Origin of the sequence: Agitococcus lubricus, assembly GCF_003051055.1 — a bacterium.
Lineage (GTDB): Bacteria > Pseudomonadota > Gammaproteobacteria > Pseudomonadales > Moraxellaceae > Agitococcus > Agitococcus lubricus.
On record NZ_QAON01000014.1, the window covers coordinates 57672 to 104489 of the forward strand.

Genomic DNA, 46818 nt, shown 5'->3' on the forward strand with positions numbered 1-46818 from the left:
TGATTGAGTGCAGTCAAAATCAACCATTAGTAGATATGTTGATTACGCTCGCTAAGCATATATTCATTTTCGTAGTATCACTAAAATTGATACGGTAGAGCGGCAAAAAGCAGTATGTGTCGTCTGAAACTCGGCGACTCGAGCGCGCTACTTATGTCTTGACCTTTCTTTCATTATTACATTACATTGTCTGACTGTCTAATCGTGACTAGCTCATCTCATCAGGGATAGTCTAGCCATGAAATAATATATTTAGGACTAGCGTACAAAATACAGTTGACTGGTATCCTAAGCGCGGTAATCATTTGATGCGCTAATGTCTATTGAATCAAAGACTTGCTATAAGCTCATCATAGATTACTTTAATTTGTCTAAATATATGATTTGTGTCACACTTTTTTGACGCTACTGATTGGTGGCGTTGTCAGCAGAGAGTGCATGTTGAACGATGATAGTCACTCACCTACACTCATGCTGTGCGTAATACGTCGTTTGCATAAGAATCTCATAAGGTAGTCCTGTCCAATGATTGACGCAATTTTACAATTCTGGCAACAACTTCAAGCCCGACCTGATTTTTGGGGTTTTATTACGATTCCTATTGTCGCTTCTGTTGTGACATGGCTACACGTTTGGATGGCACTCAAAATGGTGTTCTATCCCATTAGTTTTTGGGGTTTTAAGCTGGGTAACCTACCGATTGGCTGGCAAGGTATTGTGCCGCGCAAAGCAGGAAAAATATCGGGTATTTTAGTAGACCAATCCTTATCAAAAATCGGTTCATTAGATGAGTTTTTTCGGGAAATGCGTCCCGATGAAATGGCAGAATTTATCAGTGAAACTTTAATGGAAAATGTAGAGGAGTTCATTGATGAAGTCATGGCCGACCGTAACCGAACCTTATGGGAAAATCTTCCTAATGCCATTAAACGTCGTGTTTATCAGCATGTGCGTAAACAAATCCCCAGTATTATGGAAAGTTTAGTCACAGAGTTGACGTTTAATGTAGAGAATTTGGTCGATATGCGGCAAATGGTTGTCTCGCAAATGGAAAATGACCGCGCGTTAATGGTCAGAATGTTTTTGCGTGTCGGACAAAAAGAGATTGATTACATTTGGCATATGAGCTTTTGGATTGGTTTGTTTTTTGGTTTTGTGCAAATGGTGATTTGGCTATTTGTGCCGTGGCATTGGACGATTGTCTTTTGGGCAGGTTTGTGGGGCTTATTGACCAACTGGATTGCTATTTGGATGGTATTTAATCCGATTGAGCCAAAGAAAGTGTTAGGCATGACATGGCATGGTGCATTTATGCGTCGCCAAGAAGAGGTGTCTGAAGTTTTCTCGCACGTCAGTACACGCGAGCTATTTACCATCAAACAAATTATGTCGGAGATGATGTTTGGCCCTAAAGCCGATAAAACACGCAAAGTGATTAAGCGTCATATTGGTAAAATGCTAGACAGTCCTGTGGTACGTACTACCATTCAAATGACAATGGGCTGGGAGGAGTATGCCAAGCTCAAAGATACGATTATTGATAAGTCGATTCATGCGACCATGGTACCGATTTCTGACCCAGACTTAAATGAAAGTCGTGCTGCCAAGGTGAATGAACTGTTCTTAGAACGTATGAAAAAACTTACCCCAATGGAGTTTCAAAATTTATTACGTCCTGCCTTTAGGGAGGATGAGTGGATTCTTGTGGTATTGGGTGGGGTAACAGGGGCATTGGCGGGTTGGATTCAGTTGATGTTAGGCTTTAAATAGTTAACTCCCTGAGCATAGTCGAAGGGACATTTTTTCAAGCCTCAAAAAAAAGCCGCGAATTTCGCGGCTTTTTTATGCTTAGATTAGGACTGACGCGGTTATCGCTTATTTGTTCGCATTTCAACCGTTTTCATGGTTACTGAGCGTAGTCGAAGTAACGGTTTTATGCTCACAAAACGCGCTAATTGCGGTGCAATGCGTAAGTCCTTAGATTTTAATCTTTTCTTTTAAGAAGTTAATTAAATCGCTATAAGCAATATCTTGAGACTCACTGTCACGGCGGCCTTTGTATTCAATCGTGCCTGCATCTAAGCCTTTTTCACCCATCACTAAACGATGAGGAATACCAATCAATTCGGCATCGGCAAATTTAACACCTGGTCTTTCGTTGCGGTCATCATAGAAAACATCAAACCCTGCGGCAGTTAATTGCTCATACAATTTTTGGCTTTCTTCTTGAATACGTTGTGATTTTGCCCAGTTCATTGGCACTAAAGCAATATGGAAAGGGGCAATGGCATCTGGCCAAATAATGCCACGTTCATCGTAGTTTTGCTCAATGGCAGAAGCAACCACACGCGTCACACCAATACCATAACAACCCATAGTCACCACAAACGGTTTGCCATCTTCGCCCAACACCGTACAGTTAAGGGCTTGTGAGTATTTTTTACCAAGTTGGAAAATATGGCCGACTTCAATGCCACGTTTTAACACTAATTTGCCTTGACCATCAGGTGATGGGTCGCCAGCAACCACGTTACGGATATCGACAATGGCAGTCATTTGCGCATCACGTTCCCAGTTTAAGCCTGTTACATGTTTGCCATCCACATTTGCACCCGCAACAAAATCAGCTAAGGCAGCAGCAGAGCGGTCAACCAACACTGGAATAGTTAAACCTTGTGGACCAATAGAGCCAACATGACAACCAACAGCCGCTAACACGTCGGCTTCGCTAGCAAAGGTTAGGGGAGAGCCAACTTGAGCTAATTTTTCGGCTTTAATGTCATTTAATTCATGGTCGCCACGTAACACTAAAGCCACTAAACCATATTGGCCTTTGTCATCGGCTTTGCCGCGTACAATTAAGGTTTTGACGGTTTGGCTAGCATCAACCTTTAAAAACTCACACACTTCGGCAATGCTGTGGGCATTAGGAGTATCAACGCTTTGCATCACTTGGCTTGCAGCAGGGCGTTGGCTAGTGCAAATGGCCTCAGCCATTTCGATGTTGGCGGCATAGTTAGAGGTATCAGAAAAGGCAATTAAATCTTCACCGCTTTCGGCTAACACATGAAATTCATGTGAGCCATCACCACCAATTGAGCCAGTATCGGCTTGAACAGGACGGAAATCGACACCAATACGACTAAAAATACGGCAATAAGTGTCGTACATGACATCATAGGTTTCTTGTAAAGAGGCTTGATTAGCGTGGAAAGAATAAGCGTCTTTCATAATAAATTCGCGTGAGCGCATGACGCCAAAACGTGGGCGAATTTCGTCACGGAATTTCGTTTGAATTTGATAAAAATTCACAGGTAATTGTTTGTAGGATTGCAACTCATTACGCGCTAAATCAGTAATGACTTCTTCGTGTGTTGGGCCTAAAACAAAGTTAGCTTGGTGACGGTCTTTGAAGCGTAATAATTCTGCACCATATTGCACATAACGGCCTGATTCTTCCCACAATTCGGCAGGTTGGGTAACAGGCATTAACACTTCTAATGCGCCAGAGCGGTTCATTTCTTCGCGGACAATACGTTCAACTTTTTGTAATACGCGTAAGCCTAAAGGCAGCCAATTATATAAACCCGTGCCAACTTTGCGAATTAAACCCGCACGTAACATCAGTTGATGGGAGATAACCACCGCATCGGCAGGCGTTTCACGAAGTGTAGCAAGCAAAAAACGACTAGCGCGCATAATAAATCACTATCCAAGAAAACAAAATGATGCCGATTTTAGAACAACTGCGTTAAAATTGCCGCTTATTTTTAAGTGACTATCACCGTATGTTGCCCATAACGCCTGAACAAATTACGCAATGGATTCAAGAAAGTGTGGTTGCGACACAAGATGGCACTTTTCAAGTAGTCGCGGTGCGTCCTTTAGAAGTAGATTGTCTGCTACCATATCATCCATATCAAATCCGCGCAGGGGGTACCTTATCGGGGCCAACCATGATGACATTGGCAGATGCCGCGATGTATGCGGCGGTATTGGCGCATTATGGCAAACAGCTGTTAGCTGTCACCCAAGATTTTAGCATTCACTTTCTCAGTAAACCAACCGCCCATGATTTATTAGCCCACGCTAAAATTATTAAAGCAGGTAAGCGTTCCGTGGTATTGACAGTACACCTATATAGCCAACAACGTTTAGTTGCCCATGCAACAGGCACGTATGCCTTACCACGTTAAACCAGATATGGCACACTGTATCACCTTAGTCGCAATACACTCATCAAGTAATCACCATTAGGGATTAACCGTGTTAGGAAAAATTATGACCCCCCAAGCACTCTCGGTAGAACAATTATATAAAACGGCAATCGCAGACAACTTACCCGCATCGACCCGTCGTCTAAAACCTTTTAATGATTTTTTGGGGCAAGAACGTGCCAAAGAAGCGGTACTGATGGCATTAGCCATGCCACATGATGGTTATAATATTTTTGCAGTTGGCGAAAATGGTCTAGGCAAACGCACGATGATTAAACGCCTGTTGGCCGAAACAGCACAACAAGAAGAACCTGCCAGCGATTGGTGTTATGTCAATAATTTTGCTGACCCGCGCAAACCCATCGCACTGGAAATGCCCGCAGGTAAAGCCATACCATTTCAAAAAGCCATGACCAAACTATGGCGTAGTTTGAGTAATGCGGTGCAAGCAGCTTTTCAGCATGAAAGTTATATTAATCGGGTTGAAGGTCTTAAAGGGGAATTGACCAATGCCCAACAGCAAGCACTACAAGAGTTGGCCTTGGAAGGCGAAAAACGTCAGTTAAAATTGGTCTTGCGTACACCAGGGGGGCATGGTTTTTCGCCCATTAGTGCCAATGGTGAAGTCATGAGCCTAGAAGCATTTAATGCCTTAACGCCAGAAGAACAGCAAGAGCGTAAACTGGCCATGCAAGACATGGAGCAACGGCTACAAAAGTTAGCAGACCGTTTAGGACGTATGGAAGACCAAAACCGAGACCAAGTGCAAAAACTCAATGATGAAGTCACTTTAGCGACCATCGAACCGTATATCAAAAAAATCAAAGAGCAGTACGACCACTTAAAAGAAATAGTCGATTATTTAAGCGCCTATCAACAAGATATTGTTGAAAATGTAGACTTAATTATAAACAGTCAGGATTTAGAGTCTGATGCGGTAGCCAGCGTCAGTATCGACAATGCCATTCCGTCGCGTTATCAAGTCAATGTGATTGTCAGCCATCACCCCAAAAAAGGCGCGCCTGTCATTTTTGAAGACTTACCCACGCATTACAATTTGATGGGGCATGTCGAACAAGTCACTTATATGGGGACGGTCGCCACCGATTTTACCTTGATTAGGGCAGGTGCATTACACCGTGCCAATGGGGGCTATTTACTATTAGAAGCCGAGCAGGTTTTGGAGCAGCCTTACGCTTGGCAAGGCTTAAAGCGCGCCTTACGTTCACGCGCACTCAAACTTTCTTCCTTAGAGCAAATGCTGACTTTAACGGGCACGATTTCACTTGAGCCAGACCCTATTCCTTTGGATGTCAAAATCGTCTTGTTGGGTGACCGAGAAACGTTTTATTTACTGCAACAGTATGACCCTGAGCTAGAGCAGTTATTTAAGATTCGTGCCGATTTTGCTAATACCATGAATCGTAGCCTCGAAAACGAGCAAAAATACGCCTACTTCTTGGCAGATTGTGTCGCTAAAGAAAAACTCATGCCTTTTGACCGTAGTGCGCTCATGGCGTTAATTGAAGAAAGCGCACGTAATGCCGAAGACAAAGAAAAACTCTCTTTACATGCAGCCAGTGTCGGTGACTTACTACGCGAAGCCAATTATTGGGCAGAAAGTCAACAGCAAAAACACGTTCGCGTTGAGCATGTACGCTTGGCAATTGCGAGTCAGGAGCGTCGTCGTGGTCAATTACGTGAGTTATATTTAGAAGACATTGCCCACGGCACACAGCTTATTTTATGTACAGGTAAAGTGATTGGCCAAATTAATGGTTTGACGGTCATTCATTACGCCGATAGTGAGTTTGGTTTGCCCTCACGTATTACCGCAACCGTGCATCATCAAGGTGGCGGGGATGTCTTAGATATTGAACGCACAGTAGATTTGGGTGGCTCTTTACACGCCAAAGGCGTACTCATTTTATCCAGCTACCTAAAAGCCAAATTTGGTCGCGATAAGCCCCTACATTTTTCTGCCAGTATTGCCATGGAACAGAATTATGGTGGTGTAGAAGGTGACAGTGCAACCTTAGCAGAGTTGGCCGCGTTGGTATCTGCCATTACAGAAATTCCCATTCGTCAAGATTTAGGCATTACAGGCTCCATGAATCAAATGGGTGAGGTACAACCGATTGGCGGAGTAAATGCCAAAATCGAAGGTTTTTTTGCCGCATGTCAGCTTAAAGGCATGACGGGGCAGCAAGGTGTGATTATTCCTGCCCAAAATATCCGTCACTTAATGTTACGTCCAGAAATTGTACAAGCAGTTGAACAAGGACAGTTTCATATTTATGCGGTTAGCCATGCCGATGAAGCCCTTGCTTTATTGTTGGATATGCCCATGGGCGAGGCAGTCAAAAAAGACAAATATCCCAAAGACAGCATTAACGGCTGTTTGTTGGCGCAATTAAAACATTGGCAACAGATAGAAAAAGGGGATAAGCCTAAGAAGAAAAAGATGAAAAAAATAAAAAAAGAATCAGTCCCAACGGCCTAAACTAAATAAGTGGCGTGATTAGTGGCTAGGTGCTTTGCCTTTTGTTAGAATAAGGTGGCTCTACTATAATGAGAGCCACCGTTTAATAACAACATTCGAAGGACTTATTTAGCCGTCACTTATTTGTTCGCATATTATCCTATACTGCGGTTTTGTGCGCATAAAACGTGCTGATTGTGTGTAAGTCCTGAATTAAAAAATCTATAAATTGCCAACAGTAAGGAAATTACCATGAAACATACGCTGACTGCATTAGCGATGACTCTGCCGCTATTATTGATAGGTTGTGGTGGAGATGATGGTGAGAGTACGGCAAGTTCTAATAATGGCGGTGCAACGACAGTAAGCTGTACAGAAAACCAAGAGCTAAAGGATGGTGTGTGTGTCAATATCAATATGTGTACCTTGGATAAACAAAAGTCATGGGTACGCACGCATCTAGACCAAGTCTATTTGTGGTACAACGAAATAGTTGATGTCCCACGTGCTAATTATGATAAAGCGGATACTTACTTCGAAGATTTACTTGTTAGAACCAAAGATAACTTTAGTCACACTGTACCGCAGAAGGTGATTGATGACCTAGCCCAATCTGGTTTAGAAGTAGGGTTTGGTGCGACATGGGTTAATGACCCCTCTAAAGGTAATATGTTGAGAGTGGCCTTTGTCGAGGCGAATTCTCCTGCTGCTTCTCAAGGTGTTCGTCGCGGTGATTATGTGATTTCTGTCAATGGTAAATCATTAGGCCTCTCCGTCGAGGAAGGTGGTATTACAAACGAAGAGTTACATGCAGCGTTATCACCTACAACAGTAGGTGTGCGTACGACTCTTGTCTTAGCAGATACAGAGCTTAATCAACGTACAGTTACACTCACATCGGCTCAAGTGATTCATAAGCCTGTTGCTAACACCCAAATTTTGACCACAAATGATGGGGCTAAAGTTGGCTATATATTGTTTAATGACCATATTGCAACAGCCACGGAGCAACTGATAGTAAGTATGCAACAGCTTAAGGCGGCCGCCGTTACCGATTTAGTACTAGACTTACGCTATAACGGAGGGGGATATTTATATGTAGCTGCTCAGTTAGCTAGTATGATTGCTGGGGATGCAACCAAAAACCAGTTATTTAATATACTCAACCATAATAACAAACGCTCTCGTTTTAACTATATGTATTTTTTTGAGTCAGTAGATGCAAATAACCAGCCTCTACCGATGTTAAATCTAAGTCGAGTCTACGTACTAATGGGGGCTGGGACTTGCTCTGCTAGTGAAGCGATTATCAATGGTTTATCTCCTTATATTCAAGTCATTACGGTTGGGGACACAACGTGTGGCAAACCATATGGATATCAACAGGCAAATAACTGTGAAACTGCATACTTTGCAGTGAGTTTTGAAGGCGCGAATAAAAATGGTGTATCTGTTCCCACGGATGGTTTGACCCCCACTTGTGCTGTTGCGGATAATCTAGATTATGCACTAGGCTCCACAGAAGAGCGGTTATTAGCGTCAGCATTGAATTATAGAGTAACAGGGGGATGTTCGACTGCGCCTGCTGCACGAATTGCCGCAAAAACCTTCTTCACTCAGCCAGAGGGTTCTGTGGACATGTTATACCGCCAACCTTGGCGTAATAATATGACGGTTATAGATACTGAATAATGAAGTCCGTTTATATCATATTGAGTATAGGTCTATTAGGGTGCCAAACGCCTGTCACCCTATACAAGCCAGCATTATTAGATTTAGGCAATAACAATCACTGTTATAATGAATTGTATTCAGCTATTGCACAAAAACTAGGTGCTCCAGTCTCTATATCTCCTACAGTCTTTCACGATAATTCCCGTTTATATTTAGAAAAACAGCGTATTAGTGCTAATCCACTGACTGCCGATACTGCTTCTGTAGCCAAACCCTTGTTATTAGAGTTGCAAATTGCAAATCAGCAGTGTCGTCTTGTAAGTCAAATAGTAGGTTTGAATCAGGTATTGAAACATTGTTTGTGTAAAATGAACGAATAAACTCTAATGCTTGTCCGCTGACTGTTGTATTGGCTATCTTCAAAAAAACACCTATTTTCTTCTGTAAAACTGCTAAGACTGAGGCCTTTCGCAAAATTTAGCGCGTTTTGAATCCACGTCAGCCTCTCTTATACATAATCATTTCCTCTTGGCTAGAGTGAGAGGATGAGTAGGTTCAATGTCTAATTAAGTGATAACTGCATAAGTCATAAATCAAGACTTATGCATCTCACCGAAATTAGCCCGTTTTTTGAGCCTAAAATTGTTGAAATTGATTGAAGTATGAACAAATAAGCGATGGCCGCGTAAGTCCTAAAATGAGAGAGAAATGATGGTAAAAACCATGATTTACTGGTTCAGAAACGACCTTCGCTTACACGATAATCCTGCACTGCACTATGCCTGTCAGCAAGTAGATTATCTATTGCCAGTTTATTGGCTAAACACAGCCCAGCACCAAAACACCATCTGGGGTTTTGTCCGTCAAGGTCAGCATCGGCAAGTGTTTTTAAGTCAGGCATTACAAGACCTGAGCCAACAATTAAGTGACATAGATAGCCAATTAACCGTATTGGTCTCCGATACAATTACAGCTCTCACAAAATTTATCGAGGATTATCAAGTTGATGAAATTGTCTGTGAGGAGATAGCCGCACCCGAAGAGCAGGCGCAAGTTGATTATTTACGCAGTTTAGGCGTTAAAGTGACGTGTATTTGGCAATCCAGTTTGTATGCGCCTACACAATTACCCTTTGACATTGTCCAACTACCCACCGTATTTAGTCAGTTTCGCCAAAAAATAGAAAAAGCGCGTTGTCAGGTCGTTGCGCCGATAGAAACGCCGCGTGTCTTGCCGCCACTACCTCCCAATTCGCCACAAAAAACACCATTCACTGCCCTAGATAATGTTAGCGCACAACTAGACTCACGTTCGGCTTTTCCTTATTTTTTCAGTAAGTGTCATGGCGGTGAGCGTCATGCCTTAGCATTTGCACAAGCGTATTTTGCTAGTTTATTACCCCAACACTACAAACAAACCCGAAATGGCCTAATAGGGTTAGATTACTCCTCTAAGTTATCACCGTGGTTAGCAACGGGCGCGTTATCGGTGCGTTATGTCTATCAATTACTGAAACTGCATGAACAGCAACATGGCGCAAATGACAGCACCTATTGGTTATGGTTCGAACTATTATGGCGTGATTATTTCCGTTTTTTGCATTTACGTTATGGCAAACAACTGTATCGCAAATCGGGTTTAGGTCATGCCTCGATTGCCCCTTTTAATGCCGCTAATTTTAGTCAATGGCAAACTGGCACAACAGGTCATTCGTGGATTGATGCAGGTATGCGTGAGTTGGCAGCAACAGGGTATTTGTCTAATCGGATGCGACAGAATGTGGCGAGTTATTGGTTAAATGAATTACAAGGCAATTGGCAAGCAGGTGCAGCTTGGTTTGAATCGATGTTGCTGGATTATGATGTCTATAGTAATCAGGGCAATTGGTTGTATTTAGCAGGCATTGGTACAGACCCGCGTGGCCAGCGTTGGTTTAATCCACAAAAACAAGCACAACAGTATGACCCTCAAGGAGGCTACCAAGCCTTGTGGGGGCAAGCATGATTTTACGATTAATTTTGGGTGACCAGCTTAATCCCTTGCATTCATGGTTTACGCAAGTCGATGAAAACGTGCTGTATGTGATGATGGAGATACGCAGCGAAACAGATTATGTGCTGCATCATGGCCAAAAAATCTTAGCCATTTTTGCGGCAATGCGGGATTTTGCCAAGCAACTCAAAGCACAAGGCCATCGGATTAAATATATCACCATTGATGCGGTTGATAATCAGCATAACTTTGTAGCGAATCTTAAGTGGCTGGTAACGCGTTATCAGGTGCAAACCTTGCAATATCAAGAGCCTGACGAATGGCGTGTTGACCAGCAACTTTCACAATTAGCAAACGAGTTAACCATCTCGGTAGAGATGTGTGACAGTGAGCATTTTTTTAGTCAACGAGATAGCGTAAGTCGTTTATTTCAGGGCAAAAAACAATGGTTGATGGAGCGTTTTTACCGACAAATGCGTCTTCAACACCATGTTTTGATAGATGAGCAACGACAGCCGATAGGTGGCCAATGGAACTTTGACCACGATAATCGTAAGCCGTGGCGTGGCCAACCCGTTTTACCTAAAACATGGCCGATTCATCATCAGCACAGTCAGTTATGGCAAACAATTCAACAAGCAGGGGTGAATAGTTTTGGTCAAGTCTCTACAGAGGATATGCCTTGGCCGATTAATAGAGCCGAGTCATTAACATTACTCAGGCTGTTTATAAAGGAGTCTTTGCCATATTTTGGTGACTATCAAGATGCCATGACCGTACACAGTGAGCGATTATTTCATTCTTTATTGTCTTTTGCTTTGAATTGCAAAATGTTGCAGCCTAAAGAAGTGGTCTCTGCCGCCATAGATGCCTACGAGCAGGGACAAGCCTCTCTTAGTACCGTAGAAGGTTTTGTACGACAAATTTTGGGTTGGCGTGAGTATGTACGTGGTGTCTATTGGGCAACTATGCCTCAATATGCTGACCATAATTACTTTCAGCATCAACGTGATTTACCGAGATGGTTTTGGAGTGGGCAAACGAATATGCGTTGTTTAGCTCATGCCATCGGGCAATCATTAACACAGGCGTATGCCCATCATATTCAGCGTTTAATGGTGATTGGTAATTTTGCCTTGTTAGCAGGCTTAAAACCACAGGCTGTCCATCAATGGTATTTAGGTGTGTACATAGATGCATTTGAATGGGTAGAGTTACCAAATACGCTAGGTATGAGTCAATTTGCCGACGGTGGGCGTTTGGCCACTAAACCCTATGTGTCATCAGCCAGTTATATCGACAAAATGAGTGATTATTGTCAAGGCTGTCACTACAACAAAAAACAACGCATTGGTGATAAAGCCTGTCCATTTAACAGTTTATATTGGCATTTTTTTATACGTCATCAAGCTTTACTAAGTAAAAATCCGCGTTTAGGGATTGTTTATAAACAAATCAAGATGATGCCTTTAGAGACACAACAGGCACTTCAACAGCAAGCAAGTCACTATTTACAGCAATTAGATACCATATAAACACAGTATCTGCTTTGTCTGACTAAACGCATGATGACAGATTTTTCTTTCTTAAACGGTGGTGATACAACCGTCATTAGAGCCGAAAAGATATCGCACAAAAGACTTTATCGACTGCTAAAGAAATGCTGATTAACATGACTTAAAAAGTCAGACTTGCTGACATCCCCCACAACTCTAGCGTCAGAGACCTCTAAGCCTTGCTCAAAAAAGAGAAGGGCAGGCGGGCCGAATAACTGATATTTTTGTAATAAACCGCGTTGGTCGGCGGTGTTTTGGGTAATGTCCATACGAACGAGTACCCAGCCTTGTAGTTGCTGTTGAACGTCAGGGCTTGCGAATACATTACGTTCAATTTCTTTGCAACTGACACACCAATCGGCATAAAAATCAACTAAGACTTTTTGATTATTGGCGTAGGCTTGGGTAATTAAATGGTCTAAGTCAGCACTGTTATCTACGGTCTGAAAACCATGACTATCGGGATTGGCGGTCGTGTTGTTGGCTGGGCTAATCAATGTTTGAAAGTTAGCTCGCCAGTTGCTTAAAGGTTGTAATGGGTCAGTATTGCCACTGGCAGCACCAATCAATAAACAGGCTCCCCAAATCAAACAAAGATAAGAAATACTTCGCCACAGCACTCGCCATTTACCGCCCCATAAATTCAACCAAAACCCTGTGCCAGCAACCAATAATCCCCATAATACTAACAAAAGTGGGCTATTGATAACGCGTCCTACTAATACTAAGGCGACAGCAATCAATAAAATGCCAAAACTTTGTTTGACTCTGTTTAACCACAAGCCTGCTTTAGGCATAAATTTGCCTTCACTTGCACCTAAAATCATCAAAGGTGTACTTAAACCAAATCCCAAACAAAAGAGGGCAGCCGCACCGATCACGGGGTCGCCTAAGGTAGAGACCGATAACAGTACTCCAGCTAAGGGGGCAGAGACACACGGTGAGACAACTAAGGCCGAAAAAAAGCCCATTAACCATGTACCCAAGATACTGCCCGCGCGTCCCTGTTGGCTGAGTTGGTCGAGTTTTTGTTGCCAAGAAACGGGGAGTTGCAAGTGAAATACATCAAAGCTACTTAACGCTAAGACTACAAATAAGGCACTAAAACTCAGCAGTACGGCAGGGTGTTGCAACCATAAAGACAGGTTAGCTTGCCCACCAAAGACAGAGACTAAGGCACCAAGTAAGGCATAACTACTGGCTACACCCACACCATAAGAAAACGCCAATATAAAGCCCTGACGCGCATTTTGGGCATGTTGTCGTGCAACAATGCCTGCCACAATCGGGAGCATAGGTAAGACACAAGGCGTAAAGGCTAACCCAAGTCCCAATAACCAGAGTGTAAACAAGGCAAGAAGGGGGCGGTGACTTAAATCAATCGGACTATCAGTGGATGGACTCGGTAAACCTGCGTTGATTTTTTCGGTGCTTATAGTGTTAGGATGAGGCAAGGAGTTGGCAATTGCCGATGGCAATTGTGTGCGTTCCGCATGAATGGTTTCAACCGTATCATCGGCTAATTCATAAGTGACGGTAGGCACTAAACTGGGAATAGTAATGCTAATGTCTTTGCTATCTTTGGTACTGACAGGCAACGTACTTAAATGACCCAGTTTGCCGCTGACGCTGACTAATTGCGTTTGTGGGGGGTAACATAAACCTGCATTAGCACAACCTTGCCATGTTACCAAAACTTGTCCACTGCCTTGTATAGGCAAGGTGATAGTGACGTTTTGTTGAAACACCGCGACTCGACCAAACTCCGCATCATCCTTCCATTCGGATTCTATGCTGTAAAACGCCTGACCTAAAATGGCGTTCCCATTTTCAACCTGAAACTTAAAACGGTCTTTGTATAAGTAATAATTGGGGGTGACCTGAAAGCGCAGAATAAGCTCCTGCTCTTTTTGCTCACTACTCAGTTGAAAGGCTTGCTCGGCAGGTAAAAACTGATGTGGATTACTCAAACTGCTGGTTAAGCCCGTATTTGCGGTAAATCGTTTGACTTCTTCACTGTAGACTTGAGTGCTCACCATGAAGAAGAGACAGTATAACAGCCATAAAAAAGAGCGCAGCGCAGTCATTTAGCATCCAGTGATAAGTCGTGGCTTCAAACGTATCGACAGCACAAAATGTGAACGCGTCAGCCGAAAGAGGGATTTAACCATGAGATTTTTAAGATTTAAGCATATTATAGGCATCCTGTAATCTAGGGTCTGTTGACATTTTGATTGTGATTGCGAAAGAAGCTATTTTTTAGAGGATACGCGGCGTGAAGCGCGTAGTTTGGTTATTCCAAATCAGCGATGAGCAACGAAGTAGCCTCAAAAAATAGTTCTTTCCCTGTGGGTTGCATTAAAAATCGACTCATTCTACGTGACAAAACTGGCCAATAGAATCACTATTTGCTGCGTTTTGAGCCTTGCCTGAGTCCATTTTTATCAGCAACGCGGCTCACACGCACAACGTCAACAGACCCTATAAATCATATGACAAAATACACTCAGGGAACGTACATGAAAATCAGCCTTATAAAATACGTGCTTATTGCCGCCGTCGCCTTAGTCATTGTGTTAATTCTCAATCCCTTTGTCGTTATCGGTGCGGGACAACGCGGCGTCGTTTTGAATTTTGGTGCGGTGCAAAAAGATGTCTTAAATGAAGGATTACACATTCGCATTCCGATTATGCAAAAAGTCGTGATTATGAATGTGCAAGTACAAAAAGGCGAAGGTCAAGGGGATGCCGCGTCTAAAGACTTACAACAAGTGACGACTAATGTGGCCGTGAATTATCATTTGGACCCACAAAAAGTGGCAGATGTGTACCAAAAAATAGGGACGTTTGATGCCGTAGGCGACCGCATTATTTTGCCCGCAGTGTCGGAGTCAGTGAAAGCAGCAACCGCACAATATACTGCTGAAGAGTTGATTTCTAAACGCCAAGAAGTGCGTGAAAAAATTCGTCAGCACTTACTCACTCGTTTAGCCGTCTATGGGGTGATTGTGGATGATTTTTCGATTGTCAATTTTGCCTTTTCACGCGAGTTTAACAATGCCATTGAATCTAAAACCACAGCCGAACAATTGAAGTTAAAAGCAGAACGTGATTTAGAACGGATTAAAATTGAAGCCGAACAAAAAATTACCCAAGCGCAAGCTGAAGCAGAATCTTTGCGCTTACAAAAAGAAAATGTCACTGAAAACTTGATTAAACTGCGTCAAATCGAAATGCAACAACGTGCGATTGAAAAATGGGATGGCAAATTACCTCAAGTGACAGGTGGTGCAACCCCATTTATTGATTTACGGCAGGGGCAGTAAATTCACCTAATAGCTTTTTAAGCGTGGGGGTGATTAACCCCCTGAATCGTTAAGTATCTAAGACTGGCAAATGTCGGCCAATACCTTATTTAAGGCGGTTAATACGTGTACACGGGCATGGTATTTATTGTTAGCAGGAATAATCAGCCAAGGCCGCTCGGGATGATGTGTGCGTTCAATAGCTTCTGAACCTGCAATGATATAGTCATCCCAATGCTCTCGGTTATGCCAATCATCAGGCGTAATCTTAAATCGCTTAAAGGGAATACGCTCTCGCTCCTGAAAACGCCCCAGTTGTATGTCTTTATCTATCGCTAACCAAAATTTAACAACGACGATACCTTTAGCAACCAACTCCGCTTCAAACTGATTGATTTCAGCATAAGCTCTAGACCAATCACTGCGGGGGCAATGACCGTCAACACGTTCAACAAGCACCCGACCATACCAAGAACGGTCAAAAATAGCACACTGTCCACGTGAGGGGATTTTTTGCCAAAAACGATGTAGATATGGCAATAGTCGTTGTTGGGTGCTGGGGGCTGACACTTGCATTACATGGTATTCCCGTGGGTCTAATGCTGCGGTTAAACGACGAATAGCCCCGCCTTTCCCTGCTGCATCCATGCCTTCAAAAACCACCACTAAACTGCGTTTATCCATTTTTTTGTGTCTAAACCAATGAGCGAATTGCGCTTGCTGTTCGGCTAATAGATGTTGATATTCTTTTTTATTCAAGTCCGCATTGCAATCGAGAGTTTGTAGTAAAGAAGGCGTCAACATGGGCGCTAATGCGGTTTCAACGCCGCTTGTATGAGGTACTAAAGCCTGTTGTAGTGTTTGTAATACAATACGCGCTGCGGATAAATCACGCTCTTTCGCTTGCCAACCATCAATCATATGCCAATGATGTGGCGACTGGTCTTGGGCTTGCCATAATTGCTGTGCAGCCGCCAAATAACGATGAAATACTTTAGGTTTATGCCAATCAATACCTTGTCCGACTTGCCAACGTAAGACGGGATTGTTGGCTAATTCTTGACGGCGAATTTGACATTGTTCTGCACTTAAACCAAACCATAATTTGACAATTAAAATCCCTTCCGCTTGTAAGAGTTTTTCAAAGTCTTCGGCCTGTGCCAATTTTTCGGCAAATGCTTGTCTCGATAAGCGTTTGTATACCCGTGCATTCAGCAACTCGGAATACCAATTACCAAAAAAAAGTGCGATTTGACCTTTAGCAGGTAGTTTTTGCCAAAAACGCCAATAAAAGGGGGATTGTTGTTCTTGTTTGCTTGGTGCGCCAAATGACTCTACCAATAAATGACGACTATCCATCCATTCACTTAAGCGTTTAACGGTTTCTCCCTTACCTGCCGCTTCGACACCATTCACTAAGACAATTACGGCGCGGGCTTGTTTGGCTTTTAACTCATATTGAGCCGCTAATAATGCCGTTCTTAAGGCTTTTTCATCCATTGGATTCTCCCTATTGCGTGTCAACAGTAGTACGATGTTTGAGGACTAGCCGCTGCTTGTGCCTAAAGGGATGGCATAGGCTATATATAACGTATATCAGATAGCAAACTATACCAGCATCACAAAGACAGCATTTGATGTTTCTTTCAGCAACTCGTCACTATTCGACAATTTCATTTGTGAGAATAATGCTATAATGCTAAGCATAAAATATGTCGTTATGTCATGACATTTGCAAATATCCAGATCCCATAATTGACGATATCGGTGATATCACGATTGTTAAGGTCTGTCTTCCCCATAAACGGTATCGTGCTAATTAGAGAGAATGGTGTGATGGACGCAGTAACCAGCCTTGAACAAAACTCTCCTCGTCAAGCGGCAATTTTGGCGGCTAATCGTGATGATATTACCAATACTGAAGGCCTATTACGTTACGACTTAGCACGTTTTAGGGCATGGCGCTGTCATACCGATACACAATTCCGTGACTGGTTTAATGCGGTGCAAAAATGGCAAACCCAACGACTTAAACAAACACATGCACATTTATTATTAGATGAGCGTTATCAAGCCGTTACTCAGTTCTTTTTGAGTGATATGTATGGTGGGTTAGACCTCACGGTATTGGCTAATGAAATTGAACGAGCGTTACCCACCACCATTCGTTTATTACCCGATTCGGTGATGCGCACGGCTGCCGTAGCACTGGAGTTGAACGCTATCACAGGTGACTTAGATGAAAAAGTCGCCTCGTATATTTTTGAAACCTTAAAAGCGACCGAGGTGAATGAAGACGTGATGAGCGAAGCCTACCGTCACACAGGTAGCCGTGAATTACGTCAACGACAAATGGATTTAGCCCGTGAATTAGGCACAGGTTTGGATAAATATGTACGGAATCGAATTATTTATGCCACCTTCAAAATTGCTAGCAAACCCCTACACATGGCGGGTTTGGGTGGGTTATATGACTTTTTAGACCGTGGTTTTGCTGCCATGCGGCCTATGGGCTCGGCACAAGAGTTTTTGGATATGTTTATTAGTCGTGAGGAAGCGATTATGAATAAACTTTATAATAACGAATCCAATCCGTATCAAGTCTAAGTATCACTTCTTTATTGCACGGACATTAGGGTCTGTTGACGTTTTGATTGTGGTTTCGAAAGAGACTATTTTTTAGAGGATACGCGGCGTGAATCACGTGATTGGGTGATTCCAAATCAGCGATAAAAAACAAAGTAGCCTCAAAAAATAGTTCTTTCCCTTTGGGTTGCGTTAAAAATTGACTCATGCTGCGTGACAAAACTTGTCAATAGAACGACTATTAACTGCGTTTTGTGCTTTGCCTGAGTCAATTTTTATCAGTAACGCGGCTCACACGCCAAACGTCAACAGACCCTAACTATCATTAATGTCAGTGTACCAAACAAAGCGTTGTTTTTATGTGAGAACGCTTAAGCAAAATAATTACGAATCTTTTCCTCGATAATCATCATAGGCGCAATAAAGGGTTTGTCGGTAATGACAATCTCAATCGTTTGATTGGCATTCACGGTATATTTACCTTTGACAAACCCAACAGGCGTACTACCTGAAAATTGGCCTTGTTGCGTATCGCCCGCAAAACTTCCCCCTTTACTGGTAATGGTTTGCTTAACGCGGGCTAAAGTAGCTTCTAAATTATCGTTAGGGGTAATGGTGAAACGCGACATAACATACTCTTTTTATCTGTATGGGGACTGACGGGCTAATGACTTAAATACGTCAGACCGATGTATCTTAAAAATAATCACTTAGTCAATCAGTAGTGGCTTAAGTGGATTTATGACGATTGTAAAATAAAAAAGTGTTGTTATTGGCGCGTGAATACGAAAAAAAGAGAAGGAGTGGTAACAAATCATCTCATTAGATGATTTTTTCAACAAATTATGAGGGGCAGCAAATAGCAAAGCTCCCAAACGGGTTGGGAGCAGAGACAAATACTCGCTTAGAGAATAAAACGGCTAAGGTCTTCGTTTTGCACTAAGTTACCGAGTTGCTTGTCGACATCATCAGCCGTCAAAATCAAGACATCACCTTGACGTTCGCTGCCTAAGTCGGTTGCGTTATAAGAAATTTCTTCTAATAAACGCTCTAAGACGGTATGTAATCGACGCGCACCAATATTTTCAGTCCGTTCATTGACTTCAAAGGCAATTTCCGCCAAGCGTTTAATACAATCTGGGCTAAATTCAATTGGCAGGCCTTCTGTATTTAAGAGTGCCTTATATTGCTCGGTTAAGGAAAAATGGGGCTCGGTTAAGATGCGTTCAAAGTCGGACGGCGTAAGCGCATTTAATTCAACACGAATCGGTAAACGGCCTTGTAATTCAGGAATCAGGTCAGAGGGTTTAGCCAAATGAAATGCACCTGATGCAATAAATAAAATATGGTCAGTTTTTACCATACCGTATTTCGTATTGACGGTAGAACCTTCAATTAAAGGCAATAGGTCGCGTTGTACGCCTTCGCGCGAGACATCGCCACCACCATGTGATTCACCACGACGACAGACTTTGTCTATCTCATCAATAAAGACAATACCGTTTTGCTCCACAGACTCTAAGGCTTTACTTTTGATGTCTTCTTCATTGACTAATTTACTCGCTTCTTCTTCTTTTAGACGCTGGCGAGCTTCTTTGATTGTAATACGTTTGTGGGTTTTACGTTCTTTACTGATGTTGCTGAACATACTTTGTAGCTGATTAGCCATATCCTCCATGCCTGGAGGCGCCATAATATCAACCCCCATCGGTGCTTGACTCATTTCCACTTCAATTTCACGGTCGTCTAGTTCGCCTGCTTGTAGTTTACGTCTAAATAACTGACGTGTGGCGGTGTCGGTTTTTTCAGTATGAACCGTGTCTTTATCCCATTCGTTTTGCGTGGTGCGGGCAGGGCGGAGGAGTGCATCTAAAATCCGTTCTTCTGCTGCTTCTTCAGCCCGAAAATCGGATTTTTCCATGGCTGAGGCACGTTCGTTTTTAATGGCAACTTCCATTAAGTCTCGGATAATGGTTTCTACATCCCGTCCAACATAACCGACTTCGGTAAATTTAGTCGCTTCGACTTTCAAAAAAGGGGCATTAGCGAGTTTGGCTAAACGACGTGCGATTTCTGTTTTGCCTACACCCGTTGGGCCAATCATCAAAATATTTTTGGGAGTGATTTCGTGGCGTTGTTGGTCATTCAGTTGCATGCGGCGCCAACGATTACGTAACGCCAGTGCGACCGCACGTTTAGCCGCATCTTGGCCAATAATATGACGGTCAAGTTCGTGCACAATTTCGCGCGGGGTCATCGTACTCATGGTTGCTTCCTTAAAACTTTAGGACTTCAATAATGTGATTGTGATTGCTATAGACACAGATATCGCCTGCAATTTGTAAACTCTTTTTGGCAATTGCTTCGGCATCTAAGTCCGTGTTGTCGCTCAATGCACGGGCGGCCGCGAGCGCATAATTGCCCCCTGAACCAATGGCTAACACCCCGTGCTCAGGCTCTAAGACATCGCCTGTCCCCGTAATGATAAAAGAGGCTTGTTTGTCTGCTACTATGAGCATAGCTTCTAAACGACGCAGTGTGCGGTCAGTACGCCAGTCTTTTGCCAACTCAACCGCAGAACGAATTAAATTACCACCGTGCTTTTCGAGTTTGGCTTCAAAATGGTCAAATAAGGTAAAAGCATCGGCTGTACCGCCTGCAAAGCCTGCTAAGACTTGGTTATGATATAAACGTCTGACCTTGCGTGCGGTGCCTTTAATCACGGTGTTTCCCAAAGAAACTTGGCCGTCGCCACCCAATGCTACGCTGTTATTGCGGCGTACACAGACTATGGTTGTCATCATGCGTCCTGAAAGTATGAAGTATTGGCTAAAGGTGTGGGCAAAAAATGAAATTTCAATGTTTAGAGATGCGATTTATTGGAACTTTTGAGGACGATGACTAACAGCATAATGCTTAACATAATAGGCATAGTCTGGTAATGATTTATACAATTATCTCGTCCAAAAATAGTATAAAATCAAGGTGTTAGTGCATATGACGATTCAACGATTACACGTAGCGACTCGCTATAGCGAAGCAGCCATTTGTCAGGGGGTGGTTTATTTGGCAGGCCAAGTGCCGAATGACGTCACTCAAGATATAGAAGGGCAAACCGCCGAAGTATTAGCGATGATTGATGGGTTATTGGCGCAAGCAGGAAGTAGTAAAGATAATTTGTTAACAGTGACTATTTATTTAAGTGATATGGCCGATTATGCAGGCATGAATAAGGTGTGGGATGCGTGGTTAAATCAAGGATTTGCACCACCGCGTGCTTGTGTGCAAACGGCTTTGGCAAATCCTGAATGGAAAGTTGAGATTGTCGTGGTGGCGGCGCAGATAGGTTGATTGAGCGAAGTCGAAATCAACATATAAGAACCCTTCGACTACGCTCAGGGAACGCTTTTCGCTGGTTGAGCGGTGGTCATTGAGCGCAGCCGAAGTGAGTCGAAGCCAAATACAGTAATCACTTATTCTGTTTTAGATTCGACCTGATTCAACAAGCCATTAACCAATCCTTGAGGACTACCTCCCGACAAGCCAACTTCCTGCATTAACTGGTCAATCAGTGGTGCTTGAGCACGATAACGTAAGGCACTAGCAACCACTTGTTCGCTTAAATTGCCATTGCTAACAGGTGTACTTTCGCCGTTAATTGTTGAACTTCCACCATTTGCCCCATTAATGCCTTCAATTTGAATAATCTTAATGCCATCAATTTGCTCCAAAGGCTTAACCGATTGCTCAATAATTTTGGGTAATTCTTTAATTAACAACATTTTAACTTGCATCGCAATTAACTCAGGCGATAAAGTATTGTCAGCTTCGTTAATCATGCGTTTACCATCCGCTTCAGCAGCATATTTCGCGCGAATACCTTCGGCACGAATCCTATCAGCTTCTGCTTCAGCAGTGGCCTGCGTTTGTAACGATTCAGCTTTGGCTTTAGCTGCATCACGGTCAGCTTCAGCTGCCACAGTAATACCAATCGCATCTTGTTCGGCTTTTTTGCGTGCTTCGACCAATTGAATAGACTTTTCCCGTTCAGCAACGGCTAATTGACGAGAGGTAACAACAGATTCTTCCGCTTTAACCGCTTCTGCACGTGCTTGGTCAGCTTCGGCTTTGGCTACTGATTCATCACGGCTTTTGCCTGCAATCTCAATGTTGGTCGCTTGTTGAGCAATTTGAATAGCTTTATCTTTTTCGATTTTGGCAATGGTGACTTTGCGTTCGGCTTCAACTTCTTGCTCTTTAATGGTTCGTTCAGCGGCAATACGCGAAGTATCTGTTTGTTGTTTGGCAGCAATTTGTGCTTGTTGTGATTCACGTTGTCTGTCGGCTTGTTGTGCTGCAATTTCAGCCGCTTGTTGTGCTTTACGGGTTTCAATTTCCCGTTCTTGGGCAAGTTTAGCAAATTCGTTTTGTTGTTCAATTTCAAGCTGTTGACGATTAGCTTCTAGGTTTTTAGTCGCAATAGACACAGCCGTTTCTTGTTCAATGTTATTACGTTCTTTACGACGATTTTCGGTTTGTTCGGTTAAACGAGTTAAACCTTCGGCATCAAACGCATTTTGTGGGTCAAAGTATTCCACTTTGGTTTGGTTAAAGTGGGTGAGGGAGGAGCTTTCTAGTTCCAAACCGTTTTTAGCTAAGTCTTCAACCACAATGGATTGCACGCTTTGCACAAAACGAGAACGATGTTCGTGCATTTCGGCCATATCCATTTGTGCCGCACACGCACGTAAGGCAGCGACAAATTTACCTTCAATTAATGTGCGTAATTCATTGGCATTAAGTGTTCTTGCGCCCAAGGTTTGAGCGGCTGCGGCAATGGCTTCTTCGGTAGGGTTAACACGCACATAAAATTCGACACCCACATCGACGCGCATTTTATCTTTGGTAATTAACGATTCTTGTTTTTCACGTTTGACTTCCAAACGTAATGTATTCATGTTCACCCAAATAATTTCATGCAGTACAGGTAACACTAATGCACCGCCATTCATAATCACCGCTTGACCACCAAAACCTGTACGCACAAAACTTTGTTCTTTGGTCGAGCGTTTATAGAGGCGAGCAATAATCACCCCGATAATAATTAGCGCAAATAAAATAACGCCACAGATAATTAAATAACTAATTAAATTTCCCAGATTCATTTATTGTTGGCTCCGTGTTTTAGCAAGTAAATAATCAATATTGGGGACAACGCGATAAATTTCGCCATCTTGGCGAATAATTAACGCGGTTGAGCCTTCGTTAAAGCTGTAGTCGGCCTCGTCAGGTTCAACCATGACATAATGCATTTGCCCAAATTGATCTTGAAATTTAGCTTCGGCAGGCTGCCCCAATTGAGCATGACCTGTGGTAATGGTCACTGTTTGACCAATAAAGCTATTTTTAGAAATGGATTGCGTTTCGTCTTTAGGCAGATATTTATGCACTAAACGTCCACCAATATTCATGTGATAGAGTCCAATGATAGTGCTTGGTACAGCAATTACTCCTGCATGACTAAAGCCACCCAAAAATTGAGCGGCAAAATGTTGCAAAATAACACCACTCAGGCCAAAGCCTAAGAGGAATAAAATCAACAAGATAAGTAGGGGAGCGCGGCCAATTTGCAACCAGCCTAAGACACTATGACTAGCATCTAAATCCACATGAACATCGGGGTGATGTAGGTCAGGCAAACCATGATGTGTAGAAAAACTAAAACCTAAGACTAAGCTAATAATTTCGATAATGCCTAAGCCAAACATCAGCATTAGGGCAAGGCTAAACGGGGCAACCCCATCAGCAAACAACCAATCCATCGTGATACTCGTATTATTTATATCGTATAAGAAGTTTTATACGCTTATATTCGATGGATAGTATGAATAAATAAGATGCGCTGCAAGTAAAAATCGCGATATAGGGAGAGAGTTGAGAGTTTTGATTACTCTTGTGAATGAGGTGATATTTACTTAGCCTTGACCATTAAATTATCAATGCCTTCGCCGCGTAAAGTGCCACTCGCGGCGACGGCTTTCTCTTTGCCATTAAACGGGCCTACCACGACACGATACCAGTCTTCACCGGGTTTGACCGTGACTTTTTGTACTTTGACGGGTAAACCAGACATCATAATTTCGGCACGACGACGGTCGGCTTCGGCAGAGTTTTTGAAAGAGCCTGCTTGTAGGTTGTAACGGGTTTTATCTTTATTTTCTGCCTCTTTCGCTTGGTTTTCTTGCGTTTTTTGGGCAGTCGCTTTAGCTTCTTTGTCTTTATTGGTTTTATCTTGTGCTAGTTTTTCGGCTTTAGCTTTTTCTTTTTGTTTATCTTCGGCCTTAGTTTTTTCGGTTTTTTCAGTTTTGTGACTACGTTCAGTGTTAGCGGTGACAGACTTTTTGTTGTCAGCATCAAGAGATGTTGGTTTTTCAGCACTTTTTGCATTCTCTATTGGCGTTTTTTGAGTCTCCATGACGGGCTTAGAGGGCTGATTGGTGGACGTTTTAGCAGTGGGGGTGTCGGACTCTTTAGGCAATGCCGATTCGGGTGTCGAGACTTTTTGACTGGGTAATAAGGTATAAAAGTCAAAACGTGGCTCACCTGTAGGGGTGGCGTTAGCGGCGGAGGTAGTCGTTTCTGGCATGGCCACAGGTGCAGGTTTTTGTACGGGTTTCCAAGGTTGCCATAAATACAAAACAAATGCCCCAAACAAACCTACAGCCACCCCAAACCCGACCAGCAACCAGCTCGGTAATAATCCTTGTGTCGAGGGTGTCGAGGGCGTGACGCTTTTAGCTATGTTGCGTGTTGCGCCTTGGGGTTTCTTTTTGCCGTACTTAAACACAATATGCCTCATCGCTGTTAGGGGGAAATTGTCCCCCACAAATTACAAGCTCATTATACAAAGCCTTATCCTGTTGCTCGTGCGAATAGTCTAACAACACAACAAAGGTTGGCTTGGCGTTTACATTTTTTCGGGTGCAGAAACGCCTAAAAGTTGTAAACCATTGGCCAACACTTGTTTAACGGCCAAACTTAAGAACAACCGCGCTTGACGAATTTGCGCGTCATCATGTAACACCATGTGGTCGTTATACCAGCCATGAAACTGACTGGCTAAATCTTTTAAGTAGTTTGAAACATGGTGCGGCTCATACGCTACGGCGGCTTGTTGTAATACCTCAGGGTAAGCGGCGAGTTTTTTTACTAAGTCCCGTTCGACTTCTAAACTCAGTGCAGATAAAGCCTCTTGCCCCTCGGCAATACTAAAACGTAGACCTTTTTCTTGCAGTTTATCAAACACACGGCAAATACGCGCATGTGCATATTGAATATAATACACAGGGTTATCTTTACTTTGTGATTTAGCTAAATCTAAATCAAAATCAATATGTTGTTCGCTCTTACGGGTAATATAATAAAAACGAGCCGCATCATTACCCACTTCGTCACGCAGTTCGCGTAGCGTAATAAATTGTCCCGAACGCGAGGACATTTGTACTTGTTCACTGCCGCGCCATAAGGTGACAAACTGTACTAACAATACGTCTAATTTATTGGCATCTAAACCTAAAGCCGTAATCGCCGCTTTAACCCGTGTAATATAGCCGTGGTGGTCTGCACCCCAAATATTGACGATTTTGTCTAAACCACGTTCGTATTTGTTTAAGTGATAGGCAATGTCAGAAGCAAAGTAGGTGGCTTGACCATTATCACGGACAACAACACGGTCTTTTTCATCACCAAAGTCGGTGGATTTAAACCATAACGCGCCACCTTTCTCATAAATAAAACCATTATCTTGTAAGCGTTTAACGACTTTATCAATTGAGCCATCATCCGCTAAGGTCTTTTCGGAGAACCATTGGTCGTAGCTAACGCCAAAGCCTGCTAAATCGTCTTTAATATCATCTAAAATGCTATCTAAGGCAGCACGGAAAAACACGTTATAGCCTTCTGCCCCTAACACGCGACGGCTGTTATCAATTAAGCCATCAATATGGGCTTCTTTATCCCCACTGATAACCTCGCCAGCGTCATTTTTGACTTCATCGGCAGGAACGTCCATAAAAATGGCGTTAATATCATGTTGCCATTGTGTGCCATGTGCTGAAATGACTGTTTTGGCAATATCAAAAATATAGTCGCCTTTGTAACCATTGGAAGGAAACTTAAATTCTGCGCCATTAAGCTGCAAATAACGCAAGAAGGTACTGGTGGCTAAAATAGCCATCTGACGACCAGCATCGTTCACATAGTATTCACGTTCAACCTGATAACCAATGGCTTCCAATAAGTTGGCAACGGTCATGCCATAAGCTGCGCCACGACCATGACCCACGTGTAGTGAAGACGTGGGATTTGCCGAGACAAATTCTACTTGTATTTTTTGTTGTTGACCGTATTGGCTGCGACCGAATTGGTGTTGTTGCTCAAGAATAGTATTTAATACGGCAAACTCAGCTTGGGCTGGTAAATAAAAATTGATAAAACCTGGCCCTGCAATCTCAATTTTACTAATGATTGTATTGTGTGGGAGCGCATCAACAATTTTTTGTGCTAGGTCGCGTGGTTTTAAGCCTGCTGCTTTGGCGGCTACCATGGCCAAATTACTCGCCCAGTCGCCGTGACTATTATCGCGGGTACGTTCTAAGGTGCTTTTGTTCACCCAATCAATGGGGATGACTTGTTGTTGCTGTAATTGCTGTAGCGCGGAGTCTAATAAGGCTTGGAGCTGATTTTTCATAGCAGGCTAAACGGGGTAATTAAAAACAAGTTGTCGATTCTACCGAAATTTTCGCTAATGTTAATAAAATTGTTGGACAACTTGTAGGGATTTCTTAACTCAGCTCTTGGGGGTCAACATCTATAGACCAGCGTACGCGTTTAATATCGGGTAATTCAGCGATTTTGCCTAGCCAAATACTCAAAAAACGCTGCAATACGGGTCGCTGTGGGCTTTTAATCAGTAAATGTGCACGAAAGATACCCGCTTTTTTGGCTAAAGGTGCAGGAATTGGCCCCCAAAATTCTGGGCAGTCGGGCAAGTTCATGCCACAACTCACCGCACTACTCAAAAACTCCAGTGCGGTTTCTGGATAGTTAGCTTCGGCACGAAGTAAGGCTAAATAGCCATATGGCGGGAGAGCGAGTGCTTGCCGCTCGGCTAAGGCTAAGTCTACAAAACCTTGATAGCCCGTTTGTAAGAGTTGTTGTAAAAGTGGGTGTTCAGGTTGATGGGTTTGTAATAATACCAAGCCCGCTTTGTGAGCGCGGCCAGCTCGACCTGCAACTTGAGTAATCAATTGTGCCACCCGCTCGCTGGCTCGAAAGTCAGCACCAAATAAACCACTATCGGCTTCTAACAGTGCGACTAAGGTGACATTCGGAAAATGATGCCCTTTGGCTAACATTTGTGTACCGACTAAAATCGCTGCTTTGTCACTGTCTATGGCTTGATATAATTCGTGCCAGCTATCTTTACGGCGGGTGCTGTCGCGGTCGATACGATGGATAGGCGTATGAGGAAATAATTGTTGTAAGGCTTCTTCAATCCGTACTGTGCCTGCACCGACGGCAAACAGTTGTTCTTTGTGACAATCGGGGCAGTGTTTGGGAGGCAGTTGACTAAATCCGCAATGATGACAATGTAAACGTAAAGGCTGACGGTGTAGGGTGGTGCGCGCGTCACAACGTGGACATTTGGCTTGCCAACCGCAGTCGTGGCACATCAACACAGGGGCAAAACCGCGCCTGTTCAAAAAAATAAGTACCTGTTCTTTGGCGTGGAGTCGTTGTTGAATGGCCTCTTGTAGGGCAGGGCTTAGACCGTCTTTGAGTTTTTGCCCCCGTAAATCAATCAGTTTAACGGGGGTTTCTTGGTGACTGATGGCACGTTGTTGTAGTGCTAATAGCTGGTAACGTCCCGTTTTGGCGTTGGCAATGCTTTCTAAACTGGGTGTGGCCGAACCAAGCACCACAGGGCAATGGCTAAATTGCGCGCGTAGAATGGCCAAATCACGGGCATGGTAACGGAATCCATCTTGTTGCTTAAACGATAAATCGTGTTCTTCGTCTACAATCACTAAGCCTAAATTCGGCATCGGGGTAAAGACGGTTGAGCGTGTACCAATGACAATAGCGGCTTGTCCTAAGTACGCCCGTCGCCATGCACGTAGGCGTTCACGCTCGGTTAAACCTGAATGCAGCATGACAATATCCACGGCAAAACGCGCACGAAAACGTGCAACGGTTTGCGGGGTCAGGCCAATTTCAGGGACTAAAATCAGGGCTTGTTGGTGATTGGCAAGACAACTGGCAATCGTTTGTAAATAGACTTCGGTTTTACCACTGCCAGTTACACCGTCTAACAAAAAAACCTTAAATGCGCCCAAATGTTGGCTAATGGCGTTAATGGCTTGTTGTTGGTGGGGATTGGCGACTAAAGGCGATTCGGCATAATGTAAACTGGGTTTCTCGATTTTTCGTTGTAACTGGCCAAATTCTTCTGCCCAACCTTTTTTCCGCAGTGCCAATAGGGTATCGCGGCGAATGCCTAAATGGAGCAAAAAATCTTCACTAATCCCGTGATGATGGTGCATTTCCAAGGCTTTCCATGCGTGTTGCTGTTTAGAGGAGCGACTGACCTGTGTGGCGCTTAAGCCTTCGGCGGCGGGTGTTAAGCGCCAATGACTTAAATTGTCGTAAAGGGCTTCTCCTTGACGCAGTAAGGTTGGCAAGGCACTGCTAAATACATCGCCAATCGGATGTTGATAATACTGTGCTGCCCACGTGAGTAATTGCATCATATAGCTTGGAAATAGGGCATGCTCATCTAATAATTGCCGTGCGGCTTTAATTTTCTCTGGTGGGGAGTCAGTTTCCTCACTGACCGATAACACAATACCCACCATCTCCCGCTGTCCAAAAGGCACTAATACCCGTGACCCTACCGCAGGTTGCTGAGTAAAGCTGGCGGGTAGGCTGTAATCAAAGGTTTTACGAAGCGGCACGGGCAAAGCAACGTGCAAATACAGGCGTGGCATCTCTTGTCATCATCTGTCTGTAGAGCAAGCAGCTATTGTACATGAGTGTATGCCTGATAGTGGGAGAGAATATCAGCGCATAAAAGACGCAAGGTGTCGCACTTAGTTGGATTGATACCAACGCATGAGGCCTGCTTGTTGATACGGTTCTCGTTGGGTGCTATCGGGTAACCAGCGTTGATACGATGCGGTGGCACGCAGTAAAAAGTCAAACAAGGTTAAATGCCGTCTTAATACCCGTGTTAAACGATGCGGTAAAATGGGATTAAAATGACCAAACCATGAAAAAAGTTGACGCGGATTTTTCTTCACCCATAACCATGACCCCATTTCTAAGGTAAAAGGTAAAAAGACGTGAGCAGGGTATTGGCTACGTTGTTGGTCGTACAAATAATCCCATAAATCACCATGCGTGGTGTAGTTTAAGGATTGTGGCTCCATTAAGTAGAAATCGTGATTAGGGTAGGTTTTATTAAAAATTTCGCGTAGTGCAACGGCTTCGGCTAAATGATACGGAGGACGTTTATGTGCTGCATACGGAAACCAAATGCGGTCGCGTAAACCAAAACCCGAGTGGCAATCCATCGCTAAGGCAAAAGGATGTGGCAATAACTGCTGTTGTACGGTATTTATCAGAAGTTGAGATTCAATTTCCAGTTGCGAAGGATTACCTCTATACCAAGGCAAATGCTTAGAGAGACGTTGTCCACCTAAAGGCCATGCGGTAAACCCTTGTGCATTAACAGGCGCATTACGCATCAAATCGACGCCATTAGGGTTAGCGCGCTGTTGTAAATACAAACCGCCGACGTTCAATAAAGGAATACAAACCAGCCGTACATTATCTAATAATTGCAGTAAGCTATCATCCCATTGACAACGGATGAGCAAACTTTCTAACCATGCTAATAATACTTGGCTACCAATTTTCTCCATCCCATGCACGCCCGCAAATAAGCCCAAGACGGGTAAATGAGGAGCGGGATTACCTAATTCTAAACGCCAAATGGCTAGGCTCTGGCGAGCTACCGAAATGTGAGCCAATGGACTAGCGCGCACCCAGTTAGGGTAACGACTGATAAGTTGTTCGAGCTGAGACAGTTCAGGGAGAGCGTTTGACATGGCCAATAAACGTCCAAAAAATTGCCGTCAGTATGACGGCAATAGATGACGTTTTCACGACAGCAGAGGTCTTTAATAACGTAAACCTAAACCAACAGAGACATTATCTAAATAATGGCGATTGTCGTATTTTTCGGCTGAAAATAAGACTACCCAACGGTTATTGGGATAGTTTTCATAACGCGTGGGTAGGCTTAAATCGAGTTTCATCAGGTGACGTGCTAAAACCCATAAATAGGCTAGGTCATTTTCACTGCGAAAACGATACAACTCACCTTCTGTCCCAAAGCCATATTGCAGTTGGGCATAGCGTTTGTAGCCAGAGCCAATATAGACATTAAAGATGGGGTCATCTGTCCCTTCGGGAAAGTAGACAAAGCCACCCCCTTGGTTAAAAAAATCACGCGAATATACGGCATCACCGCCAATGCCCCAACCAGGGGTATGCGTGCTATGTAAACTTTGAGTGGCAAAGCCAGTAATGGTGAGCGCCGAGTTGTAATCAGGAAACTGAATAGGGCGGTCGGCGGCAGTTGCCTGAAAAGCACAAGTTGCAAGGGCAACTGTCGTTAGTTTTTTTAATAAGGAAGGCATGGCAAACGTTCCGTGCAAGCAAAAAAGTCGGGCTGATTATGCCGTTTTTCCGCGCTTTAGGCTATGCCATTACTGAATATAGACACAAAACTGCTAACATAGGCACGTATTTAGGATGAATTGCTCGGCGAATAGCGGCTTATAACCAACCGCGACGACGAAAATACCAAAAGGGTAAGGCGGCAGAAATCACCATCAGCATCAAGGCATAGGGGTAACCCAATTGCCATTTCAGTTCGGGCATCAAGTCAAAGTTCATTCCATACACACTGGCAATCATGGTGGGAGGTAAAAACATCACCGAAGCCACCGAGAAAATTTTAATGATTTTGTTTTGGTTGACGTTAATAAAGCCCAATGTGGTGTCGAGTAAGAATTTAATCTTATCAAACAAAAAGGAGCTATGGGCAATCAAGGACTCCGAGTCGCGGATAATGTCGCGTAAGCGTTCACTTTGTTCGGCATTTAGCATGCCCGCGCGTAAGAGCAAATAAAGCATCCGTTGTAAGTCCATCATCGAAATACGTACTTTCCCGTTGATGTCTTCTTGGGTTGCAATATCGGTCAACAAGGATTCCATGTCGTCGTTTTCGGCGTTGCCCAACACCTGACGACTGGTTTCTTCGAGGTCGGCATGTACTCGTTCCAAAATGTCCGCTAAGTTTTCAACCTTAGTTTCAAATAAACCCAACAAAATAGATTTAGAGTTGTTGATATTGACTAGGCCTTTGCGGCCACGCATACGAAACAAACGAAACGCAGCTAATTCTTCTTCACGCAGGGTAAACAAACGGTCGCCATTAAAAATAAAGGCCGCAGAAATATTTTCGGGGTTGTTGTCGGCATAATTTAAGAAATACGAGCTAATGTGTAAGCCATATTCATTTTCATAAAAGCGTGAGCTGGCCTCAATTTCGTATAAATCGTCAATGGTTGGTAATTCTTGACCATAGGCAATACGCAGCCAATCCCGTTCTTCTTCGGTGGGATTGATTAAATCGACCCAAATGACTTCTGTTCCCAAATCGGTGGCGGCATTGATAGCAATTTGCTCGAGTGCGCCTTTGTTGAGAGAAAAAGCCATTAGCATAAGATAGGCTCACACGAAAACGAAAAAAGAAGCGGGCAGGCCTATGGTGAGCATAGCACCCTGTATCAGCGCGCTATTGTACTCACAAAATCTGTTGCTGTGGGTATTTTCCTTGTTGAAAAGCGTATGCGCTTTAATGACCCTGCTTATCGGGTGTACGGGCAATTGTCCAAACTTGAATCTGGCGCACGCCGTGTTCGCGCAATACATACGCTAAGGCCTTAGTGGTCGCGCCTGTGGTCATTACATCATCTATCAGGGCGACATGTGTGTAATGAAGTGGGGAGCTAAGTGTAAAATGTTGACTCATGTTATCTAGACGTTGCTGTTTGTTGAGTTTCTTCTGCGCCAAGTTTTTACCGACCACATCAATACTGTGGCTATCAATAGGCAAATGCAGTGTTTTTGCCAGTGATTTAGCGAGTTCTACACTTTGGTTAAAACCGCGTTGACGCAGCTTCTCGGCATGCGCAGGCACGGGAATCAGCACTTCGGGTAAAGGGATGCCAAGACGCTGTAACCGTTGCACCAACAAATGACTGAAACAGTCGTTAAATGCGAGTTGGTGTTGATTTTTGAATTGACTAATTAAGGCATCGACTGGAAAACTATAGTGGCAAGCACTGACACAGTGACTAAATGGCCAATCTTCGGCACGGCATGCACAGGCACTGTCAGGATAAAGCGGTAAACCACACTGTAAACAACTGTGTTTAATGTGTGGTAAATCATAAAAACAGCCACGGCAAAAGCCATATTTATCGGCAAAGTGATACTGACACACGACACATCGTGTACGTGGAAACAGTAATTGATTAAAAAATAATCTCATGTAAACTTTTCTATCCTTAAAAAGTTGACGATAGTCCATTAAAACGGCAGTATCGGGCGTATAGAGCTAATTTTTAGGATGATATCGAAAATGACGACTTTACGCCACGATTGGAATCGCGCTGAGTTACGCGCTTTGTTTGACTTACCCTTTAATGATTTGTTATTTCAAGCGCAAACCGTCCATCGTCAGCATTTTGACCCTAATGCGGTGCAAGTGAGTACCTTATTGTCCATTAAAACGGGTGCTTGCCCTGAAGACTGTAAATACTGTTCGCAGTCAGGTCATTACGATACAGGTTTAGATAAAGAAAAATTATTAGAAATCGAAAAAGTGGTCCAAGAAGCACAAGCAGCCAAAGATAAAGGTGCAAGCCGTTTTTGTATGGGCGCAGCATGGCGTAGTCCACGCGATAAAGATATGCCTTATGTGTTGGAAATGGTGAAGCGCGTTAAAGGTTTGGGTTTAGAAACCTGTATGACTTTGGGTATGTTAGCGCCCGAACAAGCGCAAGCCTTGGGTGAGGCAGGCTTGGATTATTACAATCACAATTTAGATACCTCACCTGAATATTACGGCAAAATTATTACCACGCGTAGTTATAACGACCGTTTAAATACCTTGGCTAATGTCCGTGACGCAGGCATTAAAGTGTGTTCGGGTGGAATTATTGGCATGGGCGAAAAACGTGAAGACCGTATTGGCTTGTTAATGGAATTGGCGAATTTACCTGCTCATCCTGATTCTGTGCCAATTAATATGTTGGTCAAAATTGCAGGCACACCACTAGGTGATGTAGAAGATTTAGAGCCGTTTGAGTTTGTGCGTACCATTGCGGTGGCGCGGATTTTGATGCCTAAATCTTTTGTGCGTTTGTCGGCAGGCCGTGAAAAAATGAATGAGCAATTACAGGCTTTATGTTTTTTTGCTGGCGCAAATTCGATTTTTTATGGTGAAAAGCTGTTAACCACCAGTAACCCCGAAACTCACGCTGACCGTTTGTTGTTTGAAAAATTGGGTATGAATGCCTTGCAAGTCGAAACAACCGTGGCCGATAGTTTGCCTGTTGCCAAAAAGGCGTTGTGGAAAGATGCGATGGCGGTGTGATGATGTTCCCTCTCCTAATTTAGGGGAGGGTTAGGGTGGGGTTATTTGTTGTCGCAAATATACCCCCTCCCATCCTCCCCCTAAATTAGGGGGAGGGGTAAATTCTTAAACTGGTTTAGATAGATGTCTCTTACCCACTTCAACCTCACCACCAAACTCCTCGAACGCCATCAACAACAGCGTTTTCGGCAATGCAAAACCCATGACTCTCCTCAAAGTGCGACGTTAATTCATCAAGGCCAAACCTATCTCAATTTTTCGAGTAATGATTATTTAGGTCTAGCCAATCATCCCTTAGTTAAAAAAGCCTTTATTCAATCAGCCGAGCAAGATGGTGTTGGTAGTGGTGCAGCACATTTGGTTTGTGGTCATCATCGCCAACATCAAGCCCTTGAAGAAGAATTAGCCGCTTTTTGCCAACGTCCAGCAGCGTTATTATTTTCAACGGGTTATATGGCTAATTTGGGGGTGATAAATGCTTTAGTGGGGCGTGGCGATGCAGTCTTTGAAGACCGTTTGAACCATGCTTCTTTATTAGATGGTGGTTTAAGCAGCGGTGCGCGTTTTAGTCGTTATCAACATAATGATGTTGACGATTTGCAGCAAAAACTACAAGCGAATGACAGCCTGAAAAAATTAGTGCTTACTGATGCCGTGTTTAGCATGGATGGTGATCTTGCTCCATTACCTCAATTAATTGCTTGTTGCCAACAGCAACAGGCGGCCTTAATGATTGATGATGCTCACGGTTTTGGCGTGTTGGGTAACACAGGTGCAGGTACAAGCGAACATTTTGGCTGTACGGTGGATGATGTCCCCATTTATATGGCCACCTTGGGTAAAGCGGTGGGGACGTTTGGTGCATTTGTCGCGGGTAGCCAAGAGTTGATTGATTATTTGCGCAATTTTGCCCGACCCTATATTTATACCACTGCCTTACCGCCTGCCATTGCAGCCGCCACACGACAAAGTTTGCGTTTAATTGCTCAAGAAACATGGCGACGCGAACAATTACAAGCGCATATTCAAATTTTTAGACAACAGGTTTTAGCACAAGGTTGGTCATTAATGGCCAGCGATACCGCGATTCAACCGTTGCTAGTGGGTGATGAGCAACGCGCCTTACAGTTAAGTCAGGCTTTGGCTGATAAAGGTTTTTGGGTGACAGCGATTCGTCCTCCGACCGTGCCTGTTGGCGAGTCGCGCTTAAGAATTACCTTAACCGCTGCTCATAAAACGGCAGATGTGCAAGCGCTGATTAATGCCTTAGCGGAGTTGAGGACAAACGATGTCTAAATTAAGTGTACGCCACTATTCACAAAAACCATTAGACATTGTGCTCATTCATGGTTGGGGTTTGCATAGTGGCGTATGGCAAAAATTGATTGAATATTTACAAACCTTTGCCAACATTACGGTGATTGATAGAGCAGGTTATGGCCACAGTCAAATAATGAGCCATGAAGATGAATTAAATGAGATTTTAGCGAATTGTCCACCTAAAGCAGTGTACATAGGTTGGTCATTGGGTGTCAGTGTGATTTTGCAATTGGCCACTCAGCATCCGCAACGTGTACAAGCGATTGTCGCATTAGCTGCCGACCCTTGTTTTGTCGCACGTAACGATTGGCCGTATGCAATGCCTATAGAAACTTTTCAGCAGTTTCAACAAGATACCGAAGAAAACGCCTATACCGCTTTATTGCGTTTTATGGGGCTACAAACACAAGGCTCAAACACACAACGTCAAGACATGCGTTTTTTACAACAACTTTTGGCGCAACACCCCATACCTCATCATCTACAGCTCTTACAAGGTTTAACCGATTTAGCCCAAGATTATCGGCCTTTAGTAGAAAAGATTCGTTGTCCGATGTTATGGGTATATGGTGCAAAAGATAAATTGGTAAATATAGATGTTGATGCCTTATTGGCGCTTAACTCTCAAATTACTTTTGGTTCATTGGCTGATGCAGCACACGTTTTATTGTTGTCGCACCCTGAACCTTTAAGCGACATGATAATCCGTTTTTTGCGTGGTAATGGGTATGACGATGCTGTTTAATGAGCGGATTGCTCAGCGTTTTGCGGCGGCGGCTCAACATTATGACGAGCAAGCAATTGCTCAACGCCAATCGGCAGCCTATTTATTAGCAGAGATGAATTGTGCAGGAACAGTATTAGATGTGGGGTGTGGTACAGGTTGGCTAACGCAGCAAATTGCACAACAAGCCAATGTCGAACAAGTCTTTGCCTTAGATATTGCTCCAGATATGCTTTTTTCGCCTTACTTGCACAATGATAAAATTTTAAAAATACAAGCAGATGCCAGTTGTTTACCCATACAAAATCACAGTATTGATATGGTAGTAAGCAATTTTGCTTTGCAATGGCTCACTGAGCCGAGTGTATTTGTTGGTCATTTACAGCGAATATTGCGTCAAGGTGGGCAGTTTGCCTTGGCCTTGCCGGTACACGGAACCTTGTGCGAAGTTGAGCAAGCGTGGCGTGCGGTGGATAATAAGCCACATATTAATGCATTCTATACAGCAGAATATTGGATAAACTTGTTGCAGCTACAAGGGTTTACGATTGTGAAGCAACAACAACAAGCTTTTTTTCAATATTACGATAGCACCAAAGAGTTGCTCAAAAGTCTAAAAACCATTGGTGCTAATGAATTACAGCAAACGCGACGACAAGGTTTAATGACGCGCCAACAATTTGCCACGTTAGCACAAGCGATGGAACTTTATCGCCACGAGCAAGGGCTGCCGTTACGTTATCAAGTATTACATGTTTGGGGATATAACTATGCCTAAAATGATTAGTGAGCGAGAGGATTTTGCCTTAGAAAATCCCGAAGATAATCGTCTGAGTACTACGCAGTTTTTAGCTAAAAAACCTCAAATGTTGCAAGTAGGGCAATGGCCATTATTAAGAGTGGGTAATGTTATTCGTTTTATTGAACATGGTGAGACGCTATATCATGTGAAATTAGAATTAAAACATAAAGAGTTTTGGCACAGCCCAATGCAAATTGTCCAAGTAGAAGTATGGCGACAAGTCGGTGCAGGCGACAAAGTACATGGTTTGCCCAAGGCAGTATTTTTTGGTTATTTACTACAAGAGTATGGTGCAATTGTCAGCGATTATTTACATACTGATAGTGGTAAACGCTTTTGGTTAGACCGTTGTGCTGAAGCTATTAATTATGGGTATCACGTTTATTTTGGTGATTATGCCAATCGACAGCTAGATGAGGTACATAATCGTAGTGAATTACTTGCCCTGTATGACACCTGTTGGGGTGGTGAGCGCAAACATGAATATAGACGTATGGCGGTTTTATCTCGTCAAAATTTTATGGTAGAGACTTAAATGCCCACTTATTTTATTGCAGGCACAGATACGCATATTGGCAAAACCACCATCGCCTGTGCGTTGTTAGCTAAGGCTCAACAACACGGTTTAAGCACGTTAGGGATAAAACCGATTGCTTCAGGTTGTGAGATGACGGATGACGGTTTGCGTAATAGTGACGCTTTAGCCTTGCAAGCGCAAAGCAGCATAAAAGTGCCCTATCAAGAAATTAATCCTGTGACCTTGGCTGAGCCTTTGTCACCACATATTGCCGCACAACGCGCCAATAAACGTTTAACGATCAATCAATTAGTCGGTTATACCCGCGCCACCTTAAGTCATCGTCCACAGTTTGCGGTAGTTGAAGGGGCAGGTGGATGGCGTGTGCCAATCAGTGACCGAGAGCTATTATCGGCTTTACCGAAAGAATTAAAGTTACCTGTGGTCTTAGTGGTGGGCATGCGTTTGGGTTGTCTGAATCATGCCATTTTAACCGCAGAGGCCATTGCGAAAGATGGTTTACGTTTGGCAGGGTGGGTAGCTAATTGTATCGACCCAGAAATGGCCGCTTTAGAAGAAAATATAAACACGCTAAAACGTATGTTGCCTGCACCCTGTTTGGGGGTTGTGTCATACCAAACTGCATGTGTTGAAAGTATAAATATCGCTCAAGGCTTAACCTTGCCAGAATAAAAATGCCCTTGTATTCAATGCCCCTGTGTGACGAGACCCCGCGCTAACAGATTAGCGCCAAATAAGTTTTGCTTTTTCAGACGACGGATTGCTATTATCCGCGCAGCTTTTTTGGATTAACTGCTATGTCTCAGTGGCCCTTTGGCCGTTTTCTACGTTCATTTTGCCAAAATTTTTTAGCCTCGCTGATGATGCTCTTAGGCTTAAAACGTGCTTTTCACTATTTGCATCCTACGCCTGTACAATTTTTAACCTTGTTATTGGGCAGTTTATTAACCAGTCTCAGTTTTGACTTAATCAGTGAAGGCTTGAACGGCGAATTACAGCCTGTGGGTTTTGCAGCCTATCTTATCCCACCCTTTTTATTATTAGTGGTGGGTATTTTTATGGCACAGCGTTATGGAGTTTGGCGTTTTATTTTATCGCCTGTCATTTTATGGCTTGCTGCCGATATTATTGTGGGGTCTTTACAAACGACAATCCAATGGATAGGTCAAAAAGGGTGGTTACCCGCAGGTTCTGATTTATGGGTGCCCTATATTTATCCTGTCTTATTTGCATGGCCAACAGCGGCATTGATGTTTTTATTTGGTCGTCAACTGGCATGGCAATGGTGGTTACGTCTTATTAATATCACGCTGGCCGTGAGTGTGTTATTTGCATGGTTTACGACATTCTCAGACCAACGCTTATGGTATAGCGTGGAAACAGTTGTGCCTGAAGCCCCGCCTCATATAACCGAAGAAGCAGCCTTTTATGTCCAACCCTTATTACTCAATCGTGCTTTAGCACAATTACAAGAGGGTAATGTCGGTCGAACAGATTGGTATTTCTTGGGCGTAGGCGGAGCGGCTTATCAACGCGTATTTAGACGTGAAGTAGAGTCTATACAAGGCCTATTTGATACACGGTTTACCACAACGGGTCATTCCTTAGTACTCATCAACGATGATGACACCACACTCAGTCAACCCATTGCCACACGCACGAGTATTAGTAAAGCGCTAGAAGCGATTGGCAAAAAGATGAATAAAGACGAAGATGTTTTATTCTTGTTTTTAACCTCACACGGTAGCTCTGATGGGGTATTTGAACTCAGCCATGAACCCTTACAAATACAAAGTTTGACGCCACAGTGGTTACGAGACGAATTAGATAAAGCCGATATTCGTTGGCGCGTCGTGGTCATTTCTTCGTGTTATTCGGGGGCGTTTATTCCCGCTTTACAAAATAGCAGCAGCCTGATTATTACCGCAGCCGAAGCCACTAAGGCTTCTTTTGGTTGTACGGATGATGCGGATTTTACCTATTTTGGCCGTGCCTTTTTTGATGAAGCGTTACGTCAAGAACACTCGTTGATAGACGCCTTTCGCGCCGCTAAAGACATTATTGCAATGCGTGAACAAGAGGAAGGATTTACCCCCTCACAGCCGCAGTTATCCTTAGGGGCAGACATGGAAAAGCAGTTGCCTAAGTTTGAGCAAGAACTGTTTCCACCTGAAGATTAATCTAGAAAACTCTCCGCTGTAGACACTCAATCCGTGCATACAGGGGAGAGAGGTAGGTCTTATTTTTCGCAGAAGGCTTTAATAGAACGGTTAGTTTCGTCTAATTTACTGGTTCGTTCTTCTTCAGACAGTGTACGGACTTCGCCTTTTTCATCTTGAATACGAATGCGGCCACCCTTATCAGATAAGGCAGACGCATCTTGTTTTAATTTAGCACAACGTTCTTTGTATTGTTCGGGCGCATCATTAGCTGCCATTTTCTCGCCAACTTTTTTCACGCCTTCTTTGCTATCTTTTTTGTCTTCATCTAATTTGGCTTTGGCCGCGCTACGTTGTTTTTCTAAGTTGGTAATGGCATTAGCGCTGTCGCTTGGCACACGGGTACTGACGTTGACGGTTTGTGTTTTTAGCTTGGTAGTATCATCGGGCGGGCTTTGTGAGTAGTGAGTGACGCCTTTTTCATCTACCCACTTAAAAAATTGGTCGCCTGCATGAGCATTAAACATCACACTGGTAAAAAGACTGATTGTTATTAGCGTTTTTTTCATCTGCCATTTGCTCCCATCATGGGCAAAACGATATGGGCATGACATGGTGCTTACAAGCCAAGTGACGCATGTCAACGGAAAATAATGGGCTAGAGTCTGTAGATGAGTCGTCAGACCCTACTCAATAGATAGCTATGATGATAGCAGATCCACTGGTTTTGCCTCTATATCTATTCAAAACACTATAGCCGCTTTCGAGCCACTTGATAAGTCAGCCAACAAGCCTAAACGCCAATTCCATCAATATGCTGACAAAAAAATACAAAGAAGATGAGCCAAGACAAAGACTAGGCAATGAGAAGACCGTCTTTTTTACAGATGGATTAGATTAAGACTTGACAGAAGCCCTGTGAACATCAAAAATGCTTCCCTTTTTAGTGGCGAGATTGTTGGCCAACAAGTCACCCTCTTGTTGAACACAATCATGGCAACGCGCTGCTTAAGTTGGCCGAACGCAATTTAGGCATACACACTCGTCAAATATAATTAGTGACAAACCCGTCCTAAGACGCTAGGTATTGACCCCAATACATGCAAAACGAGTCAAGCAAAGCCCCCCTAGTTTTATCTATACAGACACTCGCGTCTGTAATCTTTAAGGGTGATAGTCGTGGAACTTTTATCTGGTGGTGAAATGCTTATCCGCGCCCTCGCTGATGAGGGAGTGGAGTTTATCTTTGGGTACCCAGGTGGTGCAGTATTGCATATTTATGATGCAATTTTTCAGCAAGACCGTGTTAAGCATATTTTAGTGCGTCATGAGCAAGCCGCAGGTCACATGGCCGATGGTTATTCGCGTTCAACAGGCAAAACGGGGGTGGTCTTAGTCACTTCTGGGCCGGGTGCTACCAATACGGTGACGCCGATTGCAACGGCTTATATGGACTCTATCCCGATGGTGATTATTTCGGGACAAGTACCGTCACATCTCATTGGTGAAGATGCCTTCCAAGAAACCGATATGGTGGGGATTTCGCGTCCAATCGTGAAGCATAGCTTTCAAATCCGCCATGCGTCTGAAATTCCAGCCGTGGTTAAAAAAGCCTTTTATTTGGCTGCTTCTGGTCGTCCAGGCCCTGTGGTTATTGATATTCCTAAAAACTGTACCGCACCTAACGAGAAATTCCCTTACGAATATCCCGAAAAAGTGAAGTTGCGTTCGTACAATCCTCCTAGTCGTGGTCATGCAGGGCAGATTAAAAAGGCAGTGGATGAGTTAATTCAAGCCAAACGCCCGATTATTTACACAGGCGGTGGGGTAGTACAAGGCAATGCCTCAGCCTTACTCACCGAATTAGCGCAGTTACTCAACTATCCTGTCACTAACACCTTAATGGGCTTAGGTGCATACCCAGGTTCTGACCGTCAATTCGTTGGGATGTTAGGCATGCACGGCACCTACGAAGCCAACATGACCATGCACCATGCAGACTTAATTTTGGCGATTGGTGCCCGTTTTGATGACCGTATCACCAATAACCCGAAAAAATTCTGCCCACAAGCCAAAGTCATTCATATTGATATTGACCCAGCAACCATTTCTAAAACTATCACAGCGCATATTCCCATTGTGGGGGCTGTAGAGCCTGTATTGGCAGAAATGTTAGCGCAGTTAAAACAAATGGGTGTGAATAAGCCCAATCCAGACGCAATTGCCGCTTGGTGGAAACAAATTGATGCATGGCGTGCACATCATGGCTTGCGTTATGAACCTGCGCAGCCGGGTGAAATGAAGCCACAACAAGTCGTTGAAATGTTGTACAAAGTCACAGAAGGTAAAGCCATTGTCACCTCTGACGTGGGTCAACACCAGATGTTTGCTGCCTTGTACTACAAATATGACCGTCCACGTCAATGGATTAACTCAGGTGGCTTGGGCACGATGGGCTTTGGATTACCTTCGGCAATGGGTTGTGTCATGGCCTTTCCTGAAGAGACCGTTGTTTGTATTACAGGCGAAGCCTCGATTCAAATGAATATCCAAGAGTTATCAACCTGTTTGCAATATAACTTGCCAGTCAAAATTGTTAACTTAAATAACCGTTCTTTAGGGATGGTGAAACAATGGCAAGATATGCAGTACGAAGGTCGTCACTCCAATTCTTATATGGACTCTTTGCCTGATTTTGTCAAATTGGTCGAAGCCTATGGCCACGTTGGCATGAAAATCACCGATGCAAACGAACTAGAAAGCAAAATGCGCGAAGCCTTTGCCATGAAAGACCGTTTGGTATTTATGGATATTTATGTTGACCAATTCGAACACGTGTATCCGATGTTGATTGCCAACCAATCCATGCGCGATATGTGGTTATCGAAAACGGAGCGTACTTAATCATGCGCCATATTATTTCTGTATTAATTGAAAACGAAGCGGGCGCATTGTCACGTTTGGTCGGTTTGTTTAGTCAACGTGGTTACAACATCGAGACCTTAACCGTTGCCCCGACTGACGATGCTACTTTGTCGCGTTTAACCTTAACTACATCAGGCGATGACCACAAAATTGAGCAAGTCACCAAACAGCTCAATAAATTGGTTGAAGTCGTCAAAGTGGTCGACTTAAGCGAAGGTGAGCACATTGAGCGTGAGTTGATGCTGATTAAAGTCAAAGCGACGGGTGCAATCCGCGCTGAAATCAAACGCACCGCAGACATTTTCCGTGGCCAAATTGTGGATGTGACCTCCACAACGTATACCATTCAATTAGCGGGTACTTCCGACAAACTGGATGCCTTTATTGAGGCCTTATCCGAAACCACGATTTTAGAAGTGGTACGCAGTGGCGTGTCGGGTATTGCACGTGGCGAGAAAGTATTAAGTATTTAATGTTACGCCTCCCTCTTATTAAGGGGGAGGTTGGGAAGGGGGATTTTAGACCCCACCCTGACCCTCCCCTAAATTTAGGGGAAGGAATCTATTCACCCCAATCAGAAAGCACGGTGCTTTCTTCGTTTTTATTGAGGAATTCTCATGCAAGTTTATTACGATAAAGATGCCGATTTATCTATCATTCGTGGCAAAAAGGTCACTATCGTTGGTTACGGTTCTCAAGGCCATGCTCATGCGCAAAACTTAACTGACTCTGGTGTTGACGTGACTGTTGGTTTGCGTAAAGGCGGTGCCAGCTGGAATAAAGTGGTTAATGCAGGCATTAAAGTTGCTGAAGTTGCCGAAGCGGTACAAGGCGCAGACGTTGTAATGATTTTGTTACCAGACGAAAACATTCCAGACGTATATCGTAATGACATCGAGCCAAATATTAAGCAAGGCGCAACTTTAGCGTTTGCTCATGGCTTTAACGTCCATTACAACCAAGTTGTACCACGTGCTGACTTAGACGTTATTATGGTTGCGCCAAAAGGTCCTGGCCACACGGTTCGTTCTGAATACTTAAAAGGTGGCGGTGTACCAAGCTTAATCGCTGTTTATCAAGACAAATCAGGTAATTCTAAACAAATCGCTTTATCTTATGCTGCTGCTAACGGCGGTACCAAAGGTGGCGTGATTGAAACTAACTTCCGCGAAGAAACCGAAACTGACTTGTTTGGTGAACAAGCTGTATTGTGTGGTGGCGCAGTTGAATTGGTCAAAATGGGCTTCGAAACTTTAACCGAAGCAGGTTATGCGCCAGAAATGGCCTATTTTGAATGTTTACACGAATTGAAATTGATTGTAGACCTCATGTATGAAGGCGGTATCGCTAACATGAACTACTCTATTTCTAACAATGCTGAATACGGTGAGTACGTGACTGGCCAACGTGTGATTAACACCCAAGCCCGCGAAGCGATGCGTGAATGTTTACGTAACATCCAAAACGGTGAATACGCAAAACGCTTCATTTTAGAAGGTCGTACAAACTACCCAGAAATGACAGCACGTCGTCGCTTAAATGCAGACCACCCCATCGAGAAAGTTGGTGCTCAATTACGTGCGATGATGCCTTGGATTCACAAAAACAAATTAGTTGACCAAACTCGCAACTAATTAATAAGCCACTTACTCATCGCATTTTACCAAGTATGATGAGTCAAGGTTTAAGAGAGCGTACTGCAAAACAGTACGCTTTTTTTATATATACGTACCGAACATAGAGCGTTTGAACATAACAAACTAAACCTATATGTGAAAAATTCTATGTCTGTAAAAGCGATTTTTTATTGTCAGTGTAACAAAGCCATACCTTTGATAGTCTAATCGTCAAGAAAGTCATAGCACCAAATGCAAATGCTGTTTATTATCAGCATTTTTCTAATGCTGAGTATTTGGGTATGCATAAGCCGACAGATGAACAAGATGATGACTATAACGGCATCACCTTTGAAGTAGTCGAAGAAGAAGCCAATGCAGAAGGTAAAAAGGTCAGAAATAAGGGTATTTACTTACTGCCAAACTTATTTACCACCGCTGCTTTATTTTCTGGGTTTTACGCCATTATTGCATCTATGCAAGGACGTTTTGAACCTGCGGCTATAGCCATATTTTGTGCAGCATTATTTGATGGCATGGATGGACGTGTAGCACGAATGACCAATACCCAAAGTGCGTTTGGGGAGCAATATGACTCCTTATCTGACCTCGTGTCGTTTGGTGTAGCACCCGCTTTATTAGTATTCAGCTGGAGTCTACAAACATTGGGTAAGTTTGGTTGGATTTGTGCCTTTATTTATACCGTATGTGCAGCCTTTCGTTTAGCACGTTTTAATGTTCAGATTGGCAGTGTTGATAAACGTTATTTTATTGGGTTGGCCAGTCCTTTAGCCGCAGCAATCATTGCCAGCATGGTCTGGGCGGGTTTTGACAACCAACTCGCTAATCGTGAACGCGAGCTAGCGATTGGGGCAGCAATGATTACGGTATTTACAGGCTTTTTAATGGTCAGTAACTTTAAGTTTTATAGCTTCAAAGAATTAGACCGTAGTCGTGTCCCGTTTGCCATGATGTTACCTATCGTCTTAGGTATGGGCATCATTAACTATAATTTACCGATTGGTCTGTTGGCTGTATCCGTTGTTTATGCTTTATCAGCACCGAGTACAGCCTTATGGTACAAATTACGTCCCAAAGCAGCCTCATCATCCTAGCGGCTTGGGGCAAAGGAGCATCGAGATGATTATTCGCTATTCCCAAACCAATGCCCCATTAAGCAGCGAAATCACCCCAGAAAGCATTTACCATGAGCGGCGTTCACTCCTAAAGAGTTTAGGGTACGTGGGCGCAAGTGCTTTGTTAAGCCCTTATATCGCACAAGCGGCAGAAAGTACCTATGTCGCAGCCCCCGAACGCTCAAATGTACCGACATGGCTCAAACAACAAATTCAGCAGAGACAGTTACAAGCTAACCGTACAGGCGAGGCATTGACTCCCTACGAATCAGTCAGTACCTATAATAATTTTTATGAATTTGGCTTAGACAAAAGTGACCCATCAGAAAAGGCGGGTAGTCTAAAAACCGAGCCGTGGACAGTGACTGTTGAAGGCTTATGTCAAAAGAAAGGGACATTTACGCTAGAGGATATAGTAAAGCCACATGCACTTGAAGACCGTATTTATCGTTTTCGTTGTGTAGAAGCATGGTCAATGGTTGTACCGTGGTTGGGTTTTTCGCTTGCAGACCTCATTAAACGCTTCCAACCCAGTGCTGAGGCAAAATATATAGAGTTCACAACCTTAGTGGACAAAACACAATTTCCTAATCAACGAACCAATGCGCTCGATTGGCCTTATGTTGAAGGCTTACGCTTAGACGAAGCGATGAATCCTTTAACCTTGATTGCAGTTGGTGTTTATGGCCGCAGTTTGCCTGCTCAGAATGGCGCACCCTTACGTTTGATTGTACCGTGGAAATATGGATTTAAAAGTATTAAATCGATTGTCAAAATTCGCTTTACGGCCACACAACCCAAAACGACATGGGCAATAATGGCACCACGGGAATACGGATTTTATGCCAATGTCAATCCTGCGGTAGACCATCCACGCTGGTCGCAAGCCCGTGAGCGACGCTTGCCTGCCAGTTTATTTAATCCGAATTGGCAACCAACTTTAGCGTTTAATGGATACAGTAAAGAAGTAGCTGCCATGTATCGTCATATGGATTTAAGGCAGTATTTTTAATGACGCAAAAGCAATGGATTGGCTATAGCAAGCCTCTGATTTTTTTATTGCTCTGTTTGCCTACGGTTTGGCTCGTATTATCCGCCTACCAGCAAAATTTGGGCGCAGACCCTGCCAAAAAACTCGTAGATGAAACAGGCTTATGGGCATTAAGAATATTGTTATTGTCCTTAGCCATGACCCCCTTCAGATATTGGACAGGTTCTGGGGTGTGGCTGCATTATCGTCGCATGTTGGGATTATTTGCATTTTACTATGTCGTTTTACATTTGCTCAGTTATACCTTTTTGCTGTTTGGTGCTAATTGGTCGTATCTCCAGCAAGAATTGACTAAACGACCCTACATTATTGTCGGTTTTAGTGCTTTTTTACTCTTAATCCCGTTAGCTTTAACATCAACTAAAAACTGGCAGCGACGTTTGGGGCAAAGATGGCGTAAGTTACATCAATTAGTTTACCTGATTGCCTTATTAGCCATGTTACATGTGATTTGGTTAAAAAAACTCGGTGTATGGGCTGTCTGGCCGTATGCCTTATGTTTATTCATTTTACTTGCCGAACGTATACGCCAATATCAACTTAAACAGCAAAACTCGTTCAAATAAGAGACAAAATGCGCTTTTTTTATACTTCATGGGTAAAAAATGAACGCTTGAAGATTTTATTTGAATAATCCTTTGACAACGCGAAAAAACTCTCTATAATTCGCCCCACTGAAACGCGCTACTAAATAAAAAATGTAGCAAAATCAATAAGTTAATAAAACTTAATGATTTTAAGAGCTAGAAAATTTAATTAAATTTTTGGCTTGACGTAAAGTAAAAACGCTGTAGAATGTGCAGCCCTGACGCGATGAACTGATTGAGAGATTGGTTGATTGAGTTGACTTAAGTAGAGATACTTGAGAAGTTCTTTAACAGATAGATAAGCAATTTGTGTGGATTTTTGCTGTTGATGATGATGTTAAAAAATTATCAATGG

Annotated in this window: 38 protein-coding genes and 1 pseudogene; 23 read left to right on the top strand and 16 right to left on the bottom strand. The window is 43.4% G+C overall.

The window, feature by feature from the left end:
• Positions 1-525: 525 nt before the first annotated feature.
• Positions 526-1770 (top strand): DUF445 domain-containing protein, encoded by a 1245-nt coding sequence (locus tag C8N29_RS12930; RefSeq protein WP_107866487.1) that lies wholly within the window; start codon positions 526-528, stop codon positions 1768-1770.
• 207 nt (positions 1771-1977) lie between these two features.
• Here the strand turns inward: C8N29_RS12930 and C8N29_RS12935 are convergent, their stop codons facing one another.
• Positions 1978-3699: a proline--tRNA ligase gene (locus C8N29_RS12935; protein WP_107866488.1), complete on the bottom strand. Its 1722-nt coding sequence runs from the start codon at positions 3697-3699 to the stop codon at positions 1978-1980.
• A gap of 89 nt (positions 3700-3788) precedes the next feature.
• Between C8N29_RS12935 and C8N29_RS12940 the strand changes: the two genes are divergently transcribed.
• From C8N29_RS12940 to C8N29_RS12965, 6 genes and pseudogenes are all read left to right on the top strand, one after another.
• Positions 3789-4196 (top strand): PaaI family thioesterase, encoded by a 408-nt coding sequence (locus C8N29_RS12940; RefSeq protein ID WP_107866489.1) that lies wholly within the window; start codon positions 3789-3791, stop codon positions 4194-4196.
• A gap of 352 nt (positions 4197-4548) precedes the next feature.
• A pseudogene (locus C8N29_RS12945) lies at positions 4549-6720 on the top strand (AAA family ATPase); the annotation flags it as partial.
• A gap of 231 nt (positions 6721-6951) precedes the next feature.
• Positions 6952-8391, top strand: coding sequence for a S41 family peptidase (locus C8N29_RS12950; RefSeq protein WP_107866491.1), 1440 nt, complete (start codon positions 6952-6954; stop codon positions 8389-8391).
• On the top strand, positions 8391-8753 hold the full coding sequence (locus C8N29_RS12955; protein ID WP_107866492.1) for a hypothetical protein: 363 nt from the start codon (positions 8391-8393) through the stop codon (positions 8751-8753). Before C8N29_RS12950 ends, C8N29_RS12955 begins: the two co-directional genes overlap by 1 nt.
• A gap of 328 nt (positions 8754-9081) precedes the next feature.
• A complete protein-coding gene (locus C8N29_RS12960) occupies positions 9082-10377 on the top strand; it encodes a DASH family cryptochrome (RefSeq protein WP_107866493.1) in 1296 nt (431 codons plus the stop codon).
• Entirely contained in the window at positions 10374-11900 is a 1527-nt protein-coding gene (locus C8N29_RS12965) for a cryptochrome/photolyase family protein (RefSeq protein WP_107866494.1), read from the top strand. Before C8N29_RS12960 ends, C8N29_RS12965 begins: the two co-directional genes overlap by 4 nt.
• Before the next feature lie 107 nt (positions 11901-12007).
• Here C8N29_RS12965 and dsbD read toward each other — a convergent pair whose 3' ends face one another.
• The gene (dsbD, locus tag C8N29_RS12970) at positions 12008-13960 is read right to left on the bottom strand and encodes a protein-disulfide reductase DsbD (protein WP_170106986.1); all 1953 of its coding nucleotides are present in this window, start codon (positions 13958-13960) and stop codon (positions 12008-12010) included.
• Positions 13961-14440: 480 nt separating this feature from the next.
• Here dsbD and C8N29_RS12975 point away from each other — a divergent pair, with 480 nt between their 5' ends.
• A complete protein-coding gene (locus C8N29_RS12975; protein WP_204509357.1) occupies positions 14441-15247 on the top strand; it encodes a prohibitin family protein in 807 nt (268 codons plus the stop codon).
• A gap of 57 nt (positions 15248-15304) precedes the next feature.
• Here the strand turns inward: C8N29_RS12975 and C8N29_RS12980 are convergent, their stop codons facing one another.
• Positions 15305-16726 carry a polyphosphate kinase gene (locus tag C8N29_RS12980; protein WP_107866497.1) on the bottom strand — a complete coding sequence of 474 codons (1422 nt, stop codon included), beginning with the start codon at positions 16724-16726 and terminating at the stop codon, positions 15305-15307.
• 336 nt (positions 16727-17062) lie between these two features.
• On the opposite strand from C8N29_RS12980, the gene C8N29_RS12985 reads away from it, so the two are divergent.
• A complete protein-coding gene (locus C8N29_RS12985) occupies positions 17063-17833 on the top strand; it encodes a DUF8198 family protein (RefSeq protein WP_107866498.1) in 771 nt (256 codons plus the stop codon).
• A 350-nt stretch (positions 17834-18183) separates the two neighbouring features.
• Here the strand turns inward: C8N29_RS12985 and C8N29_RS12990 are convergent, their stop codons facing one another.
• From C8N29_RS12990 to hslV, 3 genes are all read right to left on the bottom strand, one after another.
• A complete protein-coding gene (locus C8N29_RS12990) occupies positions 18184-18441 on the bottom strand; it encodes a hypothetical protein (protein ID WP_107866499.1) in 258 nt (85 codons plus the stop codon).
• A gap of 275 nt (positions 18442-18716) precedes the next feature.
• The gene (hslU, locus tag C8N29_RS12995; RefSeq protein WP_107866500.1) at positions 18717-20078 is read right to left on the bottom strand and encodes an ATP-dependent protease ATPase subunit HslU; all 1362 of its coding nucleotides are present in this window, start codon (positions 20076-20078) and stop codon (positions 18717-18719) included.
• Positions 20079-20088: 10 nt separating this feature from the next.
• Entirely contained in the window at positions 20089-20616 is a 528-nt protein-coding gene (gene hslV, locus C8N29_RS13000) for an ATP-dependent protease subunit HslV (protein WP_476726623.1), read from the bottom strand.
• 193 nt (positions 20617-20809) lie between these two features.
• Between hslV and C8N29_RS13005 the strand changes: the two genes are divergently transcribed.
• The gene (locus C8N29_RS13005; protein WP_107866502.1) at positions 20810-21163 is read left to right on the top strand and encodes a RidA family protein; all 354 of its coding nucleotides are present in this window, start codon (positions 20810-20812) and stop codon (positions 21161-21163) included.
• Between the two features lie 122 nt (positions 21164-21285).
• Here the strand turns inward: C8N29_RS13005 and C8N29_RS13010 are convergent, their stop codons facing one another.
• From C8N29_RS13010 to C8N29_RS13050, 9 genes are all read right to left on the bottom strand, one after another.
• Positions 21286-22977: a flotillin family protein gene (locus C8N29_RS13010; RefSeq protein WP_107866503.1), complete on the bottom strand. Its 1692-nt coding sequence runs from the start codon at positions 22975-22977 to the stop codon at positions 21286-21288.
• Complete coding sequence (locus tag C8N29_RS13015) at positions 22978-23634, bottom strand: OB-fold-containig protein (RefSeq protein ID WP_107866504.1); 657 nt, start codon at positions 23632-23634, stop codon at positions 22978-22980. It lies immediately after the preceding gene.
• A 149-nt stretch (positions 23635-23783) separates the two neighbouring features.
• Positions 23784-24659, bottom strand: a complete 876-nt coding sequence (locus C8N29_RS13020) for an SPOR domain-containing protein (protein ID WP_170106987.1) — start codon at positions 24657-24659, stop codon at positions 23784-23786.
• 120 nt (positions 24660-24779) lie between these two features.
• Positions 24780-26561, bottom strand: a complete 1782-nt coding sequence (argS, locus tag C8N29_RS13025; RefSeq protein WP_107866506.1) for an arginine--tRNA ligase — start codon at positions 26559-26561, stop codon at positions 24780-24782.
• Positions 26562-26655: 94 nt separating this feature from the next.
• On the bottom strand, positions 26656-28860 hold the full coding sequence (locus C8N29_RS13030) for a primosomal protein N' (protein ID WP_107866507.1): 2205 nt from the start codon (positions 28858-28860) through the stop codon (positions 26656-26658).
• A 102-nt stretch (positions 28861-28962) separates the two neighbouring features.
• Positions 28963-29982 (bottom strand): M14 family zinc carboxypeptidase, encoded by a 1020-nt coding sequence (locus C8N29_RS13035; RefSeq protein ID WP_107866508.1) that lies wholly within the window; start codon positions 29980-29982, stop codon positions 28963-28965.
• 72 nt (positions 29983-30054) lie between these two features.
• Positions 30055-30576: a hypothetical protein gene (locus tag C8N29_RS13040; protein WP_107866509.1), complete on the bottom strand. Its 522-nt coding sequence runs from the start codon at positions 30574-30576 to the stop codon at positions 30055-30057.
• Positions 30577-30715: 139 nt separating this feature from the next.
• Positions 30716-31666: a magnesium/cobalt transporter CorA gene (corA, locus tag C8N29_RS13045; RefSeq protein WP_107866510.1), complete on the bottom strand. Its 951-nt coding sequence runs from the start codon at positions 31664-31666 to the stop codon at positions 30716-30718.
• 133 nt (positions 31667-31799) lie between these two features.
• Positions 31800-32498: a ComF family protein gene (locus tag C8N29_RS13050; RefSeq protein ID WP_107866511.1), complete on the bottom strand. Its 699-nt coding sequence runs from the start codon at positions 32496-32498 to the stop codon at positions 31800-31802.
• Positions 32499-32588: 90 nt separating this feature from the next.
• Here C8N29_RS13050 and bioB point away from each other — a divergent pair, with 90 nt between their 5' ends.
• From bioB to C8N29_RS13085, 7 genes are all read left to right on the top strand, one after another.
• The gene (gene bioB, locus C8N29_RS13055; RefSeq protein WP_107866512.1) at positions 32589-33605 is read left to right on the top strand and encodes a biotin synthase BioB; all 1017 of its coding nucleotides are present in this window, start codon (positions 32589-32591) and stop codon (positions 33603-33605) included.
• Positions 33606-33728: 123 nt separating this feature from the next.
• Complete coding sequence (gene bioF / locus C8N29_RS13060; protein ID WP_107866513.1) at positions 33729-34901, top strand: 8-amino-7-oxononanoate synthase; 1173 nt, start codon at positions 33729-33731, stop codon at positions 34899-34901.
• Positions 34894-35670, top strand: coding sequence for an alpha/beta fold hydrolase (locus C8N29_RS13065; RefSeq protein WP_107866514.1), 777 nt, complete (start codon positions 34894-34896; stop codon positions 35668-35670). The genes bioF and C8N29_RS13065 overlap by 8 nt, the downstream gene beginning before the upstream one ends.
• The gene (gene bioC / locus C8N29_RS13070) at positions 35654-36427 is read left to right on the top strand and encodes a malonyl-ACP O-methyltransferase BioC (protein ID WP_170106988.1); all 774 of its coding nucleotides are present in this window, start codon (positions 35654-35656) and stop codon (positions 36425-36427) included. Before C8N29_RS13065 ends, bioC begins: the two co-directional genes overlap by 17 nt.
• Positions 36420-36986, top strand: a complete 567-nt coding sequence (locus C8N29_RS13075; RefSeq protein ID WP_107866516.1) for a hypothetical protein — start codon at positions 36420-36422, stop codon at positions 36984-36986. Before bioC ends, C8N29_RS13075 begins: the two co-directional genes overlap by 8 nt.
• A complete protein-coding gene (bioD, locus tag C8N29_RS13080) occupies positions 36987-37661 on the top strand; it encodes a dethiobiotin synthase (protein WP_107866517.1) in 675 nt (224 codons plus the stop codon).
• 125 nt (positions 37662-37786) lie between these two features.
• A complete protein-coding gene (locus tag C8N29_RS13085; protein WP_107866518.1) occupies positions 37787-39169 on the top strand; it encodes a C13 family peptidase in 1383 nt (460 codons plus the stop codon).
• Between the two features lie 59 nt (positions 39170-39228).
• On the opposite strand, the gene C8N29_RS13090 is transcribed toward C8N29_RS13085, so the two are convergent.
• On the bottom strand, positions 39229-39717 hold the full coding sequence (locus tag C8N29_RS13090) for a DUF4124 domain-containing protein (RefSeq protein ID WP_170106989.1): 489 nt from the start codon (positions 39715-39717) through the stop codon (positions 39229-39231).
• Positions 39718-40327: 610 nt separating this feature from the next.
• Between C8N29_RS13090 and C8N29_RS13095 the strand changes: the two genes are divergently transcribed.
• From C8N29_RS13095 to C8N29_RS13120, 6 genes are all read left to right on the top strand, one after another.
• Positions 40328-42052: an acetolactate synthase 3 large subunit gene (locus tag C8N29_RS13095; RefSeq protein ID WP_107866520.1), complete on the top strand. Its 1725-nt coding sequence runs from the start codon at positions 40328-40330 to the stop codon at positions 42050-42052.
• 2 nt (positions 42053-42054) lie between these two features.
• The gene (gene ilvN / locus C8N29_RS13100; protein WP_107866521.1) at positions 42055-42546 is read left to right on the top strand and encodes an acetolactate synthase small subunit; all 492 of its coding nucleotides are present in this window, start codon (positions 42055-42057) and stop codon (positions 42544-42546) included.
• Between the two features lie 144 nt (positions 42547-42690).
• Positions 42691-43707 (top strand): ketol-acid reductoisomerase, encoded by a 1017-nt coding sequence (ilvC, locus tag C8N29_RS13105; RefSeq protein ID WP_107866522.1) that lies wholly within the window; start codon positions 42691-42693, stop codon positions 43705-43707.
• A 284-nt stretch (positions 43708-43991) separates the two neighbouring features.
• Positions 43992-44804, top strand: coding sequence for a CDP-diacylglycerol--serine O-phosphatidyltransferase (gene pssA, locus C8N29_RS13110; RefSeq protein ID WP_107866523.1), 813 nt, complete (start codon positions 43992-43994; stop codon positions 44802-44804).
• A 25-nt stretch (positions 44805-44829) separates the two neighbouring features.
• Positions 44830-45837 carry a protein-methionine-sulfoxide reductase catalytic subunit MsrP gene (msrP, locus tag C8N29_RS13115; protein ID WP_107866524.1) on the top strand — a complete coding sequence of 336 codons (1008 nt, stop codon included), beginning with the start codon at positions 44830-44832 and terminating at the stop codon, positions 45835-45837.
• Entirely contained in the window at positions 45837-46442 is a 606-nt protein-coding gene (locus tag C8N29_RS13120) for a protein-methionine-sulfoxide reductase heme-binding subunit MsrQ (protein WP_107866525.1), read from the top strand. The genes msrP and C8N29_RS13120 overlap by 1 nt, the downstream gene beginning before the upstream one ends.
• The last annotated feature ends 376 nt before the right edge of the window (positions 46443-46818 follow it).

Excerpts from the sequence above, each read along its gene's own strand:
- C8N29_RS13050 (WP_107866511.1), bottom strand. The coding sequence starts at position 32,498 with ATGAGATTATTTTTTAATCAATTACTGTTTCCACGTACACGATGTGTC.
- ilvN (WP_107866521.1), top strand. The coding sequence starts at position 42,055 with ATGCGCCATATTATTTCTGTATTAATTGAAAACGAAGCGGGCGCATTG.
- C8N29_RS13120 (WP_107866525.1), top strand. The coding sequence starts at position 45,837 with ATGACGCAAAAGCAATGGATTGGCTATAGCAAGCCTCTGATTTTTTTA.
- bioD (WP_107866517.1), top strand. The coding sequence starts at position 36,987 with ATGCCCACTTATTTTATTGCAGGCACAGATACGCATATTGGCAAAACC.
- C8N29_RS12990 (WP_107866499.1), bottom strand. The coding sequence starts at position 18,441 with ATGTCGCGTTTCACCATTACCCCTAACGATAATTTAGAAGCTACTTTA.
- pssA (WP_107866523.1), top strand. The coding sequence starts at position 43,992 with ATGCATAAGCCGACAGATGAACAAGATGATGACTATAACGGCATCACC.
- C8N29_RS12935 (WP_107866488.1), bottom strand. The coding sequence starts at position 3,699 with ATGCGCGCTAGTCGTTTTTTGCTTGCTACACTTCGTGAAACGCCTGCC.
- C8N29_RS13090 (WP_170106989.1), bottom strand. The coding sequence starts at position 39,717 with ATGAAAAAAACGCTAATAACAATCAGTCTTTTTACCAGTGTGATGTTT.
- C8N29_RS12950 (WP_107866491.1), top strand. The coding sequence starts at position 6,952 with ATGAAACATACGCTGACTGCATTAGCGATGACTCTGCCGCTATTATTG.
- C8N29_RS12955 (WP_107866492.1), top strand. The coding sequence starts at position 8,391 with ATGAAGTCCGTTTATATCATATTGAGTATAGGTCTATTAGGGTGCCAA.
- bioB (WP_107866512.1), top strand. The coding sequence starts at position 32,589 with ATGACGACTTTACGCCACGATTGGAATCGCGCTGAGTTACGCGCTTTG.
- C8N29_RS12940 (WP_107866489.1), top strand. The coding sequence starts at position 3,789 with ATGTTGCCCATAACGCCTGAACAAATTACGCAATGGATTCAAGAAAGT.
- C8N29_RS13010 (WP_107866503.1), bottom strand. The coding sequence starts at position 22,977 with ATGAATCTGGGAAATTTAATTAGTTATTTAATTATCTGTGGCGTTATT.
- bioF (WP_107866513.1), top strand. The coding sequence starts at position 33,729 with ATGTCTCTTACCCACTTCAACCTCACCACCAAACTCCTCGAACGCCAT.
- C8N29_RS12985 (WP_107866498.1), top strand. The coding sequence starts at position 17,063 with ATGGACGCAGTAACCAGCCTTGAACAAAACTCTCCTCGTCAAGCGGCA.
- C8N29_RS13040 (WP_107866509.1), bottom strand. The coding sequence starts at position 30,576 with ATGCCTTCCTTATTAAAAAAACTAACGACAGTTGCCCTTGCAACTTGT.
- C8N29_RS12930 (WP_107866487.1), top strand. The coding sequence starts at position 526 with ATGATTGACGCAATTTTACAATTCTGGCAACAACTTCAAGCCCGACCT.
- C8N29_RS13005 (WP_107866502.1), top strand. The coding sequence starts at position 20,810 with ATGACGATTCAACGATTACACGTAGCGACTCGCTATAGCGAAGCAGCC.
- ilvC (WP_107866522.1), top strand. The coding sequence starts at position 42,691 with ATGCAAGTTTATTACGATAAAGATGCCGATTTATCTATCATTCGTGGC.
- C8N29_RS12980 (WP_107866497.1), bottom strand. The coding sequence starts at position 16,726 with ATGGATGAAAAAGCCTTAAGAACGGCATTATTAGCGGCTCAATATGAG.
- hslV (WP_476726623.1), bottom strand. The coding sequence starts at position 20,616 with ATGATGACAACCATAGTCTGTGTACGCCGCAATAACAGCGTAGCATTG.
- bioC (WP_170106988.1), top strand. The coding sequence starts at position 35,654 with ATGACGATGCTGTTTAATGAGCGGATTGCTCAGCGTTTTGCGGCGGCG.
- C8N29_RS12975 (WP_204509357.1), top strand. The coding sequence starts at position 14,441 with ATGAAAATCAGCCTTATAAAATACGTGCTTATTGCCGCCGTCGCCTTA.
- hslU (WP_107866500.1), bottom strand. The coding sequence starts at position 20,078 with ATGAGTACGATGACCCCGCGCGAAATTGTGCACGAACTTGACCGTCAT.
- C8N29_RS12960 (WP_107866493.1), top strand. The coding sequence starts at position 9,082 with ATGATGGTAAAAACCATGATTTACTGGTTCAGAAACGACCTTCGCTTA.
- msrP (WP_107866524.1), top strand. The coding sequence starts at position 44,830 with ATGATTATTCGCTATTCCCAAACCAATGCCCCATTAAGCAGCGAAATC.
- corA (WP_107866510.1), bottom strand. The coding sequence starts at position 31,666 with ATGCTAATGGCTTTTTCTCTCAACAAAGGCGCACTCGAGCAAATTGCT.
- C8N29_RS13085 (WP_107866518.1), top strand. The coding sequence starts at position 37,787 with ATGTCTCAGTGGCCCTTTGGCCGTTTTCTACGTTCATTTTGCCAAAAT.
- dsbD (WP_170106986.1), bottom strand. The coding sequence starts at position 13,960 with ATGGTGAGCACTCAAGTCTACAGTGAAGAAGTCAAACGATTTACCGCA.
- C8N29_RS13065 (WP_107866514.1), top strand. The coding sequence starts at position 34,894 with ATGTCTAAATTAAGTGTACGCCACTATTCACAAAAACCATTAGACATT.
- argS (WP_107866506.1), bottom strand. The coding sequence starts at position 26,561 with ATGAAAAATCAGCTCCAAGCCTTATTAGACTCCGCGCTACAGCAATTA.
- C8N29_RS13015 (WP_107866504.1), bottom strand. The coding sequence starts at position 23,634 with ATGGATTGGTTGTTTGCTGATGGGGTTGCCCCGTTTAGCCTTGCCCTA.
- C8N29_RS12965 (WP_107866494.1), top strand. The coding sequence starts at position 10,374 with ATGATTTTACGATTAATTTTGGGTGACCAGCTTAATCCCTTGCATTCA.
- C8N29_RS13075 (WP_107866516.1), top strand. The coding sequence starts at position 36,420 with ATGCCTAAAATGATTAGTGAGCGAGAGGATTTTGCCTTAGAAAATCCC.
- C8N29_RS13030 (WP_107866507.1), bottom strand. The coding sequence starts at position 28,860 with ATGCCACGCCTGTATTTGCACGTTGCTTTGCCCGTGCCGCTTCGTAAA.
- C8N29_RS13035 (WP_107866508.1), bottom strand. The coding sequence starts at position 29,982 with ATGTCAAACGCTCTCCCTGAACTGTCTCAGCTCGAACAACTTATCAGT.